Source organism: Azospirillum thiophilum (genome assembly GCF_001305595.1).
In the GTDB taxonomy this organism is placed as follows: Bacteria; Pseudomonadota; Alphaproteobacteria; order Azospirillales; family Azospirillaceae; genus Azospirillum; species Azospirillum thiophilum.
Genome location: NZ_CP012402.1, coordinates 151,423 through 208,894, shown reverse-complemented (window position 1 = coordinate 208,894; position 57,472 = coordinate 151,423). Strand labels below are relative to the sequence as shown.

The 57,472-nt window shown below is 71.0% G+C and carries 45 protein-coding genes (2 of these 45 running past the window's edge); 13 read left to right on the top strand and 32 right to left on the bottom strand.

Going from position 1 to position 57,472, the window contains the following annotated elements; translation table 11 throughout:
• Window positions 1-1,331: the 3' portion of a helix-turn-helix domain-containing protein gene (locus tag AL072_RS14865; protein ID WP_045586133.1), read on the top strand. Its footprint begins 130 nt before the window's first position; the window shows 1,331 of its 1,461 coding nt (coding positions 131-1,461); its start codon lies off the left edge, out of view; its stop codon occupies window positions 1,329-1,331.
• Here the strand turns inward: AL072_RS14865 and AL072_RS14860 are convergent.
• The gene (locus AL072_RS14860) at window positions 1,303-2,751 is read right to left on the bottom strand and encodes a diguanylate cyclase (protein WP_144428250.1); all 1,449 of its coding nucleotides are present in this window, start codon (window positions 2,749-2,751) and stop codon (window positions 1,303-1,305) included. The genes AL072_RS14865 and AL072_RS14860 overlap by 29 nt on opposite strands.
• Before the next feature lie 220 nt (window positions 2,752-2,971).
• Between AL072_RS14860 and AL072_RS14855 the strand changes: the two genes are divergently transcribed.
• The gene (locus AL072_RS14855; RefSeq protein ID WP_045586132.1) at window positions 2,972-3,841 is read left to right on the top strand and encodes a response regulator; all 870 of its coding nucleotides are present in this window, start codon (window positions 2,972-2,974) and stop codon (window positions 3,839-3,841) included.
• A gap of 32 nt (window positions 3,842-3,873) precedes the next feature.
• Here AL072_RS14855 and AL072_RS14850 read toward each other — a convergent pair whose 3' ends face one another.
• The 4 genes from AL072_RS14850 to petA form a co-directional block, all read right to left on the bottom strand.
• Window positions 3,874-4,425: a DUF924 family protein gene (locus tag AL072_RS14850; RefSeq protein WP_045586131.1), complete on the bottom strand. Its 552-nt coding sequence runs from the start codon at window positions 4,423-4,425 to the stop codon at window positions 3,874-3,876.
• A gap of 173 nt (window positions 4,426-4,598) precedes the next feature.
• Window positions 4,599-5,360, bottom strand: coding sequence for a cytochrome c1 (locus AL072_RS14845; RefSeq protein WP_045586130.1), 762 nt, complete (start codon window positions 5,358-5,360; stop codon window positions 4,599-4,601).
• Entirely contained in the window at window positions 5,360-6,628 is a 1,269-nt protein-coding gene (locus AL072_RS14840; RefSeq protein ID WP_045586129.1) for a cytochrome b, read from the bottom strand. The genes AL072_RS14845 and AL072_RS14840 overlap by 1 nt, the downstream gene beginning before the upstream one ends.
• A gap of 28 nt (window positions 6,629-6,656) precedes the next feature.
• Window positions 6,657-7,226: a ubiquinol-cytochrome c reductase iron-sulfur subunit gene (petA, locus tag AL072_RS14835; protein WP_045586128.1), complete on the bottom strand. Its 570-nt coding sequence runs from the start codon at window positions 7,224-7,226 to the stop codon at window positions 6,657-6,659.
• A gap of 272 nt (window positions 7,227-7,498) precedes the next feature.
• On the opposite strand from petA, the gene AL072_RS14830 reads away from it, so the two are divergent.
• Together AL072_RS14830 and hemF are read left to right on the top strand one after the other, a co-directional pair.
• Window positions 7,499-8,008 carry a tRNA (cytidine(34)-2'-O)-methyltransferase gene (locus AL072_RS14830; RefSeq protein WP_045586127.1) on the top strand — a complete coding sequence of 170 codons (510 nt, stop codon included), beginning with the start codon at window positions 7,499-7,501 and terminating at the stop codon, window positions 8,006-8,008.
• Window positions 8,005-8,901 carry an oxygen-dependent coproporphyrinogen oxidase gene (hemF, locus tag AL072_RS14825; protein WP_045586126.1) on the top strand — a complete coding sequence of 299 codons (897 nt, stop codon included), beginning with the start codon at window positions 8,005-8,007 and terminating at the stop codon, window positions 8,899-8,901. The genes AL072_RS14830 and hemF overlap by 4 nt, the downstream gene beginning before the upstream one ends.
• A 28-nt stretch (window positions 8,902-8,929) precedes the next feature.
• Here the strand turns inward: hemF and AL072_RS14820 are convergent, their stop codons facing one another.
• Window positions 8,930-9,841 carry an AraC family transcriptional regulator gene (locus AL072_RS14820; RefSeq protein WP_200909864.1) on the bottom strand — a complete coding sequence of 304 codons (912 nt, stop codon included), beginning with the start codon at window positions 9,839-9,841 and terminating at the stop codon, window positions 8,930-8,932.
• A 131-nt stretch (window positions 9,842-9,972) separates the two neighbouring features.
• Between AL072_RS14820 and AL072_RS14815 the strand changes: the two genes are divergently transcribed.
• Entirely contained in the window at window positions 9,973-10,905 is a 933-nt protein-coding gene (locus tag AL072_RS14815; RefSeq protein ID WP_045586125.1) for an NmrA family NAD(P)-binding protein, read from the top strand.
• A 7-nt stretch (window positions 10,906-10,912) separates the two neighbouring features.
• Here AL072_RS14815 and AL072_RS14810 read toward each other — a convergent pair whose 3' ends face one another.
• Window positions 10,913-11,239, bottom strand: a complete 327-nt coding sequence (locus AL072_RS14810) for a hypothetical protein (protein WP_045586124.1) — start codon at window positions 11,237-11,239, stop codon at window positions 10,913-10,915.
• A 278-nt stretch (window positions 11,240-11,517) separates the two neighbouring features.
• Entirely contained in the window at window positions 11,518-13,524 is a 2,007-nt protein-coding gene (locus tag AL072_RS14805) for a PP2C family protein-serine/threonine phosphatase (RefSeq protein WP_045586273.1), read from the bottom strand.
• 284 nt (window positions 13,525-13,808) lie between these two features.
• On the opposite strand from AL072_RS14805, the gene AL072_RS14800 reads away from it, so the two are divergent.
• Window positions 13,809-14,183, top strand: coding sequence for a hypothetical protein (locus AL072_RS14800; RefSeq protein ID WP_045586123.1), 375 nt, complete (start codon window positions 13,809-13,811; stop codon window positions 14,181-14,183).
• A gap of 43 nt (window positions 14,184-14,226) precedes the next feature.
• Here the strand turns inward: AL072_RS14800 and AL072_RS14795 are convergent, their stop codons facing one another.
• Window positions 14,227-15,192: a glutathione S-transferase family protein gene (locus tag AL072_RS14795; protein WP_045586122.1), complete on the bottom strand. Its 966-nt coding sequence runs from the start codon at window positions 15,190-15,192 to the stop codon at window positions 14,227-14,229.
• Between the two features lie 34 nt (window positions 15,193-15,226).
• Window positions 15,227-15,829, bottom strand: coding sequence for an NAD(P)H:quinone oxidoreductase (gene wrbA, locus AL072_RS14790; protein ID WP_045586121.1), 603 nt, complete (start codon window positions 15,827-15,829; stop codon window positions 15,227-15,229).
• Between the two features lie 148 nt (window positions 15,830-15,977).
• Between wrbA and AL072_RS14785 the strand changes: the two genes are divergently transcribed.
• The gene (locus AL072_RS14785; RefSeq protein ID WP_045586272.1) at window positions 15,978-16,913 is read left to right on the top strand and encodes a LysR family transcriptional regulator; all 936 of its coding nucleotides are present in this window, start codon (window positions 15,978-15,980) and stop codon (window positions 16,911-16,913) included.
• Between the two features lie 24 nt (window positions 16,914-16,937).
• Here the strand turns inward: AL072_RS14785 and AL072_RS14780 are convergent, their stop codons facing one another.
• The 4 genes from AL072_RS14780 to AL072_RS14765 all read right to left on the bottom strand — a co-directional run bounded on the left by AL072_RS14780 (window position 16,938) and on the right by AL072_RS14765 (window position 22,653).
• Entirely contained in the window at window positions 16,938-17,330 is a 393-nt protein-coding gene (locus tag AL072_RS14780; protein ID WP_045586120.1) for a hypothetical protein, read from the bottom strand.
• A 164-nt stretch (window positions 17,331-17,494) separates the two neighbouring features.
• Complete coding sequence (locus tag AL072_RS14775; protein WP_045586119.1) at window positions 17,495-19,942, bottom strand: caspase family protein; 2,448 nt, start codon at window positions 19,940-19,942, stop codon at window positions 17,495-17,497.
• Window positions 19,943-20,018: 76 nt separating this feature from the next.
• Window positions 20,019-20,864 (bottom strand): alpha/beta hydrolase, encoded by an 846-nt coding sequence (locus AL072_RS34330; RefSeq protein WP_045586118.1) that lies wholly within the window; start codon window positions 20,862-20,864, stop codon window positions 20,019-20,021.
• A 16-nt stretch (window positions 20,865-20,880) separates the two neighbouring features.
• On the bottom strand, window positions 20,881-22,653 hold the full coding sequence (locus AL072_RS14765) for a nidogen-like domain-containing protein (RefSeq protein WP_052710485.1): 1,773 nt from the start codon (window positions 22,651-22,653) through the stop codon (window positions 20,881-20,883).
• 392 nt (window positions 22,654-23,045) lie between these two features.
• On the opposite strand from AL072_RS14765, the gene AL072_RS14760 reads away from it, so the two are divergent.
• A complete protein-coding gene (locus AL072_RS14760) occupies window positions 23,046-23,420 on the top strand; it encodes an SH3 domain-containing protein (RefSeq protein WP_045586117.1) in 375 nt (124 codons plus the stop codon).
• A 22-nt stretch (window positions 23,421-23,442) separates the two neighbouring features.
• Here AL072_RS14760 and AL072_RS14755 read toward each other — a convergent pair whose 3' ends face one another.
• From AL072_RS14755 to AL072_RS14705, 11 genes are all read right to left on the bottom strand, one after another.
• Window positions 23,443-25,179 (bottom strand): alpha/beta fold hydrolase, encoded by a 1,737-nt coding sequence (locus tag AL072_RS14755; protein ID WP_045586116.1) that lies wholly within the window; start codon window positions 25,177-25,179, stop codon window positions 23,443-23,445.
• An 8-nt stretch (window positions 25,180-25,187) separates the two neighbouring features.
• A complete protein-coding gene (locus AL072_RS14750) occupies window positions 25,188-27,569 on the bottom strand; it encodes a serine/threonine-protein kinase (RefSeq protein ID WP_082109423.1) in 2,382 nt (793 codons plus the stop codon).
• 67 nt (window positions 27,570-27,636) lie between these two features.
• Complete coding sequence (gene tagH, locus AL072_RS14745; RefSeq protein ID WP_045586115.1) at window positions 27,637-29,262, bottom strand: type VI secretion system-associated FHA domain protein TagH; 1,626 nt, start codon at window positions 29,260-29,262, stop codon at window positions 27,637-27,639.
• Between the two features lie 54 nt (window positions 29,263-29,316).
• Complete coding sequence (locus AL072_RS14740; protein ID WP_045586114.1) at window positions 29,317-29,607, bottom strand: PAAR domain-containing protein; 291 nt, start codon at window positions 29,605-29,607, stop codon at window positions 29,317-29,319.
• A gap of 21 nt (window positions 29,608-29,628) precedes the next feature.
• On the bottom strand, window positions 29,629-30,210 hold the full coding sequence (locus tag AL072_RS14735; protein WP_245636872.1) for a DUF4123 domain-containing protein: 582 nt from the start codon (window positions 30,208-30,210) through the stop codon (window positions 29,629-29,631).
• Window positions 30,211-30,218: 8 nt separating this feature from the next.
• Window positions 30,219-32,282, bottom strand: a complete 2,064-nt coding sequence (locus tag AL072_RS14730; protein ID WP_045586113.1) for a type VI secretion system Vgr family protein — start codon at window positions 32,280-32,282, stop codon at window positions 30,219-30,221.
• A complete protein-coding gene (gene tagF / locus AL072_RS14725) occupies window positions 32,282-32,911 on the bottom strand; it encodes a type VI secretion system-associated protein TagF (RefSeq protein ID WP_045586112.1) in 630 nt (209 codons plus the stop codon). Before tagF ends, AL072_RS14730 begins: the two co-directional genes overlap by 1 nt.
• Complete coding sequence (gene tssM, locus AL072_RS14720) at window positions 32,911-36,420, bottom strand: type VI secretion system membrane subunit TssM (RefSeq protein WP_052710482.1); 3,510 nt, start codon at window positions 36,418-36,420, stop codon at window positions 32,911-32,913. The genes tagF and tssM overlap by 1 nt, the downstream gene beginning before the upstream one ends.
• 106 nt (window positions 36,421-36,526) lie before the next feature.
• On the bottom strand, window positions 36,527-37,891 hold the full coding sequence (icmH, locus tag AL072_RS14715; protein WP_045586267.1) for a type IVB secretion system protein IcmH/DotU: 1,365 nt from the start codon (window positions 37,889-37,891) through the stop codon (window positions 36,527-36,529).
• Between the two features lie 197 nt (window positions 37,892-38,088).
• Window positions 38,089-41,385, bottom strand: coding sequence for a caspase family protein (locus AL072_RS14710; RefSeq protein ID WP_045586111.1), 3,297 nt, complete (start codon window positions 41,383-41,385; stop codon window positions 38,089-38,091).
• A 150-nt stretch (window positions 41,386-41,535) separates the two neighbouring features.
• A complete protein-coding gene (locus AL072_RS14705; RefSeq protein WP_045586110.1) occupies window positions 41,536-42,345 on the bottom strand; it encodes a YMGG-like glycine zipper-containing protein in 810 nt (269 codons plus the stop codon).
• A 247-nt stretch (window positions 42,346-42,592) separates the two neighbouring features.
• Here AL072_RS14705 and AL072_RS14700 point away from each other — a divergent pair, with 247 nt between their 5' ends.
• Window positions 42,593-44,200, top strand: a complete 1,608-nt coding sequence (locus AL072_RS14700) for a caspase family protein (RefSeq protein WP_045586109.1) — start codon at window positions 42,593-42,595, stop codon at window positions 44,198-44,200.
• A gap of 6 nt (window positions 44,201-44,206) precedes the next feature.
• Here AL072_RS14700 and AL072_RS14695 read toward each other — a convergent pair whose 3' ends face one another.
• Genes AL072_RS14695 through AL072_RS14680 form a run of 4 tightly spaced genes read right to left on the bottom strand, consistent with a single transcriptional unit; the run spans window position 44,207 to window position 47,653 of the window.
• A complete protein-coding gene (locus AL072_RS14695; RefSeq protein WP_045586108.1) occupies window positions 44,207-44,650 on the bottom strand; it encodes a GyrI-like domain-containing protein in 444 nt (147 codons plus the stop codon).
• A gap of 13 nt (window positions 44,651-44,663) precedes the next feature.
• The gene (locus tag AL072_RS14690; RefSeq protein ID WP_045586107.1) at window positions 44,664-45,470 is read right to left on the bottom strand and encodes an aminotransferase class IV; all 807 of its coding nucleotides are present in this window, start codon (window positions 45,468-45,470) and stop codon (window positions 44,664-44,666) included.
• Window positions 45,467-46,834 carry an aminodeoxychorismate synthase component I gene (gene pabB / locus AL072_RS14685; protein ID WP_045586106.1) on the bottom strand — a complete coding sequence of 456 codons (1,368 nt, stop codon included), beginning with the start codon at window positions 46,832-46,834 and terminating at the stop codon, window positions 45,467-45,469. The genes AL072_RS14690 and pabB overlap by 4 nt, the downstream gene beginning before the upstream one ends.
• Window positions 46,835-46,867: 33 nt before the next feature.
• Window positions 46,868-47,653, bottom strand: coding sequence for an SDR family oxidoreductase (locus AL072_RS14680; RefSeq protein ID WP_045586266.1), 786 nt, complete (start codon window positions 47,651-47,653; stop codon window positions 46,868-46,870).
• 239 nt (window positions 47,654-47,892) lie between these two features.
• On the opposite strand from AL072_RS14680, the gene AL072_RS14675 reads away from it, so the two are divergent.
• Window positions 47,893-48,582, top strand: a complete 690-nt coding sequence (locus AL072_RS14675; protein ID WP_045586105.1) for a hypothetical protein — start codon at window positions 47,893-47,895, stop codon at window positions 48,580-48,582.
• Between the two features lie 117 nt (window positions 48,583-48,699).
• Here the strand turns inward: AL072_RS14675 and clpB are convergent, their stop codons facing one another.
• The gene (gene clpB, locus AL072_RS14670) at window positions 48,700-51,381 is read right to left on the bottom strand and encodes an ATP-dependent chaperone ClpB (RefSeq protein WP_045586104.1); all 2,682 of its coding nucleotides are present in this window, start codon (window positions 51,379-51,381) and stop codon (window positions 48,700-48,702) included.
• A 236-nt stretch (window positions 51,382-51,617) separates the two neighbouring features.
• On the opposite strand from clpB, the gene AL072_RS14665 reads away from it, so the two are divergent.
• Window positions 51,618-52,532 carry a LysR family transcriptional regulator gene (locus AL072_RS14665; protein WP_045586103.1) on the top strand — a complete coding sequence of 305 codons (915 nt, stop codon included), beginning with the start codon at window positions 51,618-51,620 and terminating at the stop codon, window positions 52,530-52,532.
• 83 nt (window positions 52,533-52,615) lie between these two features.
• Here AL072_RS14665 and AL072_RS14660 read toward each other — a convergent pair whose 3' ends face one another.
• Window positions 52,616-53,230 carry an OmpA family protein gene (locus AL072_RS14660; RefSeq protein WP_045586102.1) on the bottom strand — a complete coding sequence of 205 codons (615 nt, stop codon included), beginning with the start codon at window positions 53,228-53,230 and terminating at the stop codon, window positions 52,616-52,618.
• 306 nt (window positions 53,231-53,536) lie between these two features.
• Between AL072_RS14660 and AL072_RS14655 the strand changes: the two genes are divergently transcribed.
• Both AL072_RS14655 and AL072_RS14650 read left to right on the top strand, forming a co-directional pair.
• Complete coding sequence (locus AL072_RS14655) at window positions 53,537-56,110, top strand: cation:proton antiporter (RefSeq protein ID WP_245636871.1); 2,574 nt, start codon at window positions 53,537-53,539, stop codon at window positions 56,108-56,110.
• A gap of 135 nt (window positions 56,111-56,245) precedes the next feature.
• Entirely contained in the window at window positions 56,246-57,130 is an 885-nt protein-coding gene (locus tag AL072_RS14650; RefSeq protein WP_045586100.1) for a DMT family transporter, read from the top strand.
• Between the two features lie 46 nt (window positions 57,131-57,176).
• On the opposite strand, the gene AL072_RS14645 is transcribed toward AL072_RS14650, so the two are convergent.
• Window positions 57,177-57,472: the 3' portion of an MBL fold metallo-hydrolase gene (locus AL072_RS14645; RefSeq protein WP_045586099.1), read on the bottom strand. It continues 613 nt past the right edge of the window; only the last 296 of its 909 coding nucleotides appear in the window; its start codon lies off the right edge, out of view — the gene reads right to left on this strand; it ends in the stop codon at window positions 57,177-57,179.

Here is a 57,472-nt window from a genome sequence, read left to right as displayed (position 1 = left end):
GCCCACTGACCCTGCCGGTGCTGATGCGCATCGCCGCCATCTTCGAGCTGGAGCTGTCCGCCTTCCTGGAGGACGAGGACAGCCGGCTGGTCTCCGACCTGCGCGAGGCGCTGGCCGACCCGCTGTTCGCCGGGGCGCCGCTGACGGCGGGAGAGCTGCGCAGCGTGGTCGGATCGAGTCCGGAGCTGGCCCGCCGGGTGCTCAGCCTGCACCAGGCCTATCAGAAGCTGCACGAGCGGGTGCAGTCGCTGGCCGACAGCCTGTCCAACAGCGAACCCAGCAGTCAGGAAGGCGACAGCTTCGCCGGCCCGCAATTCCCCTACGAGGAGGTGCGGGACTATTTCCATTACTGCAACAACTACATCGGCCCCCTGGACGAGGCGGCCGAGCGGCTGTGGGACACCGAGCAGATCCATTCCGGATCGCTGCTGAACGAGCTGGCCGCCTATCTGAAGCGCCGCCATGACGTGCGGGTGAAGATCGTGGCCGACGAGGCGGGGGAGATCGCCATGCGCAGCTACGACGCCACGACCGGCACGCTGCGGCTGTCGGCCCTGCTGAACGGGCCGAGCCGCGCCTTCCACATGGCGAACCAGATCGCGCTGCTGGGCTTCGGCGACCTGATCGACGAGCTGGTCGATCAGGCGAAATTCTCCAGCGAGGATGCGCGGTCGATCTGCCGGGTCGGGCTGGCGAATTATTTCGCCGGCGCGCTGGTGATGCCCTACCGCGCCTTCGCGGCCCAGGCCCGCGCGCTGCGCCACGACGTCGAGCAACTGCAAAGCCGCTTCTCCGCCAGCTTCGAGCAGGTCTGCCACCGGCTGTCCACCCTGCAGCGGCCGGGCGCCCGCGGCCTGCCCTTCTATTTCGTGCGGGTCGACATGGCCGGCAACATCACCAAGCGCCATTCGGCCACCCGCTTCCACTTCGCCCGCTTCGGCGGCGCCTGCCCGCTGTGGAACGTCCACGAGGCCTTCGCCCAGCCCGGCAAGATCCTGGTGCAGTTCGCCCAGATGCCCGACCGCACCGCCTATATCAGCATCGCCCGCACCGTGACCAAGCGCGGCGGCGCCTATCTGAAGCCGTCGCGCCAGTTCGCCGTCGGGCTGGGCTGCGAGGCGAGCCATGCGCCGGAGCTTGTCTATGCCGCCGGCATCGACATCGCCGACCTGAAGGCGGCGGTGCCGATCGGCGTCAATTGCCGCCTGTGCGAGCGCACCGACTGCCAGCAGCGCGCCTTCCCGCCGATCGGCAGCGAGCTGCGGGTGGACGAGCATCACCGCAGCTTCGTCCCCTACCTGTTCAATCCGCCGGACACGCGGTCCGCCTGAAGCCGGCATCGGACGGAACCGTCCCCTCTTCTCCGGCAAGGACGACACGGTCACGCCCGTCGTCCTTGGCCCGGTACAGGGCATGGTCGGCCCGGACCAGCAGATCGTCGACCGTGTCGCCCGCGCGGCAGCCGGCGACGCCGAAGCTGGCGGTCTGGCGATGGCCGGCGGGAAAACCATAGACCCGCAGCGTCAGCCGCAGCCGCTCCGCCAGGGCGAAGGCCGCCTCTTCCGTGGTTTCCGGGCACAGGATCAGGAACTCCTCGCCGCCCCAGCGGCCGACGGTGTCGGTGCCGCGCAGCGCCTTGCGCGCCAGCCCGGCGAACTCGACCAGCACCCGGTCGCCGAAGACATGGCCGAAGCGGTCGTTCACCTGCTTGAAATGGTCGAGATCGACCAGGATGATCGACAGCGGCCGGCGGTAGCGCCCGGCCCGCTCGATCTCCCGGCCGAAGATGTCGTTCAGGTGGCTGCGGTTGGCCAGCCCGGTCAGCACATCGGTGCGCGACAGCACGCGCAGCCGCTCGTTCACCCGCATCAGCCTGAAAATCCAGAACAGGCTGGTCAGCAGCACCGCCACCGGCAGGGCGAGCAGCTTCAGCAGGGTCCAGCGGTCGAGCGGCGACTGGACCTGGATCGCGACATGCCGGTTGGCGATCGCGGCGCGTTCCGCCGCGGTGATGGTCAGCACCCCGCGGTCGAGCGCCTCGCGCAGGGCCGGCTCGTCCTTGCGCACGCCGATGCGCAGCAGATTCTCGTAGCCGGGCAGATGGCCGGCGACCTTCAGGTTGAACCAACCGTCCTTCTTGATGGCGTGGACGGCGACGGTCAGCGACCGCAGGGTCATGTCGGCCTGGCGGCGCGAGACCATGGCGAAGGCATCGGCCTCGCTGTCGACCAGGATCAGGCGCAGGCCGGGGAAATCGCGGCGCACCCGCTCCTCCACCGAGGTGCCCTTGGGCAGAACCATGGACTCGCCGCCGAGCGCGGCGGGGTCGGCGACATAGTCATGGTCCTCGCGCGTCACCAGCACGTTGGGGTCCACGAACAGCGGTTCGGTGAAGTCCAGCCACTCCTCCCGCCTGGGCGTGCGGTTGAGGAAGCTGAGGAACCGGCAACGGCCGTCGCGGACCGCCGACAGGCTGTCCTCCCAATCGCGGGTCGGCAGCGGACGCAGCGCGATGCCGGACCGTTCCGACACCAGGGCCAGCAGGTCGGCGGCGATGCCCTGGTGCCGTCCGTCGGCTGAAATCGATTCGTAGGGCGGCCAGTCGGGGTCGGCGCAATAAGGCACCGCCTCGGCGCCGCGGGCCGCCCCTGCCGGCAGGAGCGCGAGCAGCGCGACTGCGGCCCCGCACCGCCAGCCCCGCCAATCACGCAATTTCGGTCGCACCGGCCGCCCGACTCCCGAACTGTCCATATCTGCCATCTCTCCGGCGGCGGTCTGGCATCCATCAAACCCCGGCAGGATAGCGCGATACTTGAGTAGCGCAGTACTCAATAAGCGTGCCATCGGTCGAATGTCCCCGGTTGGCCCGCCGTTTGCTGAGAACAACTCGCAAGTCCGGGGTGGCGGCCTCTTCACCCGAGTCTTTCCCCCGGTAACTGCAAGCTGCTTTGCATTTTGCCAATGGCGGGCCATGAACGGTGACAATCTGCATCATGCCACAACCCGGCGGGGTGTTCCCTTCGCCCCGCTGGCCCTCGCCCGCATGCTGTCGGTCTCGACCACGGCATTGGCCCAGAGCCGCGGGGTCACGCTGGATGTCGCCGTCCTGCCCGGAACGCCGCCCCGGCTGATCGGCGATGGCGAGATCCTCGGCATGCTGTGCAATGCCGTCGCGGCCACCGCCATCGCCGGCGCCCGGACCGGACAGCTCGACCTGCGCCTGTCGGCGATGCCGGTGGGGGACGACCGGGTGACCCTGCGGGCCGAACTGACCGGCGGCTTCGATACCGGCGAAGGGGGTGGCTTCGGCCTGGAACTGGCCCGGCGGGTGATGGCGGCGCTGGGCGCCGCGATGGTGCTGGAGCGGGAGGCCGACGGGTCGCGCCGGCTGACGCTCGACATGCCGGCGGCGCTGCCGTCGCGCAGCGCCGATCCCGAACGGCTGATGGACTGGGCCCGCGCCCGCGGCGGCCGGCTGCTGGTCGTCGACGACAGCGCCACCAACCGGATGGTGGTCGCCGGGCTGCTGGCCAAGGCCGGCTTCTCGGTGGAGACCGCCACCGGCGGGGCGGAGGCGGTGGTCGCCGTCGCCCAGGCGCCGGTCCCGCCGGAGGCGGTGCTGATGGACATCGCCATGCCCGACATGGACGGGGTGGCCGCCACCGCGACCATCCGGTCGCTGGGCGACGACCGTGCCCGCATCCCGATCATCGCCGTCACCGCCAACGCCCAGCCGGAGGACCGCATCCGCTGCCTGGCCGCCGGCATGAACGATTACCTGACCAAGCCGGTCCGCCGCGCCGACCTGCTGGGCGCCCTGGAGCGCTGGCTGACGCCGTGACCGGCCGACAGGCCGCATGCCGGTCGAGGCGGTCAGAAGGACGAGTCCGGCTCCTGCAGGAAGGCCACCTCCTCCGGCGTGCTCGCGCGGCCGAGGACGGCGTTGCGGTGGGGAAAGCGGCCGAAGCGCCGGATGATCTCGCGGTGGCGCAGCGCATAGCGAACCGGGGTTTCATCACCCACCCGCTCGGTGAAGAGGGCGACGGCGCGATCCTGGCTCGCCATGTCCTCGTCATGCTCGAAGGGCAGATAGAGGAAGGTCCGCTCGTCGGCCGTGCATTCGAGGTCGAATTCGTTGGCGACGGCGTGCCGGCTGACCGCGAGCGCCCTGGCGTCGGTGGCGTAGGCCCGCGGGTCGTCGCGGAACATGTTGCGCGGCACCTGGTCCAGCAGGACGCAGAGCGCGATGCAGCCGTCGACATCCTCCATCCAGTGATCGTAGTCGCCGCGGGCGGCAGCCTCGTGATGCGGCCCCAGCGTGTCGGCGACCGCCCGGTCGAAGCTGGCCGACCGGCGGAACCAGTAGGGCTTCATCGCCTCGTCGAACCAGAAATCCACGATCTCGTCGATCAGCTTGTCAACCATCCGTCTTCTCCGCTCCCCCGCGTCGGTGTCGGGGGAGATGCCGTGTTGCCGCCCGGACGACCCGTTCCCCAAATGAATCAGGGCGCCCAAACGGGCGCCCTGTCCAGATCGAAAACTCCAGGCCGAAAATCCCCACCGAACCAGTGGCTCAGTGCAGGGTGTAAGCCGGAGGTTCAGTGCAGCGTGCTCCACAGCTTGCGCTTGGCGGCGTACATCAGGCCGGCCAGCACCAGCAGGAACAGGATCACCTTGACGCCCATCTGCTTGCGGGCGTCCAGGTGCGGCTCGGCGGCGAAGGTCAGGAAGGTCGCCACGTCGTGGGCCTGCTGCTCCACCGTCGCCTTGGTGCCGTCGCCGAAGGTGACGCCGTCGGGCGACAGGATGTTCGGCATGCCGACCTGATGGCCGGGGAACACCTTGTTGTAGTTCATGCCGTCCATCAGATGGACCCCGGCCGGCGGCTCCTCGAAGCCGGTCAGGAAGGCGTAGAGGTAATCCTCGCCGCCGACCCGGGCCTTGGCCATCAGCGACAGGTCCGGCGGCAGGGCGCCGTTGTTCGACGCGCGCGCCGCCTGATCGTTGGCAAACGGCGACGGGAAGCGGTCGGCCGGAACGCCCGGACGCATGAACATCTCGCCGGCGTCGTTCGGACCGGCCTGCACCTCGTAGCCGGCGGCGATGCCCTTCAGCTCATCCTCGTTAAAGCCGATGCCCGCCAGCGTGCGGATCGGCACCAGGCGCATGGAATGGCAGGCCGAGCAGACTTCCTTGTAGACCTGGAAGCCGCGCTGGGCCGACGCCTTGTCGATGGTGCCGAAGATGCCGGCGTGCGGCCAGTTCTGCTTGGGGATGTGCACGCCCTCGGCGGCCTGCGCGGCCCCGGCGATGCCGAGAGCCAGCGCCGCCGAGAGGATTGCAGTCTTCAACGCGCGCATCAGGCCTTCTCCATCGGCTTGGCATGGGCGCCGGCGGCGATGCCGCCTCCGCCCTTCAGAACGGACTCGGAGATGCTGTTGGGAAGCGGACGCGGACGTTCCAGCTTGCCCAGCACCGGCAGCAGGACCAGGAAATGGAAGAAGTAGTAGAAGGTGCCGACGCGGGCGATGATCAGCCAGGCACCCTCGGCCGGCATGGCGCCGGCATAGCCCAGGATCAGGGCGTCGATCGCCAGGATCCAGAAGAACTGACGGTAGATCGGACGGAACTTGCAGCTCCGCACCTTCGAGCGGTCGAGCCACGGCAGGAAGGCCAGCAGCGCGATCGAGCCGAACATCGCCAGCACGCCGCCCAGCTTGTCCGGGATCGCGCGCAGCATGGCGTAGAAGGGCAGGAAGTACCATTCCGGCACGATGTGCGCCGGCGTCACCAGCGGGTTGGCCGGGATGTAGTTGTCCGGATGGCCCATGTAGTTGGGCATGAAGAACACGAACGCCGCATAGATGATCAGGAAGACCACCACGGCGAAGCCGTCCTTGACCGTGACGTACGGGTTGAACGGAACGGTGTCCTGCGGACCCTTGGGATCGATGCCGAGCGGGTTGTTCGAGCCGCAGACATGCAGCGCCGCCGTGTGCAGGATCACCAGGCCCAGCAGCACGAAGGGCAGCAGGAAATGCAGCGCGAAGAAGCGGTTCAGCGTCGGGTTGTCGACCGAGAAGCCGCCCCACAGCAGGGTGACGATCGGGTCGCCGACGATGGGGAAGGCCGAGAACAGGTTGGTGATGACGGTGGCGCCCCAGAAGCTCATCTGGCCCCAGGGCAGCACGTAGCCCATGAAGGCGGTGCCCATCATGACGAGGAAGATGATGACGCCCAGGATCCACAGGATCTCGCGCGGCGCCTTGTAGGAGCCGTAATACATGCCGCGGAACATGTGGATGTAGACGGCGATGAAGAACATCGACGCGCCGTTCGCATGGACGTAGCGCAGCAGCCAGCCGTAATTCACGTCGCGCATGATGCGCTCGACCGAATCGAAGGCCAGCGAGGTGTGGGACGAATACTGCATCGCCAGGAACAGGCCGCTGGCGATCATGATCACCAGCATGATGCCGGCAATCGCACCGAACGCCCACAGATAGTTGACGTTGCGGGGCATCGGGTAGTGATTGTACTCGTGATCCAGCATCGTGAAGATCGGCAGCCGGCTGTCGATCCAGTTCACGAGCGGATTCTTGAATTTCGAGGCTTGAGCCTGAGCCATCTCGGGGTCTCCAGAACCTTAGGGCCGCTTAACCGAGCCGGATCTTCGTGTCGCCGGTGAAGGCGTAGGTCGGAAGAACCAGATTGGCCGGAGCCGGGCCCTTGCGGATGCGCCCAGCGGTGTCGTAGTGCGAGCCGTGGCAGGGGCAGAACCACCCGCCATATTCGCCGCGCGGATCGGTGACCTTCTGCCCCAGCGGCACGCAGCCCAGATGCGTGCAGATGCCGATGACGATCAGCCATTCCGGCTTCTTCACGCGGGCATCGTCGGCGGCCGGATCGCGCAGGTCGCCCAGATTGACCGTCTTGGCGGACTCGATCTCCTCGGCGGTGCGGTGGCGGACAAAGACAGGCTTTCCGCGCCAGGTGACCGTGATCGCCTGCCCGACGGCGACCGGAGCCAGGTCGACGTCGATGGAGGCGAGTGCAAGCGTGTCGGCCGCCGGGTTCAGGCTGTCGATGAACGGCCAGGCCGCGGAGGCGGCCCCGACGACGCCGACCGCACCGGTGGCAAGATACAGAAAATCGCGGCGGGAACCCCCCTCGCCGCCGGAGGCCGCGTGGCCACCCGTCCCGGACGGATGCGTGGTCTGAGCCATAAGCCTGTTTCTCCTCAAGGCATGCCCGACGCCCTTTGCCCGCGCCGGACGACCGATGGACCGTTTTTATGCATGACACGACAAGCCCGCCCGCCGGAAGGAAAACCCTCGGGCATGCCGCATCGATCCGGAGCGGGTATCTCCGGAGTCTCGGGTGCGGTATACCGTCGCGTCGACATCTTGAAAAGTCCTTGGCCCGGAGACAATTTGTCGCGTGTGCGAAGAGCAAGAATATTTGTATGCAAAACAAACACTTTCAGACAAGCCCCGTCTTGCGCCTCGTGCTGTTCGAACCGGACATTCCGCAAAATGCGGGGACGCTGATGCGACTCGCAGCCGGCCTCGGCGTCGCGCTCGACCTGATCGAACCTTGCGGCTTCGTGCTGGACGACCGCCGGCTGCGCCGCGCCGGGATGGATTATCTCGACCATCTCGACTGGACCCGGCACAGCTCATGGGCGGCCTATGTGGCGGCCCATGGGACGGCCGGTGCCGCGGCACCCCGGGCGGGCCGGCTGGTGCTGCTGACGACGCGGGCGGCCATTCCCTACACCGCCTTCCGCTTCGCCCCCGGCGACCGCATCCTGGTCGGGCGCGAGAGCGCCGGCGTGCCCGACACGGTGCATGACGCCGCCGACGCCCGGCTGGTGATTCCGATGGTGCCGCCCGCCCGCTCCTTGAACGTTGCGGTCAGCGCGGCGATGGTGTTGGGTGAGGCCTTGCGACAGACCGCCGCAGCGGGCGTCGCCGCCCCCGCACCGCCGGACACCGACAGGCCATGACCGCTCCAGCCCCGAACGCCAGCCCCTCCGCCAGCCTCGTCGAAGAGCGCAAGGCCCGCGCCGCCTCCTGGTTCCGCGAACTGCGCGACCGCATCTGCGCCGGCTTCGAGGCGCTGGAGGACGGGCTGACCGGCACCCATGCCGATCTGCCGCCCGGCCGGTTCGAGCGCAAGGACTGGACCCGCCCCGACCATGGAGGCGGCGAGGGCGGCGGCGGCACCATGTCGGTGATGAAGGGCCGGGTGTTCGAGAAGGTCGGCGTCAACATCTCGACCGTCCACGGCACCTTCAGCCCGGAGTTCCGCGGCAACATCCCGGGCGCCGGCGAGACCGGCGAATTCTGGGCGGCGGGAATCAGCCTGGTCGCGCACATGCGCTCGCCGCTGGTGCCGGCGACCCACATGAACACGCGCCACATCGTGACGACGAAGGGCTGGTTCGGCGGCGGCGCCGACCTGACGCCGATGATCCCCGACGACCGCGACACCGCCGACTTCCATGCCGGATTGCAGGCGGCCTGCGACCGCCACGGCCCGGACTATTACACGCGCTACAAGGAGTGGTGCGACCGCTACTTCTTCCTGCCCCACCGGGGCGAGGCGCGTGGCGTCGGCGGCATCTTCTACGACAATCTCGAGTCGGGCGACTGGGAGGCCGACTTCGCCTTCACCCGCGACGTCGGCACCGCCTTCCTCGACAGCTACGCGGCGCTGGTGCGCCGGCACATGAACCGCCCCTGGACGGCGGAGCAGCGCGAGCACCAGCTCGTGCGCCGCGGCCGCTACGTCGAGTTCAACCTGCTCTACGACCGCGGCACCACCTTCGGCCTCAAGACCGGCGGCAACACCGAGGCGATCCTGATGAGCCTGCCGCCGGAAGTGAAGTGGCCGTGATCTGACGGCCGGACCGACGCCTGTTCGCCTACGCCGCCCCTGCCTCGATCCCCCCGTCGGGGATGGGCGGCCACGGCGATGGGCTTGTCCGTTTCGGGGCGTCATGCCCCTCGCCAGGATCGCCGACGCGACCGGCCGGGGTGCGGAGGTAGCGCGTCGGCGTCGTCCCGAGCGCCTTCTTGAACATCACGATGAAGGCGGTGACGGACTCGTACCCCAGGTCGCCCGACACCCTCTGGACCGTCGCGCCGCCGGCGAGGTCGCGCAGCGCGATGACCAAGTGCAGCTGGCGCCGCCATCGGCCGAAGGTCAGCCCCGTTTCCTGAACCATCAGCCGCTTCAGGGAGCGCTCGCTCATGGCGACATGGGCGGCCCAGTCCCCGAGGGTGCGGCGGTCGCCCGGTTCCGCCGTCAGCGCCGCGGCGATCGCGGCGATCTTGGGATGGCCGGACACGGGCAGCCTCAGCCCGTCCTTCGGCATCAGCGCCAGCTCGTCCAGCAGGACCCGCACGAGGCGGCCGGTATGATCGTCCGTAGCATGGCCGCCCGGTACGTCCGCCAGACGGAGGATCATCTCCCGGAGCATCGGCGACACCGACAGCGTGCAGCATTCCAGCGGCAACCCGGCCGCGCCGGGCTCGACGAACAGGTAGGACAGGCGGGCGTTGGGCGTGACCCGGTTGCTGTGCGGCACGCCGCCCGGGATCCAGACCCCGCAGTCCGGCGGGGCGATCCAGAGGCCGTTCGCGGCCGTGCAGGTGACTGCCCCGTGCAAGGCCAGGATGAGCTGGCCCTGCCAGTGCCGGTGCTGCGGCACCTCGGCTTCGTAGTGGCTGAAGTCGACATGCAGGGCGACCGCCGGGCGGTCCGACCGGTCGGGATCGAAGTCGGCGCTGCACGGGCGCCGCGTCTTCGCGGATTGGCCTGATTTGGAGATCATATGGCATTATCTCCAAATTCATGCGTGCGGCAATCCGCTATCACTGGTGAACGGCAACCCGGTCGCCGGCCACCGGTGCCCCCGGCCGGCCCGATGCGACCCGTATCACCAGACATCCGTTGGAGATTGTCATGCGAATTTCCGTCGTCGGCGCAACCGGCAGGATCGGCGCGACGCTCACCCGCACCCTCCTGGGCGCCGGGCATCAGGTCAGGGCCCTGTCGAGGGGCGGTCCGGGCCTCGACGCGCTGGTCGAGGCCGGGGCGGAGCCATTCCTGGGAAGCTTCGACACAGGTGCCGGAGACCTCGGCGGCTTCTTCCAGGATGCCGATGCCGCGTTCCTGATGGTGAAGACCGACTGGAGCAACATCCACGGGCATTATCCGGCGGTCGCACAGCGCTTCGTCGATGCGCTTCGCAACTCCCCGGTCAGGCTGGCCGTGAGCCTGACGGCCATGGGGTCGGAGGTCAGCGGGAGCACCGGCCATTTCGAGAGCTTCTACACGCTGGACCGGACGCTGAACCAACTCGACGCCATCGACCTGGTGCATCTGCGTGCCGGCTGGTTCATGGAGAACATGCTGTTCTTCACCGATGCGGTCGCACGGCATGGCCGGATCGGCTGGTCGCTCGACCCCGGCGTGACGCTGCCCTGGGTGGCGACGCAGGACATCGCCGGTCTGGCGGCCAGGGAGCTGACCGATCCGGCGGGCGGACACCACGTCATCCGCGAGGTCGGATCGGAAGACCTCACGATGCCCGAGGTGGCCGCGATCATCGGCCGGGAGATCGGCCGGCCGGTGGAATATCGGCTCGTCGACAGGACGCGGAAGGATGTCGAAGCCACGTATCTCGAGAGGTTCGGGACAGCGGAAACATGGCTCGACGACAGCCAGACCCTCGACGCGCTGAACGACCGGCGCGTGCGGTTCCATGGCAGCCGCAGCCCGCTGCCCACCAGGATGGAAAGCTTCATCAAGGATGTCTGGAAGCCGGCTTACCTGCGGTCTGTCGCCGGGACCCAGGCAACGGAAACCTTCCACACCTGGTGCTCCCGCGACTGACCGGACATCAGCGCCGCGGCGCCGAACCGCCCTGGAGCCAGGGCGCCCAGGCCTGCCGCACCATCTCGCCCCACAGCCGCATCGGTGCCAGCCACAGCTCCGCCATCGGGCCGGCTCCGGGCAAACCGCCGGGGGAGCCGAAGGAACCGCCCGGCAGCAGCGGGGTCATCAGGGCCGGCGCCAGCAGCCGGGCGACCGCGTCGAAGGACGGGGTCGCCCGGAACTGGATGGCGATCACCTCCGCGCCGTCCTCCCCCGCCTCGCGGTGACGGATCCGGATTTCCAGGTTCGGCAGATGGGCGGTCACGATCGTCTCGTCCGGCTTGCGGTCCATGTGCGCGGCTCCGTTCTGGATGTGGCGCTGCAAGGATAGGGTTTTTGCAACTGCGAAGTAACCCTCTCCGAAGGAGAGGCGGCAACCAGCTCGGGAGGGGGCGCGGGAGAAGAGGCAGCGTCGGTGTTCGGGTGTCGGCTGACGGTGCCCCCTCCTAACCTCCCCCGCTCCCGCGGGGGAGGGACTGCCGCCGCTCTCCCGCACAAGCACTTGTCCCCTCTCCCGCGAGAGCGGGGGAGGGTCAGGGTGGGGGCACCGGCAAGCCGACGCCTACCCGCTCACACCGCCTCCGCCGTCTCGGACACCGGCAGCAGGCGGCGGAGGACCAGGCACACCAGATCGCCGGCGATGACGCCGCCGGACTGGGTGTGGGCATGGACCGTGCGCAGGACCAGCTCGGCACGGTCGCGGGCGGACATGCCGCGGCTGGCCGCCAGGGTCGCGGCGAGGCGCTCCTCGCCGAAGGCGTCGCGCTGGCCGTCGATGGAGCGCAGGACGCCGTCGGTGCACAGGAACAGCGATTCGTCCTGGTTGAGGATCACCGTCGCCTCGCCATAGGGGGCGCCGCGGCGCACGCCCAGCGCCGGGCCGCCGACCGCCGACAGGAACTCCACCCCGCCCTCGGCGTTGACGCGGCAGGCGCCGCGATGGCCGGCCGCCGCATGGACCAGGGTGCCGGCAACGCGGTCGTAGATGGCGACGAAAGCGGTGGCGAAGCCGTTGAAGGGGCTTTCGCCGCACAGCCGCTCGTTCGCGCCGGTCAGGATGGCGGCCGGGCCGAGGCCGGCGGCGAGGCCGGCGCGGGCGGTCTCGCGGATGGCGCCGCGCACCATCAGCATCAGGAACGCCGCCGGCACGCCGCCGCCCGACACACCGGCCGTCACCAGCAGGCTGCGGCGCTCGTCCAGCTCGATAACGTCGTAGAAGTCGCCACTGACCGTGTCGCCGGGCAGCAGCACGCCGTAGAACTGGCTGTCACGGCCGACCGGCAGCTGGCGCGGCAGCAGGTTGGACTGCACGTCGCGGGCGGCGCGCTGCTCCTCCTCGATCAGCTGTTCGGCGGCGGCCAGCTTCTCACTCTTGGTCTCCAGCTCCGCCCCGCGCATGACCAGCTGGGCGTCCAGCGTCTCCTCGCGCGCGGAGGCCTCCATCGCCATGCGGCGGAAGACGCGCGACAGCCGCCCGAACTCGTCGTCGCGGTCGGCGGCCTCGTTGAGGGTAAAGGGGTTGAAGCGCCCGGCCTCCACCGCCTTGACCGCCTCGCCCAGCCGCTCGACCGGCGCCATCTGGTCACGGGCGAAGCGGACGCAGGCATAGACGCCCAGCGCCAGCACGAAGACGCCGACCAGACCGCCGATCTTGAGCTGGCGGCTCATCATCGCCCCCGGCTCGCCATAGGGCAGGCGCACCACCGCGACCGCCGGGACGCCCGCCTGGGAAGCGGCGGCGGCCGAATTGGCGGCATATTTGACCGGGGCGAAGGCCAGCAGCCCGTCGCCCGCCGCCCGCAACGCCGCCTCGCCGCCCACTGCCGCCGCCTTGGCCGCGGCGGTGTCGGCGTCGGACAGCGGGCCGCCGCCGGCATCGCCGACCACCACGCCGCGCGCCAGCACCCGGCCGTCGCGGTCGAGCAGCCATGCGGCCTCCACCGACCGGTCGGCGAGCAGCCCGTCGATCAGCCCGTCGGTCCCCGACTTGCGCACGATGTCGCCCAGCCGCCGCACCTCGGCGCCGACCTGGACGATCCGCGGCCTGTCCACCCCGGCGACCCCGGCGAACTTCATCAACCGGCCGCCCTCCATCGCCGGCTCCGACGCCAGCGCGGCCGGCGAGCGGTTCAGCAGGCCGGCATAGGTGCCGTGGCGCGGGCCGCCCTTGGCATCCTGACCAAAGGTCGGGTCGGGGCCGGGCTGGTTGTGCAGATAGGCCCGGCCGCGGTTGTCGGTGATCCACATCTCGTCGGGGCCGCCGGCCTCGGCGATCTGCTTCAGCCGGTCGTTGATGGCGCGCGGCGGCAGCTTCGCCGCCTCGGCCAGCGCCACCAGATGGGCGGTCAGCGTCGCTTCCGACAGCAGACGTTCCGACAGCAGCGCGTCGACCTCCTGCGGGATGTCGCGGGCCTGGGCGGCACCGCGGGCGAGCATGCCGGCCGCCTGCCGCGCCTCGGTCTCGATCCGCTCGGTGAGCGCGGCGCGCGTCGTCCAGGCCATCGCCACGGTGACAGCCGCCACCGCCAGCAGCACCAGGCCGGTGACCAGCAGGATCAAACGCTGTTGGAACGTCATGGGAATGCGCCCGCCCATTGTGGCAATTGCCACCGCTTCTACCGGTCCGGGACGCGCAAGTCCAGGAACGGGGGGCCGCATCCGCCCCGAACCCGCTCATGATCACGACCGTATGACGTGGGATGGCGGAAGCGGCGGCGGGCGCGCAAGATTCGACCGTAGGCGCGACATTATCCATTTCGTAACCGGATTTGCCGCAGGATGGACCGGTCCCCATGAGGGGTCGCAGCGCTGCGACGCCCAGCGCCTCCACTCCGCCGCCTCCATTCCGCCGGTGCCCGCCCATGCCGATGAACGTCCTGGAAATCGCCGTCTACGCGATGGTCCTCACCGCCAGCCACCCGAATTCCTTCGAATGCGTCGCCGTCAAGCCGGAGGGCGTGAACTGCACCAACGGCCTGACCGCGAAGGCGGACGGGCCGAACCTGCTGTTCAGCACCGGCGTCGTGGTACGCAAGGACAACCAGGGCCGGGTGAGCCTGAGCAACGGGCTGCAGACACGCTTCGACAGCTCCGCCTGGGTCGCCTTCCAGGATGCCGGGCAGAAGCCGGTGGTCAGCGTGCGCAAGACCGGGCCGCTGCGCTTCCGCTTCTCCAACGGCTTCCAGTGCGAGGCCATGGGCAACCCGGAGGACATGGCCCGCTGCTACAAGCCCTGACGGCCCATCCCCCGACGGCCCATCGCGCCGGGATGGCGATCCGTCACGCCGCGAGCGGATCGGGCCCCAGCGCGTCGCGGCCATGCGGCGCGTCGAGGTCGAGCGCCGGCCCCTTCGGCACGATGCCGGTCGGGTTGATGGTGGCGTGGCTGCCGTAGTAATGCCGCTTGATGTGGTCGAAATTCACCGTGTCCGCCACGCCCGGCACCTGATACAGGTCGCGCAGATAGCCCGACAGGTGGGGATAGTCGGCGATCCGCCGCTTGTTGCACTTGAAATGCCCGACATAGACGGCGTCGAAGCGGACCAGCGTGGTGAACAGGCGCCAGTCGGCCTCGGTCAGCCGGTTGCCGACCAGCCAGCGCCGGGTCGCCAGCAGGGCGTCCACCTCGTCCAGCGCGTCGAACAGCGCGTCGAAGGCGGCCTCGTACTTGTCCTGCGCTGTGGCGAAGCCGGCCTTGTAGACGCCGTTGTTGATGCGGTCGTAGACGAAGCCGTTGATGCGGTCGATCTCGTCCAGCAGATCGGGCGGACTGAAATCGGTGCGGACGTCGGTGAAGGCGTCGAACGCGCGGTTGAGCATGCGGATGATCTCCGCCGACTCGTTGTTCACGATGCTGGAGGTCTGGCGGTCCCACAGCACCGGCACCGTCACCCGGCCGCTGTAGCCGGGCTCGGCGCGGGTGTAGACCTCGTGCAGGCGGGTGGCGCCGGTGACCGGCTCCGGCCCGGCGAAGGTCCAGCCGTCGGCCAGCATCAGCGGCTCGACGATGCTGACGCCGATCACCCCCTCAAGCCGCTTCAGCTTGCGGAAGATCAGGGTGCGGTGCGCCCAGGGGCAGGCGAGCGACACTATCAGGTGATAGCGCCCGGCCTCCGCCGGGTAGGGGGTGGAGCCGTCGGCCGACACCCGGTCGCGGAACTGCGCCTCGGTCCGGACGAAGGCGCCGCCCGTCTTGCCGGTGTCGTACCACTGGTCATGCCATTGTCCATCGATCAGCAGGCCCACGGTTCCCTCCCCTTACGTCAGCATCGGTCCGCCGTCAGGCGCTCAGCTTCGCCGCGATCTCGGCGACGTGGCGGCCCTGGTAGCGGGCGCCGTCCAGCTCGACCGCGCTCGGCCGGCGCGACCCGTCGCCGTCGGCGATGGTGCTGGCGCCGTAGGGCGAATTGCCCATCACTTCCGAAACGCCCATCTGGCCCTGGAAGGAATAGGGCAGGCCGACGATCACCAGGCCGAGATGCAGCAGGACGGTGTGGGTGCTGAGGATGGTGCTTTCCTGCCCGCCATGCTGGGTCGCGGTGGAGGTGAAGACGCTGCCGACCTTGCCGACCAGCGCGCCCTTGGCCCACAGGCCGCCGGTCTGGTCGAGGAAGTTCTTCATCTGCGAAGCCATGTTGCCGTAGCGGGTCGGCGTGCCGATGATGATCGCGTCATACTGCGCCAGCTCGTCGACGGTGGCGACGGGAACGCCGCTCTCGTCCTTGTAATGGGCGGACTGGCGGACGGCCTCCGGCACCAGCTCGGGCACGCGCTTCACCGCCACCTCGGTCCCGGCGACCGAGCGGGCGCCGTCGGCCACCGCCTGCGCCATCTCCGACACATGGCCCCAGCTGCTGTAATAGAGGACCAGAACCTTCGCCATCGTCGCCACTCCCCATTCCCGGTTGTCACGGATGCGGTCGCCGCAATCGGCGGGACCGGCTTTGCGGTCCCCCAGAAATAGGGTGCGGAGGGCTTTCCGGTAATACCGGATCTTGGCACCTCATTGTTTCCCGGTGTACAACAATGCCATGGATCGCCTCGACGACATGCTCGCCTTCATCAAGGTGGTGGACACCAAGAGCTTCACCGCCGCCGCCGACCGGCTCAACCTGTCGAAATCGGTGGTCTCCCGCCGCATCGGCGAGTTGGAGAACCGGCTGGGCGCGCGGCTGCTGAACCGCACCACCCGCAAGCTCAGCCTGACCGAGGTCGGACAGGCCTATTACGAGCGGTGCACCCGCATCCTCGCCGACCTGGAGGAGGCGGAGCAGGCGGTCGCCGACCTGCATGCCGCCCCGCGCGGCCGGCTGCGGCTGAACGCGCCGGTCAGCTTCGGCATCCTCCATCTCGCCCCGGCGGTGGCGGAGTTCCTGGAGCGCTACCCGTCCGTCGAGATCGACATGGATCTGAACGACCGCACCGTCGATCTGATCGACGAGGGGTATGATCTGGCGATCCGCATCGGCCGGCTGCGCGACAGCTCGCTGATCGCCCGGCGGCTTGCCCCGGCCCGCATGGCGCTGTGCGCCAGCCCGGCCTACCTGAAGCAGCATGGCGTGCCGGAAACGCCGGAGGATCTGGCCCGGCACAGCTGCCTGATCTACACCAACATCCCCTCCCCCGACCTGTGGCAGTTCACGGTCGACGGCGAGGCGCGCAGCATCCGGGTGTCGGGGCCGATCCGCAGCAACAATGGCGACCTGCTGCGCGAGGCGGCGATCTCCGGGCTCGGCTTCGTGATGTCGCCGACCTTCCTGTGCGGCCAGGCGCTGACGCGCGGCGAGCTGGTCGCCGTGCTGCACCGCAATGTTCCGTCGGAACTGTCGGTCAATGCGGTCTATCCGCAGAACCGTCACCTGTCGCCCAAGGTGCGGGTCTTCGTCGATTTCCTGGTGCAACGGCTCGGCCCGCGCCCCTATTGGGACTGCACGCTGCTCGACACGCTGCCGCAGGAGGCGGGCTGATGCCTCCTGCCGCTTCCGGAACCGTCAGGACGGCGAGTTGGGACGGCGGCGGGAGCGCAGGTTCAGCGCTGTGATGAAGTTCGGCTGCTGGCCGACCACCGGGCCCTGCGGCACCGGTTTCTTCGGGGCTGTCGACAGGAAGCCGCCGACACGGCCGCGCAGCTCCACCGAATGGTGCGCCGCCTCGTCGGCATGGTCGGCCACCTGACGACGGACCGCCGGGTCGAGCGTGTTGAAGGCGCGGGAGGCGAATTCGAAGGCCGGCTGCGACTTGGTGGCGATCACCTGCCGCAGCGCCTTGGACACCAGCACCGTGTCGAGACCGCCCGGCCCCTCCACCCCGTCCAGCACGTCGGCGAGGATGCCGATGGCCTGGATGGTGCGGTTGTCGTCCAGGGAAAGGTCGTCAGCGTCCATACGGGTCTTCCGATCGTCTCAAGCGGCCCCGGACCGGACATCCAGCCCAAATCCGGGTTGCACGACCGAAATCATAGTGTTTGCGCCCGCGTCTGGCAATGGACGCCGCGGGGCAAGGGCGAAATCGTTAAGATGGCCGGCGGAACGGTCATCCCCTGCCCGCGCTACGACTTCTTCTTCCTGGCCTTCGCCTGCCGCTCGCCGGCCGGCCCCAGGGGGAAATCCGCGCCGCGGGAGAAAACGGTCGGGTTCTGCTCGCTCTGGCTATGGCGCAGCGCCATCGCCGGAACCTGCGCCACGGCATAGCCCAGCACCTCGCGCGCCGAGATCATGCCGTCGGCCGGATTGCCGTCGGCGGCACCGCCCAGCCCGTTCAGCACCGCATAGGTGAAGGCGCCATGGCCGAGCGCCTCCAGCTCAACCGCCAATTGGTTCTTGTCGGTCGCCGCCAGGATATGGACGCCGGCCTGCTGACCGACCAGGGCCAGGGCGCGGCGGTCGGCATCGGCCTCGAACGCCCGCTTGACGCCGCCCGACTTGCAGGAATCGATCAGCAGGACGACATGCTGCGCACCGATCTGCAGCACGTTCTTGTAGAAGCTGCGGGCACTGATGCCGTCCGCCGCCACCGCCTGCAACACCGCCTGACGGAAGGCCTGTCCGCCGCGGGCATCGCCGGCCGCCGTCTCGAAGGGCAGGTTGCGGCCGAACTCGGTCGGCAGGAAATACCAGCTCTGCTCGGCATTCTCGCCATGGCCGGCGACATAGATCACCACCACGTCCTGCGGCCGCGTCGCCTTCAGCTGCGCGAACAGGGAGCCGATGTTGGCGCGGGTCGCCTGCCGGTCATACAGCTCGTGCAGCTTCACCTCGGCGAAGACGCCGTTGCCGGTCTGCTTGCGGGCCCAGGCGGTCACGCCGCGGGCGTCGGCGACGGCGTAGTTCAGCTCCAGCACCGGGTTGGCATACTGGTTGATGCCGACCACCACCACATGCAGCACCGGCTTCTCCACCGGGGCGGCGACCGTCACCAGCGCTTGCGCCGGCACGCTCTCGATGCGGTTGTCGCCCAGCGCCACGGCGCGCAGCCGGTTGGATCCGGCCACCAGATCGACGGTGAAGGTGACGCGGCGGCCGGGCTGGCCGTTGACGTCGACATCCTCCGTCGCCGTGACGGCGGCGGGATCGAGCGCCTTGCCGTTGGCATAGAGCACGATCTCGGCGATGCCGGCGCCGCGGTCGGCCGCGGTGACGGCGACGGAGGCCGGGCCGGGGGCGGCCGCACCGGCGGGCGCGGCGATCTGCACGGTCGGCGGCGGCGCGATGCCGGCGGTGACGGTGGGCGCGCCGGGGGTCAGCAGGGCGGCCGGCGCCCGCAGCGTCTTGGCCAGCAGGCCGGGTTCGTAATAGGGCTGGGAGAAGTTCGTCATCTCGAACACCTCCTGTTCCGCCTGCCACGCGACGTCGCCCAGCCCGCCGTCGGAGCCGTCGAAGCGGCCAGCGCCGTCCAGCACGCTCCAGCCACCCCGCGTCATGATCAGCTGCGCGGCCAGCGCCCCGTTGCCGAGATCCCACACCCGCGCCCGTCCGTCCGACCCGGCGCCGATCACCCGCTCCGCCCCCGGCGCGAAGGCGGCGGCGGCGACCGTCCCTTCCGGGTTTTCGACCGAGACGAGCTGCCGGCCCTCGCCGGTCCAGACGCCCAGGCTGCGGCTGCCGTTCGCCACGGCGACCAGCCCGTCGGGGCGCACCGCCAGCGCAGTGACGGCACTGCCGGCGGCGCGGATGCTGCGGGCCGGGGTGGCGGAGCCGGCACGCCAGACCTGCACCGCGCCGCCGGCGTCGCCGGCATGGAGGGTGCCGTCGGCGGCGAATGCCAGCGCGGTCACCGCGGCTTCGGCGCCGGTCATGGTGGCCAGCGGCTGGCCGTCCGGAACCGACCAGAGCCGGACGGCGCGGTCGGCGCCGCCGGCCGCCAGCCGGCGCCCGTCGGGCGAGAAGGCGAGCGCCGCCACCGCTCCGCCGGCCCCCGCCAGGGTGGCCGCCGGCTGGCCGCTGCCGGCGCTCCACAGCCGCACCGTGCCGTCGGCGGCGGCGGTGGCGAGCAGGGCGCCGTCGGGCGACAGCCGCACAGCCTGGACGCCGCCCGCGGCGATCCGGCGCAGGGGCTGGCCTTGCAGGATGTCCCACAGCGTGACCGATCCGTCGGGGCCGACCGTCGCCAGCGTACGGCTGGAGTCGGCCACCGCCAGGGCGCGCACCGGCCCGGCCTGGAGCCGCTGGACCTGCCGGCCGCTCTCCAGATCCCACACGCGGACGCCGCCGTCGGCGGAGGCCAGGGCCAGATGGCGGCCGGCGGCCCCCGTCTCCATCGCCGACACCGCACCGGCGCCGTCGCGGATCAGCAGGCGCGGCCGCAGGGCCTGACGCACCTGATTGGTGACCGCCTGGTTGATGATGCGCGTCTGGTTGCGCATGATCGCCCCCTGCGCCGCGGCCGGCTGGCTCCATCCCGTGACAAGGAGCCCAGTCAGCAGAGGACCGGCCAGCAGGAGGCCGGCCAGCAGGGCGGAACCGGTCAGGCGGGTGGAAAGCCGGCGGCGGTTGAACATCTCGCGACCCCTCGATGGATCGGCGGCCCGAGCGGCCCGCCGCGTCTTGAAGTTGAAGCCGGGCAACCGGGACCGGTCAACCGCGGGGTTCCGGAAAGGCCGCGCGCAGGCCCGGCCACAGCGCCGGCCAGTCGCCGTCATGCTCCATCCCCGGCACCACCCGCACCGGCACGCCGGCACGGTCGGCATAGCCGCGCACGATGTCCGGCGGGACCACCCGGTCCTTGCCGCCGGCAATGTGCCATTGCGGCAGCCCGGCCAGCCGCCCCGCCTCCGCCGCCGGGTCGAGCGATCCGGCGAGCGGGGTCAGCCCCTTGGCCGCCGCCCAGCCCGCGAGGTCGAGCGGAGCCACCAGCGTCACCAGCGCGGCGACGTCGCTGCGCCGCGCCGCCAGCAGCGCCGCCGCCACCCCGCCGCCGGAATAGCCGACCAGGACCAGCCGGTCCGCCCCGCTCGCCCGTTCCGCCTCGTCCAGCGCATGGCCGAGCGCGTCGACCACCTCCGGGGCGAAGCGGTGGGAGGTCCAGAACCGGGCGGTGCAGGCGGCATCGGCCGCCACCCCGCCATACTGGCAGGGCCGGCCGAGATAGAGCACCCGCGGCGCCGGATCCTCCAGCGCCAGGGCCAGCGCCACCGGGTTGCGCGGCGTCGGGTCGCGCGACGGCTGCGTCATCGTGCTCCAGGCATGGCCGTCGCCCTCGATGTAGACGACCAGCGGCCCGGAAGCGCCGGCACGCAGCCAGCCGGCCAGGGTGAAGGGCGCCGCCTTGAAGCTGTGCGGCAGCAGGCCGGCCGGCCGGGCGGCGGCATCCACCGCCGCCTGCCGCTCCGCCGGGGTCAGGCCGGCGCAGCCGGTGGCGAGCAGCAGCACCGCCAGCAGCGGCGCGAGGCGCCGCACCGCGCCCACCGGACAGGAGGCCAACCGGCGCCGCTCCCGCTCAGAAGGCCATGCGGGCCGACAGGCCGACCGTCGTGTCGCGCTGGTTGGCGCGGAAGGCCTGGGTCGTCACCTGGGCGGTCAGGTTCAGCGCGTCGCTGGCGCTCACCCGGACGCCGGCCGCGGCGACCATGCCGGCGCGGTTGCCGCCCCCGGAGGCCACCAGGGCGCCGCCCGTGCTGCCGGTGTTGCGGTTCAGCATGTCGTACTCCAGCGTGGCGCCGGCGAAGGGCCGGACGCTCGGCGTCGCTTCATACTCCGCCTCGGCCCCGAGGCGCCACTGGCGCAGGTCGTTGACGCCCGGCGACACCACAGCGCCGGCGCTGTCGGTGTAGCTGTCGCTGCGGGTGCGGGCGATGGACAGGCCGGTGACGCCGCGGAAGGTCCAGGCGCCTTCCACCAGATAGCCGGACAGGTTGGTGCTGGCGATCAGCCGGTCCGAGCCGTAGCGACCGGTGCTCATCCCGCCCAGCAGATTCTGGCGGGTGCGGTTGTAGCCGTGGCCGTAGGACAGGCTGACATCGACCGTGAAGTAATCGTTGATGGCGTAGCCGAGATAGGGCGTGACCGACAAGCCGTTGCCGGTGCGCCGGCCGTTCAGGGTGGTCAGGTCGAAATGATTGTGCTCCATCCCGACCGCGGCACCGATCACCAGCGATCCGGTCAGCTTGTAGTCGGCACCGACCATGGCGGTCTGGGTGCGGCCGTTGAATTCCGCCGCCGGCTCGAAGCTGCGCAGGAAGGAGACGCTGCCGTCGGCCCAGCCGGACAATTGCCCGGTGCCCCCGGTGGCATCGCCGGCCGACAGGCCGAAGCCGGCCGGGCCGCCTTCGGCGCTGCGCTGGCGGGCGCCCATCTGGCCGCGGAGCGCGTCGCTGACGCGGCTGGCGATGGCGCGGACGGTCTGGGTGACCACGGCGCGCTCGCTCTGCCGCGCGACCTGGGCCAGCGAGGCCTCCTGCGTCACGCCGGACGCGGCGCGGGTGTCGACGTCGACGCTGGTCAGCACGATGGCGCCGTTGCGCACCTCGAACAGGTAGCGGCCGGGAATGCTGACGTTCGACTGGCGGATCAGCGCCGTCACCGCGCTGTTGTCCAGGAAGGCGCCGGGCACGGCCGAGCCGTTGATCTCGTAATACTGGGTGCCGTCCGCATTGGAATAGCCGGCGCGGGCCGACGAGCCGCCCAGGCCGCTGGTGCCGCCGGACGCGCTGCCGGTTTCCCACTGGATCTGGTTGTAGTTCATCTGGATGTCGAAATCGCCGGTCCGGCGGTCGGAGCGGTCGACCAGCACGACCTGGAAGCTGTTGCGCTTGTCGCTGCCGCCGTAATAGCCGACGTTGTTCCAGGTGGTGACGAAGGCGGTGCGGCCGTCCACGACGGCCTGGCCATACTGCACGGTGCCGCCGTTGCGGGTGTCCACGTCGGCCCAGAAGGGGGCGATGATGTCGCGGCCGACCCGGTTCAGCGCCGTCGGCGTGAAGGTGGCGTTGCTTTGCCCGAAGGTGATGTTGCCGTTGTTGTTGACGTAGGCGGTGCTGCGCGAGGTGCCCCAGATGTTGGCGGCGAAGCCCAAGGACACCGGCGAGGTCGAACCGTCGTCGTTCGCGGCCAGCGAGCCGGCGTAGGTCACGCCGCTCTCCAGCATGGTGCCGGCCTCGGCGACGGACGCCGCGACGAGCGCCGCCGGCAGTCCGGCCGCCAGCCCGACAGCAAGCGCGACGACCGCGGTGCGCGGGCTGGAAGAATGAATTACCCTGGTCCAGGTCGACATCGTCCGGATTCTCCGAAGGTGGCAATCGGGATCGGAGAGAGCGGATGCGCGTGAACGCGGCCCCGGCGATGTGACGGACCGGACGCCTTCAGACCCTTGGACCCAGCCCAAGGGAGGCGCCGGCACACAGAGATGCGCACGACGGCACGCCTTCGACACGGGGAGCCCCCACAACCCTATCGAATGCGGTATGATTTTCGGAGAAAAGGTCGCACGAATTCGCCGTACAATTGAGGGAAATTTTGCCGCACCGCTCCATGCCTGCACTTCCATCCGCGGCTGTTGCGCGCCGGCAACAATCCTCCCATGCGGAAAAGCATTGGCAGGAAATGGTTTCAGGTCACACTTGAAAGCGGCCGCAGCCAAGGCCGGCCGCGATTTGAGGAACACAGATGATGAAGAAGGGTCTTCCCGCAGCCGCAGCGCTCGCCACCATGCTCCTGGCCACCATGCCGGCCGCTCATGCACAAGGCGGCTCCGACAGCCTGCTGCGCAACCAGAGCCGGATCATCGATCAGGCCGTCGGGTCGCAGGCGCGCCAAGGGGTGCAGCAGGGAGCCCGGCAGGCGACCGGCGGCACGGCGACGGTCGCCGCCCGTGCGGTCAACCTGCGGGCACAGCCGGCCCAGGCGGCGCCGGTGCTCGGCGTGCTGCCCCAGGGAACGCTGCTGACCGTGACCGGACCGGCCGAGGGCGCCTGGACTCCGGTCGAGCATCAGGGGCGCGCGGGGTTCGTCGTCACCTCGCTGCTGGCCCGGAACCGCTGAACCGGCGGCCCCTGCAACGGCGCTATGGCAGCCGGGTGGCGAAGGCCGGCGGCAGGAGGCGGTCCAGGCAGTTGCCGGCGTCGCCGGTGGACAACGTCTCGACGAAGCCGGCCGCCAGGGTCCTGCCGCAGGCGCTGACCCCCAGCACGTCATGGCCGATCCCGCGGAACGACATCAGCGTCGCCCGGCCCAGGCTGCGCCCCATCGCCTCCGCCCGGGCCGGTGCGGTCAGCGTGTCGTATGCGCCGGTCAGGATCAGCGCCGGCACGTCGGACGGGACCGGCCGGTAGAAGGAGGGCTCGACCGGCGTGAGGTTCAATGCCGGACAGGCGGCATCGTAATCGGTCTCCACCGCTTCGGCGACGACGTACGGGCGCAGGCCGGCGGCGGCGAGCCGGGCGGCGGCGGCGTCGATGTGCGGGCGGTTCTCGCGGCAGCCGACCGTCAGGTTCAGCCCATAGGCGAGGCTGTCGAGCGCGCGCCAGAAGGATGGTGGCATCACCAGCGACACGATGGCCGGATCGTCCACGATGCCGGCCGGCGGCTCACCCCCGCCGGCCGGCATCCGCCGGGCGGCGACCGCGCGGTCGAGATGGTCGAGCAGGGCCGGCAGCGGCACCATGCCGTCGGCGCTGCCCAGCCGCAGGGCCAGGACCGTGGCGACCATCGGCCAGGTCAGGCTCAGGTCGGTTTCCCGTCCGGTGACCGGATGGCGCAGCCGCAGGGCGAGCGGCCGGCGCTCCAGCGCGGCGGACAGCCGCTCCACCGCCTGCCCCAGCCGCGGGAAGGCGCGGGCACAATCGGGCTGGGCGGCGCAATCCTCCACCATGCGGCGGTGGGCCTGCCGGATGGCGGTCAGGCGGTCGAGGTCGAGCCAGGTCGCATCCGCCGCGGCCGGCGAGTTCAGCACGAGGCTGCGCACCGCCGCCCCGTCGACCCGCAGCAGCGCCTGCGCCAGCACCCCGCCATAGGAGGTGGCGACCACGTTCCAGCGCTCCACCCCCAGCGCGCCGCGCAGCGCCCGCAGGTCGGCGGCGCTCTGGCCGCTGTCGAAATCCTCCAGCCGGTAGCCGGCGCGGCGCAGCGGATCCAGGCAGGCGGCGGCATCCCCGGCGGTCACGCCGCCGAACCAGTAGCGCAGCGGGTCGAGCGCCGGGCAGCGCAGCGACGGGCGCGAGCGGCCGGTGCCGCGCTGGTCGACCAGGATCAGGTCGCGGGCGTCGCGCATCGGCGCCAGGATCGCCGCGCTGCCGCGCAGATCGTCGCTCGCGCCCTGCCCCGGCCCGCCGCTGAGCAGGACGACCGGATCGGCCGCCGGGGCGCCGCCGAGCGCCGGCAGCACCATCACGAACAGGTCGAGCGGCAGGCTGTCCGGCCGCAGCCAGTCCGACGGCACGCGCAAGCCATGGCAGCGCGGCGCCGGCCCGGCCGGCAACGGCCCGTCGGGACAGGGAAGGTCGGCGAGAACGGCGTGCGCGGCCGCCGGAGCGGTTGCAACCGGGCCGGACGCCGGTTGCGGGACGGGCTGTGGCGTGGGCTGCGATGCCGGAACGGGCGCGGGCGGCGCCACCGCCACGGTGACCGGCGCCTGCATGGCGGTCGGGGACTGGGCGGGCGGCGGGGTTGCGGATGGACCGGCGAACCGGTCGATGCCATAGCCCAGCAGCCCGCCGGCCAGCGCGCAGAGCGCCAGCACGCCTCCGGCGACGGCGATGCGGCGCCGCCCGGACGCCCCTCCGGACGTCCCTCCGGATGCCATCGCCCGGCCTACTCGGCGACGGTGGTGAAGAAGGCGGACTGGGCGAGGACGCCGCCCGTCGCCTCGGCCTTCGCCAGCGCGCCGCGCAGGCCCGCCAGATAGGCGCCGGCCGGCTCCACCTCCTCGCGGTCGGCGGGGAACAGCGGTTCGCGCGTCACCAGCGCCAGGATCATCGCCGCGCCGTAGGGCGGCGTGATGGTGTAGACGCGGTCGCTCGCCGACCGGGCGACGCCCAGCGTGACCGGCCTGCCGGCCTCCAGCCGGCCGTCGCGGCGCAGGCGCATCGGCACCATGTGGATCGCGTTGCCTTCCATGTCGATGTAGTCGACGGTCAGGTAGCCCGACGTCCCGGCGGTGACGGTGACCTCAAGCTTCTCGCCCCTCCGGTAGACCATCGACGGCCGGTTGAAGCCCAGCCCCAGCGCCCCGGCACCCTGCCCCTCGGCGCGAGCCGGCAATCCGGCGACCCCCAGCGCCTCGCACAGCGGCCAGGGGCGCACGGCGACGCGGGCGTCCACATCGATCCCCTTCGGCAGGTTGCCGATCGCCGCCTTCAGGGTGCGGGCGTCGTCGTCGGTGCCGACATAGCCGCTGATCCGCAGGCCGTCCGCCGCCTCCACCGTCCGCAAGCCGGCGCAGGAAAAGGCGCCGGCCGCGGCCTCCACCGCCTTGCGGGCGTCCGCCGCCGACGGGCGGGGCGCCGGCAGAGCGGCCGGAATGGCGGCCTGCACAACCTCCGCCGGGGCCGGGGCCGGGGATGGGGTTGGGACCGGAATCGGCGCAGAGGATACGGCCGTCTGGGCGGCCATCTGCACCGCCGGGGCGACCGGCGGTGGGGAAACAGGGGGCGCCGGAGCCGGTTCGACCGCCGCCGCCTGGGTCGCGGCCGGGGACGGCGGTGCGGTTGGCGATGCAACCGGCGGCTGGACCGGCTTGGGCGCCTCGGCTTGCGCCGTCTCCACTGGCTTGGGCGTGACGGGCGGCAGCAGCGGCGCCGTCGTCAGGGACGGCGCGGGAAGCGACGGAGCGGCCGGAGACGGCGCAGAGGAGGATGCGGAGGAGGATGCAGGGGACGGTATGGCCGTGGAAGCGGGCGTGGAGGTGGTCGACGGCGATTGGCCGAACAGCAGGAAGCCGGCGACACCGGCCGCGACCAGACCGCCGACCCCGCCGGCGATCAGACCGACGGGCGTCTTCTTCGGCTGTCCGGCCGCGGTGGCCGCCTTCGCCGGCTTGCCGGCAGGGAATGGAGCAGCGGATGGGGAAGCGGGTTGCTCCGCCGGCGGGGTGGCCACCGGGAAGGAGGTGACGTCGAACGGCGTGATCTCCGGCGGGCGCCGGGTCAGCGCGCCGACCAGTTCCGTCATCGTCTTGACGCGGTTCTGCGGATCGGGTTCCAGCATGGAGCAGAGGACGCCACGCAGCGGCTCGTCCAACGCCGACAGGTCCGGCACCGACATGCGCCGCTCGATCATCGCCTGCGGCGAACGGCCCATGTCGAGCGGCGTGCCCAGCGCCGCGGCGGCCAGCACCAGCCCGGCGCTGTAGATGTCGGATTGCGGCCCGACCTGTCCGCCGAACAGGCCGAACTGCTCGGGCGAGGCGTATCCGTACTTGCCGGCGAAGCCGTCGCCGATGACGGTCCCCGCCCCCGCCGCGGTCTGCTTGGCGATGCCGAAATCGATGATCTTGGCGTCGGCGATGCGGCGGCCGGGCAGGATGACGTTGTCGGTCGACATGTCGCGGTGGACGATGCCGCGCTGGTGCGCCGCGCCCAGGCCCGACGCAATGCGGTCGAGCAGGATGGCGACCGATCCGGCGTCGAGCGGCCCCGCCTGGAGGATCTCGTGCAGCGACGGGCCGTCCAGATACTCCATCGACAGCAGGATCCGGCCATATTCGTCGCGGAAGACGCCGTCATAGGACACCACCGCCTCATGCCGGATCTCGCGCAGCGCCGCCGCCTCGCGCCGCAGCAGTTCCACCATCTTGGCGTCCTCGGCCAGTTCCGGCCGGATCACCTTCACCGCATGCCAGGTGTTCATGTCGATATGGCGGGCGCGGTGGACCTCGCCCATGCCGCCGCGGGCGATCAGCCCCTCCACCAGATAGGTATGGCTCAGCAGCGTGCCGGTCCCGATAGGCGCCGGTGCGGCCCGCCCGCCCGCCGCCTCGCCGCCCGACGACCACGGAATGGACGAGTCCGTGGACGGGGCCGCGGCAGGAGGGACGGATGCGCCGGGATCCGACATGACCGACGATTTGGCGGCCGGGATGGCGTCCACCCGTGCATCCGGCAGGCGGGTCGCCTCCATGTCGGTGGACGCGCCGACGGCGGTCCCAGGCGGCATGACGGTGGGTTCGGGGCTGTCGTCGGAGGATGGAGCCATGGCGCGGATAAGGTCCGGTTCGGGGTTGGTGTGGCTGCGGTGCCGGCGGTTGAACCCTGGCGGCGGGTCAGTCCGGCTTGCCGCCGGGATCGCTTCCGGAATCGCCGCGCACGAAGCGGTCGTATTCACGGGCGATGGCGTCGCCGACGACGCGGTCGAAATCCTCTTCCAGTTCGATCACCAGATCCTTGTAGAGCGTCTCGTACTGGTCCCAATAGCGGGCCTTGCGCGCGGCGGGCACGATGCTGTCGAGCAGGCGCGTCTCCAGCCGCTGGCTGAGCGCGCCGGGATCGAACTTGGCGACCACCTGCTTCAGCGCGGTCTGCAACGCCGCGGCATAGGCGAGATGATGGACCTGCACGTCGCTCGCCGCCTCGCGCACCGCCTCGGTCATCGGCAGGAAGCCGCGCAGGCGCAGTTGGCCCAGCACCGACACCGCCTCGTCCAGCGTCTCGCAGCGCTTCAGCGGATTTTCCCCCGCCGGGCGGAAGCTGGTCTGTTCCAGATGGAACTCGTCCTTGAAGCGCGAGCGCGCCTTCAGCGACCCATGCAGCGCGCCCAGGCCGGCACGCAGCGCCTCGCCCATGTTGCGCATCGTCGCCAGCGGGTCGGGCAGCCCGTCCGGCGGCAGCGGCGCGCCGAACCCCTCGTAGAAGGCGGCGATGGCGGCTGCGGCGTCCGGCACGGGCGCGGATGGCTGCTGCGGGTGCGGGGCGGCGGCCGGGGCAGGCGCCGGCTCCGGCCGGGGCGGCGGCCGGGACTCCGGTACCGGGCCGGGCGCCGGGCGCGGTGCGATCACCGAATCATCGGGCAGGGGCGGCGGCGGCGCCATGGCCGGCATCGGAACCGATGGCCGCGCCTCCTGCCCCGCAGTGTCGGGCAGCGTCTCGTCGATGTTCCAGTCCGCCGGCAGCGGCTGGACCTTCGCCGAGGCGGCCGGAAAGGCGGGATCGGGGAAGGCCGGGGCCGTGGCGGCAGGCTGCGGCGTGCCGAACAGCTCGTCGTCCCAGTCGTCCGGTATTCCACCGGCGGCGGCGGCGCGCGGTGCGGCGGCCGGCTCGGGGAAGGCGGCGCCGATCGACAGCGCCTGGTTCAGCGGGTCGGCATGGTCGTCGACGGTGCCGAAACGCCAGTCGTCCGCCCGTTCGCGGGCAGCGGCGCCGCTGCTCGACGCGGTCCAGGCGTCGAACTGCGCCTCGTCCGACCGCAACGGCTGGTTCTCGAAGGGGCGGGCCGCCGGATCGGCGAACAGGTCGTCGAACGGATCGGCAGCCGCGGCGGCGCGGTCCGGCGGCGGGGCGAAGGGATCGGGGGCGCTGCCCTTGCTGCCGAAGGCGAAGGCCCCGGCGATCTCGGTGAAGCTGGGGGCATCCCTCGTCTCCATCGTCGCCTCGATGACGAAGCGGCCGATGCGGATGCGGTCGCCCGGCGACAGGTCGGCCTGGACATTGCGGCCGAGCGGCCGGTCGGACCCGTTCAGGAAGACGCCGTTGGTGCTGGTGTCGATCACGCGGTAGCCGGCGCCGGCCTTCTGGAAGACGCAATGCTGGCGCGACAGCAGCAGGTCGGGATCCGGCAGGATCCAGCCATTCTCCACCCCGCGCCCGACGGTGAGGTCGCCGCCATGCAGCGTCTTCTCGGCATTGCCGCCCAGCGACGCCCGATGGTCCGATACGATCCTCAACCTCAGCATTCCATGCTCCCCGCTCACGCCGCCATTTACCGTCAGTCGCCCGTCAGGTGCCCGTCAATCGCCGATGATGACCGTCGGCGCGCCGGCCACGATCACCCCGCCATGGGCGGTCTTGTCGCCAAGCCGCGCCGCCGGCCGGCCGCCGACCACCACCGACATCGACCCCTTCACGATCACGTCGGGCGGGCCGACGCAGATGCACATGTCCGTCACCACCGCGGCCGGCAGATATTCGATCAGCACCGTCGGCACGCCCGGGCTGACGATCGGTCCGCCGACATGGGGGACCGGGCCGCTGCTCATCGGGCAGGTGTGCATGTCGGTCAGGCGGGCGGCGGGCGGCATGACGTCTCCTCCGGCTGTCGGTCAGCGGGTCCGCGCGGCGGTGCCCAGCGGGATTTCGGCACGGCGCAGGTCGCCGTTCACGGTCTCGAACAGGATGAGCGCATCCGCCCCGGCATCCTCCACCAGGAACCGGATGCCCGGGCCGAACAGCGCGGCGCGCTGGGCCTCGTCGCAGGTCGGCAGGAAGCTGGCCAGCACGGCCGGATCATAGAAGCGGAACAGGTAGGTCGCCCCGGTCTCGCCGTTGACGATGGTGAATTTGCGGAAATGCCGGCGCGCCGCGTCGATGTCGGCATCGGCCAGCGCCAGGATGCCCCAGCCGCGCCCCCAGCCGTCGCCGACCAGCCAGTCGGCGACGGCGCCGCCGCGCTCCAGCCGGACCAGATAGGGCGCCACCTCGGCCAGATCGCTCGCCGTGTCGCCCTGGTAGAGGGAGCGCATCTCCGCCTCCTCCTCGCGCGCCAGCAGGCCGGGATAGAGGCCGGGATCGCGCGCCGCATCGACGATCATGTAGAGCGCGCGCGCTTCGCCATCCGGCCACAGATGGTGGGCGAGGCGCGACACCACCTCCTGCGGCGTCCGGCGTGGGGATCGGGCGGGCATGACCGGGCTCATGTCTGGCAGATCTCGCAGAACGGCGTGTTGGATGCGGCGGCGTTGCGCATCACCATGGCCTGCACCGCCGCCTTGGGCTTGTGACCTTGCGCCGGGCGCGGAAGTTTGGCCTTGGGCGCCGCCGGGATCGTCCCGCCCTTGTCCTTGTCGGCGGGCGACGGCTTGTCGGGCCTGGCCGGCGAGGCGCTGAGCCCGTTGGCGGCGCCGCCGCTGTTGATCAGCACCAGCGTGCCGTTCATGGCGATGCCGGCGGGGCTGAGGGTGATGAAGTTGCCGCCGACCTTCAGCGTCAGCGAGGCGCCGGCCTCCAGGCACAGGTTGGCCCCGGCATGGACGGCGTAGTTGGTGCCGATCTTGTCGTGCAGGTCGACGCCGACGCTGCGCGACACGCCACCGCCGATGGACTCCACATGGTCGCCGTCGATGGTGGCGTGATGGTTCTTGCCGACCCATTCCCACAGGCCGCCGCCGACATTCACATGCCGTCCCGACGCGACGGAGGTCCGGCTGTCATGGCCGATGCGCAGGTCATAGTCGCGCTGGGCATGGACGAAGACCTGTTCCTTGCCCGCCTTGTCCTCGAAGCGGATCTCGTTGAAGCCGCGCCCGCCCGGCGAGCTGCGCGTCTTGATGCCGGAGCGCGTCTTGTGTTCGGGCAGGGTATAGGTCGGCAGCGTGTCGGCGTTGTTGACCACGCCGATCACCAGCGGCCGGTCGGGATCGCCGTCGACGAAATCGACCAGCACCTCCATGCCGATGCGCGGCACCGTCTGCATCCCCCACTGGTGCCCGGCCCAGCTCTGCGCCACCCGGATCCAGCAGCTGCTCTTCTCGTCCGACCGGCCGCGGCGGTCCCAATGGAACTGCACCATGATGCGGCCGAATTTGTCGGTGTAGATCTCCTCCCCCGCCGGGCCGACGACGAAGGCGGTCTGGATGCCGCGCACCGACGGCTTGGGCGTGAGACGGGCCGGGCGCACCACCGCCTTGGCCGGCAGGGCGCGGAAGCTGTTGGCGTAGGAGGCCTTGCGCTTGTCGCCGGGCAGGAAGCCCTCGTTGCAGGCGTCGAACTCCAGTTCCGCCACCACGACGGGCTGGTTGTTCTCCGCCACGGTCGGATGGTCGGTCAGGGCGAAGGTCAGGCCGGGATGCAGGCTGCGGCAGGCACCGATGCCGCGCACCCCTTCCAGCCCGCGCTCCTCCGCCTCCATCCGGCGGCGGGCGAGCGCCGAGCCGGCATCCCGCGTGGCGTAGCGGCCGGGATATTCGAACAGCTCGTATTTGGTCGAGACCGGAACCTTGGCGACCGACGCCTCGTCGCTGTCCAGCGCGGTGCGCGGCGCCTGGAAATCATAGTCCTTGGTCGCCCAGCGGCCGGGGGCGATGGCGTAGACCCGCTCCCATCGCTCGATCTGGTCGGCATATTGGCCGCTGGGGTTGAAGCGCAGGGTGGCCGGCGACAGCTTGCCATAGCCGGCGGCGCTGTCGGACAGGATCAGCTTGTGCCGGTCGCGCTCATGGGTGAAGTAATAGTAGATCCCCTCTTCTTCCAGCAGGCGGCTGATGAAGTCGAGATAGGTCTCGTTGTACTGCACGCAATAGTCGCGTGGCTGGTAAGTGCCGGTCAGGCTGCGGAATTCGAAGTTGGAAAAGCCGAATTCCTGGAAGATCGTCTCGACGATCTTCGGCACCGTCATCGGCCCGCCGCCGCCCAGGCTGTGGAAGATGCGGCAGTTGCTGGTGTAGGACAGCAGCGACAGCCAGGGCACCACCTCGATCGTGTAATAGCGCTGGTCGCGCGCCACCGGCACGCCGACACCGAGCGAGCGGGCGATGCCGTTGACGTAATGCCGCTGGCCGTCCGGCTGGCGGAAGCCGATGGTGACGCTGTTGCCGACGATGGTCTCCGGCGCCAGCGGCTCGATCGGGCCGAGCGCGTCGATGCGGTAGAGGAAGGGGCTGGACAGCGCCTCGCGCCCCTGCACCCGCTCAACCAGCATCACGTCGGGGCCGGCCGGGGTTTCCAGCGACAGCAGGCGGTCGTCCTGGACGAACTGCATCACGCCTCCTCGGCCGTACGGCCGGTCAGGAAACCGGCGAAGGATGCGGCGGCTGGCAGGCCGGCGGCAGCGAAGCCCTGCTCCGCCACCCCCTCCCCGCCCAGCGTCCACCAGCGGCTGCCGGCCGCGGTCTGCGCATCGACCGTCTCCCTGGCGGCCGCCTGCGGCGCCGACAGGGCGGCGACCGAGCCGACGAAGGCCTCGACGTCGAGCGTGTGGGTCAGGGCGGACAAGGCCAGCTCCTCCGCCGCATCGAACCACGCACTATCGGTTGCGGCCCCGGCCGCAGACCCGTCCACGGACAGGCCTGGAGCCAGCAGGGCGACCAGGGTCAGCGGGAAATGGCGGCCCGCCTTGTCGACGCTGGACATCATCACACCGGCCGCGGCCTGCGGCCCGCAGACGCCGGCCTCCAGCGCGAAGCGCCAGATCGGGGCATTCAGGTAGCGGTCGAGCCAGACGTCCGCCAGCGCCGCGCGGCTGGCCTGCAACCCGTCGAGCAGCCAGTCGTGCCAGGGGTCGGCGAAGGCGCGCGGCAACCCGCGCAGCAGGAAGTCGCCGCGCGCCGGCACCTTGCCGAAACAGCCGGCAATGCCCGCCACCGCCGGCCCCGCCGCAGGCTGCCTCATCAGAGACTGTCGGGGCATCGGAAGTCCTTCAGGTCGCGGATCGAGAAGGGATTGACCGCGCTGGTCATCCGCACGTCGAATCCGACCGACCTGCCGCCGGCGGCGAAGGACAGCGGGATGCGGTCGGGCACCGCCCCCTTGCGCCCGCGGTTGCCGTCGAGCGTGCGGAACCACGCCCAGCTTCCGGTGCGCTGGGTCATCTCCGGCGGATCGGTCGGCAGGCCGGTGAAGGTGACGCGCAGGTCGCCCGCCCCGCCCGGCTTCGGCCATTGCAGCCCCTGCGCCAGCGTAGCGGTGCGGGCGAAGGTCAGGCGCTGGCCGTCGACGTCCAGATCCACCTGCTCGACGCCGGGGCCGAGATAGGTCGGCCGCAGCTCGAACCGCAGCGACGGCACCCGGCCGCCGTCGGGGAAGAAGGCGTCGCGGATCATTGCCGCATGCTGAAAGGCCGGCAGCACCGACGCCGGAATGCCGAGATCGGCCGCCGACGGCTGCCAGCGCCAGGGTTCGCGCGTGGTGTCGACGAAGGGGCGCAGACGGTTGGCAAAGAAGGCGTCGATCAGCCCGCCCGGGGCGAACATCCGGGCGAAATCATCCATGCCGACGTCGGACGAGGCGCCGCGCACGAAGGGATAGCGGTTGTCGAGCGCGCGGCGGCACCAGGGCAGCACCGTGCTCTGCCATTCGGCGGCGATCTGGGAGCGGGCGCCGCTGAGCGTCCGCGCCGTCCCCTGCTCCACCAGCTCTTCAGTCCAGCGCCGCACCGGCTGCGGGTAATAGGCCATGTCGGTGGCGAGCTTCTGGAACACCTCGCCGCCGCCGTTCGCCGCCAGGTCGAAAAGCTTCTGCCCGGCGCCCTGCCCCAGCGACAGGCGGGCCAGCACGGCATGCACGCCTTCCAGCTGGCGCAGCAGTTCCTCCAGCCGGGCGTTGCCGCTGTTGCGGGTGAAGTCGTTCACCGGGCGGAAGCGGTCATCGACCATCTGGGCGACCAGCTTGGCGACGGCGCTGTCGGCCGCGGCAGCAGCCACCGCGGCCACGGTTGGGGAGGCGCCGGCCGGCGCCTCCGGCAGGCGTTGCAGCGTCGTCTCGTCCGCCACCGCGGCCAGCAGCTTCTGGAGCGGCGAGCTGCGGCCGGACAGGATGTTGACCTCCTCGCCCAGCGCCTGCGGGTTGGCCGCCGGCACCAGGGTGATGTCGTTCAGCAGCGTGTCCCAGCGGCCGGCATAATCGCGCAGGTACAGCGTCAGCGCCGCCGTCTCCAGTTCCGGCCCGGCCTCCCCGCCGCGCGGCGGGCCGAGCAGCCAGCTGAGATCGCGCACCGACCGCGCCGCCGCCGGCAGGGCCGGCATCATCACGGTGGCGAAGCCCTGCCGGGTGTAGAATCCCGGAACGCCGTCGCTGAACCGCGCGCCCGACGAGCGGCGGAACACCCGGTCGCCTTCCGGCCCGGCCTGGTCCGACGGCCGCCATTCCGGCAGCTTGCGCGCCGCCTCGCCGTCGCGGATGGCGGCATAGACGCGGCCGGCCAGCGGCGTGCGGGCCAGCACCTCGCGCGCCTGCCGGATCAGCTCGGCATCCAGATTGACCTTGGGCAGGCCGGCGGGGGCGGCAAGGCCGGCATCGATGTGGCCGAGCACCGCCTTGGTCTCCTCCTCGGTCGGCGGCGGCGAGACGCGGCGCAGCCAGCCGGCGGTCCAGCCCTTCACCGCCTCGCCGTCGACCGGCCCGGCGCCGCCCAGCGTCAGGTACAGGCGCAGCAGCGCCTCCACCGCCGGGGCGTCGTCGGCGGTCAGCCGGTCGCGCAGGTCGCGCTGCACCCGCACCAGCAGCCGCGGCATCAGCAGCCCGTTCACCGCGCGGCGGTACAGCGCGTCGCCGGCCTCCTCCAGCTTGTCGCCCTGGTAGAGCCCGAAATCGAGAGTCAGCTTCTGCTTCAGCGCCAGCGTGTCATGGCCGGCCGGCAGGGCGCGCAGCTCGGCAAGCACCGGCAGGACGCGGCGGATGTCGTCGTCGGCGACGGTGCCGGCGGCCAGCGCCTCCGCCTTCGGGCGGTAGGAATCGACCGCCTGCTGCTCGCGGTCGATCAGACCGGCATTGCCGAGATAGCTGGCAACCCAGGCGGCGGTCGCCGCCACCGTGACCAGCCCGAACAGGCCGTAGGCGATGCGCGGCACCCAGATGCGCCGCCGCTCCGCCGCCGGGTCGAAGCCGACCATGTTGGCCTCGCGGAACACCAGATCGCTCAGCAGGCTGCCGAGGAAATAGCTGCGCTGCTGGCCGGCGGCGACGGCGCCGCCGCGGAAGGGCGCCGCCGGCAGGCCGAAACTCTCCGCCAGCCCGCCGATCAGCCGGTCGATCTGGGTGCCTTCCTGGGTGCCGCTGGTGAAATAGACGCCGCGCAGCCGCAGCGCCGGCTCGTAGCGGTTGGCCTTGAAGGCCGCCGCGACGAAGTCGAGCAGCGGTTCCTTCAGCGAGGCGAGTTGCGAGGGAAAGGCGAAGATCGCGCCGCGGCGCTCCTGCGCCTGCTCCTGCTGGATGCGGTCGACGGCGCGGGCGGACAGCCGGCCGGCGATGCCGTCCAGCTCGTTGTCCAGCGTCGCCATGCCGGCGTCGCCCAGCTCGCTTTCGCCGGCCGGCAGGGTGATGCCGACGATCTGCCGCCGCTCGTCCCGGTTCAGGTCGTGGAAGAACTCGTTGAAGCCGGCGATCAGGTCGGCCTTGGTCAGCAGCAGATAGACCGGCGCCTTGACCTTCAGCGTCTCGTAGAGCTCGCGCAGGCGGCGGCGGATGGCGGCGGCATGCTGCGCCCGCTCCTCCGCCCCGGCGGCGGCGAGGTCGGGCACCGCCATGGCGACCAGCACGCCGTTGATCGGCTGGCGCGAGCGCGCATCCTTCAGCAGCTTCAGGAAGGCGCCCCAGCCGGTCTGGTCGACCGCCTCCTGGCTGTCCTGGGTGGTGTAGCGCCCGGCGGTGTCGAGGAAGATCGCCTCGTCTGCGAACCACCAGTCGCATTGCCGGGTGCCGCCGACGCCCTTCAGCGGCTTTCCGCCGGTCTGGTCGGCCAGCGGGAAGTTCAGGCCGCTCTTCAGCAGAGCCGTGGTCTTGCCGGCGCCCGGCGGACCGATGATGACGTACCAGGGCGTGCTGTAGAGATAGCCGTCGCCCAGGCCGCGCTGCTTGCGCCCGGCCTTCAGCAGGGCAAGCGATTCGGCGAAGGTTTTGCGCAGGCCGGCGACCTCTTCGGCCGTATCCAATGCAGCCATGCGTGCCGCATCGGCGCCGCCGGTCAGCTCGGCGGTCATCCGCTCCTCGGCCCTGGCGTCGCGGCGCTTGAGCAGGACCAACACGATGACCAGGATCGGGAAGGGCACCGCGGCGGCCAGCGCCAGCCAGGGCATCTCCAGCCCGGCCAGCGGCGCCAGCAACGCGATCAGCGCCGCCGCGATCGCCGCACCGATCAATCCCAGCACCGCCCGGGAGAGCAAGATCGCGGTCAGCCGACTCATTCCAACACCCCTGTCCTTGGCTCCGGCCCGATCCGGCCGCTTCCGCCACCGGCGCCCCTCCCCCCGAGGGACGGCCGCATGGCGCCGCTCACGTCTTCAGCCCGCATCACTTCTTCAGAATGATGTCGATCCGGCGATTCGCCGCCCGGCCATCGGCGGTGTCGTTGGTCGCCACCGGCTCGGTGTCGGACTTGCCCTCCGCCTTCAGCCGGAACTTGTCGGCGAAGAGCGGGGCGAATTCCGCCATCACCGATTCGGCGCGGGCCTTGGACAGGTGCCAGTTCGACGGGAAGCGCAGGCGCCCGCCGCCGGTCATCGGCACATTGTCGGTGTGGCCGGTGATCAGCACCGCCCCCGGCTCCTCGGCCACGGCGCGGCCGACGCGCAGGACCGACGCCCGCACCTTGTCGTTCAGGGCGGCGCTGCCGCTGGCGAACAGGTTGCTGCCGCGCATGCGCACGGTGATGGCCAGCGCATCCTCCGTCACCTCGACCAGCCCCTCGGCGATCTCCGGCTCCAGGAACTTGCGCACGCGCTGGACCTGGGTGGTATCGGGTGGCGGCGGCGGCGGAATTTCCGGCGGCGGGGCGGCTTCCGCCAGCTTGACCGGGGCCGGGGCCTCGATCACCACGCCGCCGTGGGGCGGCAGGCCGCCGATGCCGGCGAACAACCGGTCCGACGCCCCGTTCAGCAGGAAGCTGAGGCCCAGGAACAGCAGCAGCAGGAACAGCGCGGTGCCGGCCCCCGTCACCCAGACCGGCAGCGAGCTGCGCGGCGGTCGGTACTCCATCGCCAGCGCCGCGGCGTTCGGGCACAGGATGCGCTCGGCGTAGCCGCGGTGCTTGACCAGGATGTTGTAGACGTCCTCGCGGATGCGGGCATGTTCGCCGTCCTGGCGACCGGCGACCCGGTAGCGGCCGCGGAAACCGAGCGACAGGCAGAGATACATCAGCTCCAGCAGGTCGCCGTACTTGCCCGGATCCTGGCGGGCCGAGCCCAGCCTTTCATAGAACTGGTCGCCGCCGACCACATTCTTGTGGAACATGCTGGTGACGTTCTGGCGGGTCCAGGAGCTCTGATTGCCCCAGGCGGAATTCAGCACGATGTCGTCGATCAGCGCGCAGAGCGCGTAATGCGCCGTGGCCTGCGTCGCGGCATCGAGGCCGGATCTGGTCACCCACTGCTGGAAGTCGCGCAGGGCGGAAATCACCCGCTGGCGTAGCGATTCCAGATCGGGGACCCCGGTGACGTCGTTCAGCCGGGCCGCCAGCAGGAGCACCGGCGACGCCGCGGCGGCGAGCGGCGACCGGGCGGCGAAGATGCCGGCAAGCGCCGGCCCGGCGACGGCGACGGACTCGACCCGTGGTGCGGAGGCCGGATCGATGCCCGCCGGATCGCCTGCGGATGGCGCCTGGCGCCGTCCGCCCGGCGTCGGCATCATCACCGTGCGTTCGGTTTCCGGTCCGGGCATGCCGCCAAACTGATCGCCGCCTTGCATGTCCACCCCAATGCGCGCGCCGGCCCGGAAATGGGCCAAACCGTCTTTCCGGACAGTGTGAACGAACTAACCGATCTTAATCTAGCCATTTTTGGCATGCGAATCCGGAGGATATGCGACGAAGAGTCGTAGCGGTCCGCCCGGCGTGCCGGCCCGTCTCCTGCGCCGCCTCACGGCTGCGCAGGCTGCGGTGCGGCCAGGGCAAAGGGGTTCAGCTCGTTGCCGCCGGTCTTGAAGATGGCCGACTGGCTCCACTGCTTCTCGCGCGCCAGACGCGGCACCGCACGGTTGACGTACTGGCCGAGCGTCAGGTTGTAGATCGCCTCGTCCCCCGGCAGCAGCGCCTTGCCCTTCAACCCCTCCAGCACCGCATGGGCAAAGATGCCGTTGCGGCCGTCATAGCTGTCCAGCGCCTCCTCCTGCTCCGACGAGGCGGCCAGCAGGTAGCGCTGCCCCATGTCCTGGTACAGCTTGTCGACCGTGCCCGCCGACACCGCGCCGGAATGGCAGGTGTCGAGCATCACCAGAACGTTGCGGGCGGAAATCGCGCTGACCAGCCGGTTCAGCTCCTTCTCCGACAGGCCCTCTTCGCCGATCGCCTGGGCGGTGGCCGCGGTCACGTCCTGGGTCACGAAATGATAGAGCTTGACCGACGGATCCTTGGGCGACGGCACAATCACCCCATGGCCGGCGAGATAGAGGACAACCGTGTCATCCTCGCGCGCGGTGGCGGCCAGCGCCTCCAGCCCGGCGACGATCGCGGGGCGGCTCGCCTGCTCGTCGTAGAGCGTCGTCGACAGCGCCAGCGACTGCTCGCGGTCGTAGCTGGCGGGGATGCGGCCGCGCAGCACCTCGGCGAAGGAGGAGGCGTCGGCGCGGGCGAAATTCAGCTGGGTGCCTTCGGGCCGGTATTTGTCGATGCCGACGATGAAGGTGATCAGCCGCGGCCTGGCGGGAGCCGCGCGCTCGGTCTTGCCGTCCGCCGCGTTTGCGGACTCCACGGCGGACGCGGCCGGCAGCACGAAATCGACCAGCGCCGAGCGTTCGTAGATCGCGTCGGAGCCGTTGTAGGCGCGGATCTGGACACGGTTGCTGCCGGGATCGAGGCGGACGGTGCTGACCCGCTCCTCTGGCGTCGGGGCCGGCACCGGGGCAGGATCCTTGCCGAGCTCCGCAGGTGCCGGCTGTTGCGCGACAGGCTGGGGGACGGGCGGGGAAACGGGCGCCGGCCCCTTGGCGCGGGCGAAGGCGCGCGAGGTGTCCTGGCCGCTGACGTTGCGGCCGTTGCGGAACAGATCGACCGAGCCGATGCCGCCGCCGGTGTCCGCCAGACGGTAGCGCAGGCGCACGGCGCCGATCCCCTCCGGCAACACGACCGACAGGCGAGGCTCCTCCGCCGCGGCCTCCAGCTCGGCCGGCTTTGGCGCCGCCTTCAGCGGTTGAACCGGCTTGGCGGCAGCCGACGCGGTGACGGCCGGGGGCGCCGGCTCCTTGGCACGGGCAAAGGCCCGGCTGACCGGCGACATGTCCAGCGGATGGCAGGTCTCGGTGTCGGCGGGAGCGGCAGGGGCGGCGGCCGGGGCGGCATCCGCCCCGGTGCCGAGCGAGAGGCCGCGGCTGGCGGCCGGCACGGTGCAGTAATCCATCAGCGTCACCTGCGGGCGGCGCTGGGTCAGCAGGCGGATGTCGCCGATGTCGGACAGGCGGGCCGCGATCTCGGCCTGCCCGGTCTGGCGCAGCCGGGCGCGCACCAGCTCGGGCGCGTCGAACACGCGGTAGACCTGCTTGAACTCGACCCACTGGCTGCCCTTCTTCTTCGGGTCGTTCAGGTGGAAGCCGACAAGGGTCTCGCCGCCGCTTTCGGAATGGTCGAAGAAGGCCTCGGGCGTCCACAGCACCCAGCGGCGGCCGTCGCGGTGGGGGAACAGCGCCCCCAGCTCCTCCAGCGGCCGGACGCCGCCGGACAGCGCATACCAGCGCAGCGTCCCGTCGCCCAGCGCCGCCACGGCGACGCGCCCGTCGGCGGAGGCGACGACGCCCCACACCGCGGCCGGCACCTCGGCCCGCGCCAGCTCGGCACCGGCGGAATCGAGCAGGCGCAGGCTGAACTCCCCGCCCAGCAGCACGCGGCGCTGCCCACCCAGCACGGTGACGCTGCGCGCCCATTCGCCGCTGTCCAGCTTGACCGGCTGACCGTTGATCTTGGGCGTGCGGCTGTTGCGCCAGTCGGTGACGCCGATCCCCGGCCCTTCGGCCGTGGGATGGCCGAGGCCGGGCAGCGGCTCGGGCGCCGGGGTCAGACTGCGGGCCAGCACGTCGAACCGCATCGGGCGCCGGCCGCCCTGATCCAGCCCGAACTCCACCACCAGCCCGTCCTCGGACAGGCCGAAGCGGCCGAGCGACAGGTCGCGGTAATCGGCGACGTCGCCCAGCCGGGAGAACAGCAGCCGGCCCGCCGGGTCGATCACCCCCCAGCCGGGATCGGCGGCGGCGAAGGCGACCCCGCCTCCATGCAGCGCCAGCAGATGGGTGACGGAATCGCTCGCCGCCGGCGTGTCGACGAAGGCGCCCTTGCCACCGTCGGCCCAGCGCCGGACGACGTTGCGCCTGCCGTCCGCCGTGGCGGTGCCGGCGGCGACCAGCGCGGTCCCGTCCCAGGCGACGGCGGCGAAACTGCCGCCGGTGATGCCGGTGGTCTTGGGGGTCAGCCGCGTCTTCAGGTCGGCGGCGCCCAGCACGTCGACCCGCGGCTGGTCGGCATAGCCGACGGCCAGGGCCGAGCCGTCCGGCGAGAAGGCGACCGAATAGGGCACGCCGTTGCCCGGCTTACGCCTGGCCTTCGGCTTGAAGGCGGAATCATAGAGGCGGACGTTGCCGTCGTAGGAGGCGGTGGCGAGCCGGCCGTCGGGTGCGAATGCCAGCGCCGACACCCGCGCCTCGTAGGCGGTATCCTCGGCGACGAGGCGGAAGCTGGCGCTGTCCCAGACGCGGATCCCGGCGGTGCCGCCGAAGGCCCCGGCGACGAAACGGCCGTCGGGCGAGAAGGCGAGGTCGTTCAGCACCTGCGGCTGCCCCGGCAGGCGGGCCTTCAGCCGCTGCGCCTTGACGTCGAACAGGTAGAGCGTGACGCCGTCGCCCCAGCTCGACCCGGTGTTGCCGGCCGCCACGGCCAGCGACCCGTCGGCCGACAGCGCCACGGCGTAGAGCGCCCCTTCCTCCCCCGCCTCCATCGGCACCCGCAGCACGCCCAGCGGCTCGCCGCCGTCGCGCGCCCACAGGCGCAGGGTCTTGTCGTGGGACACGGTGGCGATCAGCCGGCCCTGGGCATCGCTGGCCAGCCGGTTGACGCGGGCGGTGTGGCCGCCGGTCTCGATGCGCAGGAACGCCCCGGTCGAGGCGTCGCCGGCCAGCGCCGTCCCAGACACGGGCAGGCCGAGCAGGAGGCCGAGCAGGAGACCCAGCAGCATGCCGGGGAGAGTGACGCGCCCGAGGCGCGCATTCGGGCGAGGGAGACTGCCGGCCATCATCCGTTCCGCTTGCGCTGTGTATCCGGTTCCGGCCCCCAGGATGCACCAGGAGGCCGGTTCCGGACAGGCCCGATCGGACCCGCGTCCAGATCAGGCCGCGTCGAGGGTGGCTTCCTTCTGGGCGATCTGCTGGATGCTGTTGGTTGTTGCGTTGATGCGCTCCGACGTCTCGAAGGCGGTGTTGGTGCGCTCGACCACCTGGGTCGTGGTGCTGCCGCCGGTGCTCTGCTTCGCCGGCTTCTTCTTGGCCGACGCCTTGACCGCGGTCTTGGTGCGGATCTTCTGGGCCGAGCCCGGCTCAAGGCTGTCGGCGGCGACCAGATACTCGTCGCGGCGCTTGACGATGTTCTGGTTGATGCCGCTGGCCATGGCATAGTCCTTGTCCAGCTGCGCCCGGATCAGGGCGAGGCGCTGCTCGGCCTCCGGCTTGCCGATCCGCTTGGCCTTGTAGTCGGCCTTGACGCGCGCGATCTCGGCGCGGCGGCAGTTGACCAGCTGGTCCAGCGCGACCTGGGTGCGGTTCAGGTTCTGGTTCTCGGTGTCGAGGTCGCTCATCACGCCCAGGATCGCCTGGTCGCGGCCCTGCTGCATCTTCGAGTTCCAGTAGCCGCCGAGCGAGCCCAGCGCAGCACCCGCCGCCGCGCCGATCAGCGCGCTCTTCACGTTGCCGCCGGCCAGCGCCCCGGTCAGCGCACCGACGCCGGCACCGATGGCGGCGCCCTTCAGCATGTCCTCGGCATAATAATCGCCGGTCGAGTCGAGCGCGACGCGGTATTGATAGCAGGCGTCGGAACCGTCATTGGCACCGATGCGGTCCTGCTGCGTGGTCACACAGCCGGTGAGCGCCATGGCGACGATGGTGACGGAGACGAGGCTGGCCCTGACACGGTTGCTTCGCATGACCTGGATTCCCGTTTTGCTTCTCTGGTTCGGGCGTCGTTCGTTCCGGTCCCGAAACATGGCCGGACCGCGCCACCCCCACAGCGACGCCGGTCCCCGGCCGACCGAATCCCGGCTGCAACGCTGCCACAGCAACAACCTCGACGGAAGGGGTCATTACCACCAATTCGTGCGGCCTTTTATGCATCGGCATCCGCGTGTAGCCTGGACGGCGACGTATCGTTGGGGGAATGCAATGTCTGGAGGAATGCGGCGCCCGGCTGGGCTGGCAATCGCCTTCGCCGCCGCGGTGGCGGGAGCGGCCCTGACGATGGCCGCCGCCCCGGCGCGGGCGGAAATCGCGGCCCTGGTGATCGGGATCGACCGCTACACCTACATCAATCCGCTCCAGGGCGCGGTGAACGACGCGCGCGACATCGCCGACGCCCTGAAGGGGCTGGGCGTCAAGAAACTACGTCTCTTCGTCGACGGCGATGCCGAGCGCAGCCGCATCATCCGGGCCTGGCGGGAGCTGGTGGCCGAAACCGCGCCCGACTCGACGCTGGTCCTGACCTTCGCCGGTCACGGAGCCCAGCAACCGGAACGTGTACCCGGCAGCGAGGCGGACGGAAAGGACGAGTTCCTCGTGCTGGCCGATTTCGCCCCGCGGGGACCGGGCACCGCCCAGCGCCTGACCGACGACGAGATCGCCGTGCTGCTAAAGGAGGCGGCGCCCCGCCGGGTGATCTTCATTTCCGATTCGTGCCATTCCGGCACCATGACCCGCGGCTTCGACGACCGCGCCGGCATGCTGGGCACGCGGGCGGCGAGGATAGACGGCAAGCTGGTTGACGGCATCGACGACGACGCCCTGCCGCCGCCCACCCGAGCCGCCCTTCAGGCGGAAGCGGAGGAACAGCCCAACGTCACCTTCTTCGCCGCGGTCGCCGACCATGAGCTGGCGCCGGAGGTGATGATCAACCGCAAGCCGCGCGGCGCCCTCAGCTGGGCCTTCGCCAACGCGCTGCGCGGGCAGGCCGACCGCGACGGCGACGGAATCGTCACCAAGGGCGAGCTGGAGACGCACATCCGCGGCGCCGTGCGCATGGCGCTGGAAGGGCGCCAGCATCCGCAGGTCCAGCCACGCGGCCGGGGCGAGGTGCCGCTGATCGATCCGGTCGCCGGCCGCCCGAAACCGCCTTCCCTGCTGCCCGCCGCCGGCCCGATCCCGCTGCGCATCCTGGGCAAGCCGGCGGCGGTGAAGATTCTGGCGGCCGGGATGAGCGGGGTCGAGTCGGTCGGCAAGGAGGATGCGGCACTGGTCTGGGACAGCGCCGGCGGCGAGGTGGTCAGCTCGATGGGCGACGTGCTGGCCAGCATTCCCGGCGACCCGATGGCGGCGGAAACCCGGCGGCGGGTCCAGGGGGTGATCGATAAATGGTCGCTGGTGGTGCGGGTGAAGGCCGCGGCGGAAAGCCGCTCGCTGGCCCTGGCGGTGGAGCCCGGCGACCGTGCCTACCGCAAGGGGGAGACGGTGTCGCTCGACATCCGCGGCAATGCCGGGACCTATTTCACCCTGATCAACCTCGCCGCCGACGGGACGGTCAACTACCTCTACCCGCTGGCCGAGCGCAACGACCCGGCGCAGATCCCGCGCGGCGGTCCCTACCGGCTGGCGCTGACGGTGGAGCCGCCCTTCGGCGCCGACCATTTCCTCGCCATCGCCTCGCCCAGGCCGATGGCCGCCCTGCAACGGGACCTCGCGGCACTGGAAGGCAAGCCGGCGGCCGGCGAGGTCGCCACCCTGCTGACCCGGCACCTGACCGGACAGCCGGTGGAGTTCGGCATCCACGGCGTCTACAGCACCGCGCGGTGAACGGAATCAGGCCAGCGCCGGCAGCTGGACGGCAAGCGCGAGATGCAGCTCGTGCCGGCCGTCCGGCAGCCCAGGACGATGGCCGAAATCGAGCCCGATGCCGCTGAGCGCCAGGCCGTTCGCCGCGGCATGGCCCTGCAGCCGGGCGAAGCCCTCGGCGATCCCGGACACCGGGCCGTCATGGACGATCCGCAGGTAGCGCCCGGCGGCAAGGTCGATCCGGACCATGCCGGCGGGAATCTCCGTCGCCCTGGCCGCCAGGAACCCGACGAGGTCGCGCCGCTTGCCGCTCTCCTCCGGCAGCGACACCGCAGCGAAGGAGGTCGCGCCGGTGTCGGCGGCAAAGACATGCTCCCATGCGGCGGCGATTGCCGCCGGCGGATCGTCCGGGCCGGCTTCGACCATGCAACCTATGACGGTCAGTTCGGGATAGCTCACCGTTTCGATCATGACGTGTTTCCCCTCAAAGCTCCGGATCGTCGAGCAGGCGCACGAGGACCGGTCCGGCGGAGCCGGTGCCGACCGGCTGGCCATCCACCGACACCAGCGGACGCAGGCCGAGGCTGTTGGTCAGGATGGCCTCGTCGGCGCGGGCGAGATCGGCGGGGGTCAGCGGCGCCTCCTCCGCGCCATGGCGCTCCAGGACCAGGGCGCGGCGGATGCCGGGCAGCGCGCCGTCGGCGACCGGCGGGGTCAGCAGCCGGCCGCCGACCGACAGGAACAGGGTGGCGACGCTGGATTCGGCCAGCCGGCCGGCGCCGTTCAGCAGCATCGCCTCGTCGGCGCCGCGTTCCGCCGCCTCCTGCCGGGCCAGGATGGAATCGAGATAATTCAGCGACTTCAGCCGCGACAGCGGCGAATGCTCGTTGCGCCGGGTCGAGCGGGCGATGACGGCTGCAACCGGCGCGGTCATGTGGGCGGCGGGAGCCAGCGTGATCAGGACGGTCGGGCTGGCGTCGGCCGGCGGCAGGACGCCGCGGGCGCCGGTGCCGCGCGACAGGGTCAGCCGCAGCACGCCGTCGGCGATGCCGCCGGCCGCGATCAGCGCCGCCATCGCCCCGGCAAGCGCCGCAGGATCGTAGGGCAGCGGCAGGCGCAGCAGGGCCGCCCCGGCGGCCAGCCGGTCGAGATGGCGCTGCAGGTGGCGCGGCGCCCCGGCCTTGACCCGGATCGTCTCGAACAGCCCGTCCCCCAGGGTGAAACCGCGGTCCGCCGGGTCGATCCGCGCCGCGGCGTCCTCGACCAGCCGCCCGTTCAGCCAGACCGTCATGCCGTCCCCTCCCCTGCCAATTCGCCGACCGCGCGCAGCTGGGCACGGGCCTTGACCAGCATCTCCTCATGCTCCGCCGCCGGGTCGGAATCGGCGACGATGCCGCCGCCGGCCTGGGCGATCACCGCGTCCGGCGTCACCGACAGGGTGCGGATGACGATGTTGCTGTCCATCGCGCCGTCGAAGCCGATCCAGGCCACCGTCCCGCAATAGGCGCCGCGGCGCGACACCTCCAGCTCGTCGATGATCTGCATGGCGCGGATCTTGGGCGCGCCGGTGATCGACCCGCCGGGACAGGCGGCGCGCAGCAGATCGACCGGACCCAGCCCCGGCCGCAGCCGGGATGTCACCACCGACACCAGATGATGGACGCTGGCGAAGCTCTCCAGCCCATAGAGCACCGGCACCCTGACGCTGCCGATCTCCGACACGCGGCCGAGGTCGTTGCGCAGCAGGTCGGTGATCATCAGGTTCTCGGCCCGGTCCTTGACGCTGGCACACAGCTCCGCCGCCGCCGCCGCGTCTGCCGCCGGATCGGCGTGGCGCGGGCGGGTGCCCTTGATCGGCCGCGTCTCGATGGTCCGGTCGGCGCCGAGCCGGATGAAGCGCTCCGGCGACGCCCCGGCCAGCCGCAGCCGCGGGCCGCAGTTCAGGAAGGCGGCGAAGGGCGCCGGGCTCAGGGCGCGCAGCCGCTCATACAGCGCGTAGGCGTCGATGGTCCCGTCCACGTCGGCCAGGAAGCGCTGGGTGAAGTTGGCCTGATAGATGTCGCCGGCACGGATATACTCCAGCACCCGCCCGACCCGGTCGAGATAGTCGGGACGCGACAGCTCCGACCGCCAGGACAGCGGGGCCGGTCCGGCCGATCGTTCCGGATGCGGAACGGACAGCCGCGCGGCCATCCGGCGGGCGCGCTCCTCCGCCTCCGGCCGGGCGGCGACGACCCAGGCCCGCCGTTCCTGCCGGTCGAAGGCGGCGACGACGTCGTAGAGGCCGAAGGCCATGTCCGGCTGGCCGCCCGGATTGGCGTGGCGGGAGCGCATCCCCTCCAAAGACATTCCGGTTTCGTAACCGATGAAGCCGACCGCGCCTCCGGTAAAGGGGAACGGTCCGGCAGCCGGCAGTGGATGGGCGGCGAGCGCCCGTTCCAGCGCGTCGAAGGAGCCTCCCGCCACCGGGGCGCCGTCGAGCAGCGTTCGGCTGCCAATGGCCTCGATGGTTTGAAACGGTTCCGCAACGATATAGGAATAGCGACCGTTCTGCGGATGGGCCGCCGCGCTGTCGAGCAGCATCGCCCAGGGCTCGGCACTCCAGGGACGGAAGGCGGCGGCGGGATCGCCGCAGGAGACGGGTATGGTCAGCATGGCGGTGCCAAAGGGCCGGCGGGCATGGGCGGCCTACATCAAGATGGTGGCGCCGCCGTCGACGACCAGGACATGGCCGTTGACGTAGGAGGCCGCAGCGGAGGCCAGGAACACCGCCGCCCCGGCGATCTCGTCGGGCCGGCCCCAGCGGTTCATCGGCGTGCGCTTGGCGAAATAGGCGGCGCGCTCCGGATCGCCGGTGATCGCCGCATTCGTTTCGGTCGCGAAAAAGCCCGGTGCGATGGCGTTGCTGGTCAGGCCGAGCGGCCCGTATTCGGCGGCGAGCGCCCGCACCATGCCGTTCAGCCCGGACTTCGCCGCGGCATAGACGCTGTCGTTGGCCCGCGCGATCTGCCCGGCGACCGAGGTGACGGCGATCAGCCGCCCGCGCCCCTGCGGCAGCATCAGCCGCGCCGCCTCCCGCGCAAGGATCAGGGAGGAGGCCAGATCGACGTCGAGAAGGCCGACGATCTCGTCGTCCGTCAGGTCAGCCAGCGGCTTGCGGTTGCGCTGCCCGACATTCTGGACCAGCACGTCGAGCCGGCCATGCTCCTGCGCGATGCGGGCGAAGGCCTCGCGCACCGCCGCCCGGTCGGACACGTCGAAGGCCAGCGCCGACGCCGTTCCGCCAGCCGCGCGGATCTCCGCCACGCGGGCATCCAGCACCGCCGCGTCGCGGCCGTTCAGCAGCACATGCGCCCCCGAACCGGCCAGCGCCCTGGCGATCTCCAGCCCCAGCCCGCGCCCCGACCCGGTGACCAGCGCCACCTGCCCGGCGAGCGAGAAGGCCGACAGATAGGGCGGGGTCGTCGCGGCCATGCCCGTCTCCCCGTCCGCTTCCATGTCCGTTCCCATGCCTGTGCCTCCGGCTGTTGCGGCACGTCATGCGCCCGACGCCGAGATTTAGCAGACCCTCGAGCGCATTGGCAGCCTCGATGCGGCATGCGCTTGCCGGCCGATTGTTGCCCGTCTACCACCATCGAACAGATGGGCCATCGAACAGATGGGCCATCGGACAGACAGGTTCCATTGGCCGCCTCACCGGGAAGGTTCCGACCATGCCGCTTCCGCCACCCGACAAGCTCCGCGAGCTTGCGACGATGTTCGCGACCAATGCGCCGGCCGCCGACAGCTTCGAGCCTTTCAGCGAAACACGGACCAAGCTGGCGAAATACTCCAAGATGGCGCTGATCGGCGGTGCCCAGAGCGGCCTGCAGACCGGCGTCACCGCGCTCAGCGGGGTGGCGACCACGAGCGTCAATGTCGGGATCGGCTCCATCTCGCTGTTCCCGCTGGGGGCGGCGCTGGGGCCGTGGCTGGTGGCGCTGGCCATCGGCATCACCGCGAACGGCATCTTCGCCCTGCACGACCTGCGCACCGCCGCCACGCGCAGCAACGGCTATCCGTGCAGTTGCGGCAAATGCAAGGCCAACCTGACCTATGTGATCGACCGCAAGGAGAACAACACGGCGATCAAGGCGGTCAGCGTCTTCACCGCCGGCCTGCCCTTCATCGCCGACCGCATCTGGTCGATCCGCAAATCCTTCCGCAAGGACAGCCCGAAGGAGAATGTCTGCACCAGCCTGATCGAGGGAGCGCGCGGCGGCTGCGTGTGCGCGATCGCCTCGATCATGATGCTGTGCGGCGAGTGGAAGCAGAATGAAAAGGCGAATGCCGAACTGGTGGTCGATGCCGTCGCCATCATCTGGTCGAGCGACGGCGCCAAGAAGCTGAAGTCCAAATGGTGATGGCCGCAGGGTGATGCCCCAGGAAGATGGCCGCCCGGCCGGATGGGAAAAAGGCCCCGGATGGCGGGCATCCGAGGCCTTTCCCATGTCGTCACGCCGTGGCCGCTATCCTGCCGGTCAGTGGACCGACGCCTCGCGGCCGGCCGCGGCCGGCACCGCCGGCAGGGCGAAGCCGAGCGGCGGGCGTTCGGGCGCCTTGAAGCCGTGCGGCCGGTCCTCCTCGACCACCGCGCCGTCCAGCGCCAGCCGGCCGTCGACCAGCGACAGGGTCATGGTGGTCTTGCCCTCGACCTCCTCGTCGAGCAGGCGCTCGGCGATCGGATCCTCGACCAGCCCCTGGATCGCCCGCTTCAGCGGACGGGCGCCGAAGGCCGGATCCCACCCCAGGTCGCCCAGCCGCCGTCTGGCCGCCGCATCGGCCGCCAGGGTGACGCCGCGCTCGGCCAGCCGCCCGTTGACGCGGGCGAGCTGGATGTCGACGATCCGCGCCATCTGGTCGCGTCCCAGCCGGCGGAAGATCAGCACGTCGTCCAGCCGGTTGAGGAACTCCGGCCGGAAGGCCTTGCGCACCGCGTCCATCACCTCCACCGTCGCCCCGGCCATGTCCTCGCCGTCGCCGAGCGCGCTCAGCGCCTCGGCCCCCAGGTTGGAGGTCATGATCAGGATCGCGTGGCGGAAATCGGCAGTGCGGCCCTGCCCATCCGTCAGCCGCCCGTCGTCGAGCGCCTGCAAGAGGACGTTCAGCACGTCGGGATGCGCCTTCTCCACCTCGTCCAGCAGCACGACCTGATAGGGCCGCCGCCGGATGCGCTCGGCCAGCGAGCCGCCGTCGTCATAGCCGACATAGCCCGGCGGCGAGCCGATCATGCGGCTGACCGCGTGCTTCTCCATGTATTCCGACATGTCGAGGCGGGTGATCGCCGTCTCGTCGTCGAACAGGAAGGCGGCCAGCGCCTTGGCCAGCTCGGTCTTGCCGACGCCGGTGGGCCCCAGGAACAGGAAGGAGCCGGTCGGCCGACTGGGATCCTTCAGCCCCGCGCGGGCACGCCGCACCGCCTTGGCCACCGCGCGCACCGCCTCCCGCTGGCCGACCACCCGCTCGCCCAGCTTGTCCTCCATGCCCTTCAGGCGATGGCGCTCGCCCTCCAGCATCCGCTCGACCGGGATACCGGTCCAGCGGGTGACGACGGCGCCGATGTCCTTGGCCGTCACCTCGTCGCGCTCGGCGCTGGCCCGCGATTCGGCATCGGCCAGCCGCTTCTCCAGGTCGGGCACCACGCCATAGGCCAGCTCGCCGGCCTTGGCCCAGTCGCCGTCGCGCTGGGCGCGCTCCAGCTTCGTGCGGGCCTGGTCCAGCTCCTCCTTCAGGCGGCGTCCCTCGGTGCGGCGGGACTGCGAGGCGCGCCACTCCTCCTCCATCGAGGACTGGCGGGCCTCCGCCTCGGCCAGTTCGCCCTCCAGAACGTGCAGCCGCTCCTGCGAGGCGGCATCGGGCTCGGCCTTCAGCGCCTCGCGCTCGATCTTCAGCTGGGCGACGCGGCGGTCGACGGCGTCGAGCGCCTCGGGCTTGCTGTCGATGGCCATGCGCAGGCGGCTCGCCGCCTCGTCGACCAGATCGATCGCCTTGTCGGGCAGCCGGCGGTCGCCGATGTAGCGCGCCGACAGGCTCACCGCCGCGACAACCGCCGCGTCGGCGATGCGCACGCCGTGATGGACCTCGTACTTGCTCTTGATGCCGCGCAGGATCGACACCGCGTCGTCGGCCGACGGCTCGTCCACCGTCACCGGCTGGAAGCGGCGGGCGAGCGCCGCGTCCTTCTCGATGTATTTGCGGTACTCGTCCGGCGTGGTGGCGCCGACGCAGCGCAATTCGCCGCGCGCCAGGGCCGGCTTCAGCATGTTGGCGGCGTCCATCGCCCCGTCGGTGCGGCCGGCGCCGATCAGGGTGTGCAGCTCGTCGATGAACAGGATGATGCGGCCATTGGCCTCCGCCACCTCCGACAGCACGGATTTCAACCGCTCCTCGAACTCGCCGCGGAACTTGGCGCCGGCCAGCAGCGCGGTGAGGTCGAGCGCCAGGACGCGCCGGTCCTTCAGCCCTTCCGGCACGTCGCCGGCGGCCAGACGCTGGGCCAGACCCTCCACGACGGCGGTCTTGCCGACGCCGGGGTCGCCGATCAGCACGGGATTGTTCTTGGTGCGCCGCGCCAGCACCTGGATGGTGCGGCGGATCTCGTCGTCGCGGCCGATGACCGGATCGAGCCGGCCCTGCCGCGCCTCTTCGGTCAGGTCGCGGGTGTAGCGGGCCAGCGCCTCGCCGGAGGTCGTCTCGGTCTCCGCCTCGGCGGGATGGTCCTTGCGCTGCGCATCGGCGGCGGCGGCCAGCGCGTCGGCATCGATTCCGGCCCGGCGGAACAGCGCGCGCAGCGGGCCGCTCTGGCGGGCGAGGCTCTCCAGCAGCCGTTCGGCGGTGACGAAGCGGTCGCCGCCGCTGCGCGCCGACGCGACGGCGCCCTGTAGCACGGCGGCCAGCGCCGGCGACATGTAGAGCGGCTGCGGCCCCTCGCCCTGCCCCGGCTGGACCGGCGCGTGGGACAGCTGCTCCTCGGTCGCGGATTTCAGCAGGTCGGGGTCGCCGCCGGTGTCGCGCACCAGACGCGCGGCGACGCCGCTGCCGTCGTCGATCAGGGCCTTCAGCAGATGTTCGGGGAGAAGCTGTTGATGCCGCTCGGCAAGAGCGGCGATCTGCGCGGCCTGAATGACGCCACGCGCACGATCGGTGAATTGACCGAAGTCCATCCGGCACTCCGTTTCCATGGTCTCCCGCCCAGCCATCCGGCGCGGGACGGCGCGTCCACGGTCCGCAAAATGCGCGACCGCCCGGCGCCTGATGGGTAAATGGTTAACGGAATTGCGGCGATCAAGAGGGGTGAGGCGACCTGCCCGGCCGGGCGGCGGCGCAGGGCCATATTGACACGCGATCCCCGCCTCCCCCTTCATAGCGTCGCGGTATCGAGGGTGGAGGCTCCGGCATCATGGATCTGCGGCAGCTGCGCTATTTCCTGGGCATCGTCGAGCATGGTTCGATCTCCCGCGCGGCGGAGGTGCTGCGGGTGGCGCAGCCGGCGCTCAGCCTGCATCTGAAACGGATGGAAGAGGATTTCGGCTGCCAGCTCGTCCTGCGCACGGCCCGCGGCGTGGTGCCGACGGAAAGCGGCCGGCGGCTGGCGCAGCGGGCGGCAACACTGATCGAGGCGATGGACGGGCTGCGCGACGAGGTCCGCGCAGTGGAGGCGGTGCCGGCGGGGCCGGCGACGGTCGGCATCCCGACCTCGCTCGGCCCGGTCCTGACGGTGCCGCTGGCGCTGGCGGTGCGCCGCGCCTATCCGCAGATCCGCCTGCGGGTGGTCGAGGGGCTGTCCGGTCACATGCGGGAATGGGTGCTGTCGGGACAGCTCGACCTCGCGCTGGTGTTCGGCGCCAAGGACATGGGCGGGCTGGAGACCGAGCCGGTGGCGCAGGAAAAGCTGCATCTGGTCGGGCCGGCGGACGACCCGCTGCTGCGCGGCCGCAGCGCGATCCCCTTCGCCGAGGCGCTGGCCCTGCCGCTGATCCTGCCCGGCCGCCCCCACGGCGTGCGCGAGGAGGTGGAGCATGCGGCGATGCTCGCCCGCAGCGGCGTCACCGTCGCCATGGAGATCGACGCGCTGGAACAGATCAAGGCGCTGGTGGCGGAAGGCTGCGGCTACACCGTGCTGTCGGAGCGGGTGGCGCGCTACGGCGCGGTGGCGGAGCGGCTGACCGGCCTGCCCATCGCCGACCCGCAGATCGACCGCAGCATCCTGCTGGCCCATGCGTCCGGCCGGCCGATGCCTGCCGCCGCCCGCGCGGCACGGGGCATCCTGCGCGACATCCTGGCCGGGCTGACCGAGGATGGCGGATGGCGGTGAGCGCCTCCGCGCCGATCACGAACCGAGCCCGCTCACGAGCCGAGCCCGCTCACGAGCCGAGCCCGCTCACGAGCCGAGCCCACTCACGAGCCGAGATTGACGATCTCCACCCGCCGGTTGACGTCGCTGGCCGGGTTGGCCGGGTCGAGCAGTTGCTGCGATCCCAGGCCGCGCGACTTCAGGCGGTCGGGCGCCACGGCGAAGGTCCTGGTCAGATAGTCGCGAACCGCGGCGGCCCGCCGCTTCGACAGGGCGAGATTGTAGTCGGCGCCGCCGACGCCGTCGGTGTGGCCGGTCAGCTGGAAGCTGTAGGCGCTGAGCTCCGGCGAGGTCAGGGCGCGGCCAAGCTCGTTCAGGATGCCGCTCGCCTTCGGCGTCAGGTCGGCCGAGTTGAAGGCGAACTCCACCTGGAAGCTGATCCTAGGCGCCGCCTTGGGCCGGGTTGCCGCCGCGGCGGGAGCAGCCGGCGCCGCCGTGTCTGCGGTGCCGAGCGCCAGCCCGCGGGTCTTCGGCTTCTGGCCGATCAGCGGTGCGTCGGGCGGCGCATCGGGGGCCGCCATCTTCAGCGCCTTGATGAAATCCTCCGACGTGGTCGGCGCGGCGGCCGGGTCGGCCGCCCAGCCGGCGCCCCCCAGCGCCAGCACCAGGCACAACCCGGCCAATGCCGGCCGCAATACCCTGACAGTCCCGCTTTTCATCCTCTACGCCCCCCAATTGCGATGCGGACAAATTTAGGCATATCCTAAACGACAGCGTGCCCGCCGACCAGAGGCGACCGTCCGGGTTGTGGTCTCCCCAGCCAATTCAGCCTCATATAGGGCACCAGACACGGCGCCGTTGCTCGCCTTCGGCGGCAACGCCGACGCCGATATCCGCCCTCCCGCGGCATCGCGGCGCCCCCGGCCCGGCCGTAACCAGCCCTCCACAGGGGTCGCCACAAGGCCCGCCGCAACGCCGCCGCGGGAAAAGCCATTTTTTGCCGCAGCGCCGCGCGGTGCACGGTCTTGCTCCCGCCACAGTGCGGCGATACCGTGCAGCCCACGCCGCAGCCGCCCCATCGGAACATGCACGACATCGTCATCCAAGTCCTCGGCGTTGCCGGGCTCCTCGCCCTCGTCAGCTTCCTTCCGCCGCTGGCCGCCCGTTTCCGGATGCCCTACACGGTGCTGCTTGCCGGTGTCGGCGTGGCGCTGGGCGCGGTCATCCAGACCTTCGCCGGGCCGGGCAAGGATCCGTTCCACGACTTCCTGAACTCGCTGGCCGAACTGGACGTCTCGTCCGACGTGCTGATGCACATCTTCCTGCCGATCCTGCTGTTCGAGACGGCGCTGGCGGTCGACGTGCGGCGGCTGTTCGACGATCTGGGGCCGATCCTGCTGATGGCGGTGGTCGCGGTGTTCGTCTGCACCTTCGCCGTCGGCTATGCGGTCAGCCTGTTCACCTCGCTGGGGCTGGTCGCCTGCCTGCTGCTGGGCGCCATCGTCGCCTCCACCGACCCGGCGGCGGTCATCGGCATCTTCCGCGACCTCGGCGCGCCGAGACGGCTGACGACGCTGGTCGAGGGCGAGAGCCTGCTGAACGACGCCGCCGCCATCGCGCTGTTCACCCTGCTGCTGGAGATGCTGACCCGCACCTCGCACGGCGGCGTGTGGGCGGCGGCGCTGGACTTCCTGCGCGACTTCTCCGGCGGCGTCGTCACCGGTTATGTCTGCGGCCGGGTCGTCTGCATGGTGGTGGAGCCGGTGCGCAACCAGCCGATGGCCGAGATCACGCTGACGGTGGCGCTGGCCTACCTGTCCTATGTGCTGGCCGAGCATTATGTCGGCGCATCCGGCGTGGTGGCTGTGGTGACGGCGGCGCTGGTCATCGGCTCGGTCGGCAAGACCCGCATCTCGCCCGCCACCTGGGGCGCGATGGAGCATGTCTGGCAGCAGCTGGGCTTCTGGGCCAACTCGATGATCTTCCTGCTGACCGCCATCCTGGTGCCGCGGCTGATGGCCGACGCCGGCTGGGCGGAGGTCGGGCTGGTGCTGGTCGTGGTGGCCGCCGCCTTCGCCGCCCGCGCGGTGGTGCTGTTCGGCCTGCTCCCGGTGCTGTCCTGGGCCGGGCTGTCGCAGAAGGTCAGCAACTCCTACAAGACCGTGATGCTGTGGGGCGGCCTGCGCGGCGCGGTGTCGCTGACGCTGGCCCTGGCGGTGACCGAGAATTTCCGGGTGCCCGACCGGGTCCAGAGCTTCGTCGCGGTGATGGTCACCGGCTTCGTCTTCGTCACGCTGTTCGTCAACGGCACGACGCTGCGCTGGCTGATCCGCGTGCTGAAGCTGGACGAGCTGACGACGGTGGAGCGCGCCATGCGCAACCGGGCGCTGGCGCTGTCCACCGACAGCATCCGCGACCGCGTCGCCGCCGTCGCCCAGACCTACGAGGTCGACGCCGCGGTCAAGGACGTGATGATCGCGCGGTACGAGGAGCGGCTGAAAAGGATCGACCGGGAGCGCCATGGCGAAGCCGAACTGAGCGACGAGGACCGCGTCACCATCGGCCTCGTCATCCTGGTGAATCGCGAGGAAGAACTCTATTACGCCCACTTCTCCGAAGGGGTGGTGTCGCGCTCGGTGATGGAGATGCTGGCGGGGCGCAGCGGCCGGCTGCTCGACGCGGTCAAGAGCCAGGGCCGCAACGGCTACCGGGCGTTCGAGGAGCCCTTCATCGCCTTTTCCGTCTGGATGCGGACGGCGAGCTGGCTCCAGCGCCGCTTCGGCATCCACCGGCCGCTGGCACGGCGCCTGTCGATGCGGTTCGAGGTGCTGGTCGCCGTGCGCACCGTGCTGCGCGAGCTGCTGGCCTTCACCCGCGACCGGCTGGCCCGCGTGCTGGGGCAGGACGTGGCGTTCGAGCTGGAAGGCATGCTGGTCGGCCGGCTGGGCATCGTCGAACAGGCGCTGGCGGCGCTGAAGCTGCAATATCCGGACTATGCGGTGGTGCTGCAGAGCCGCTATGTCGGCCGCGCCGCCCTGCGGCTGGAGCATGCCGACTACCGCACCATGCATGCCGAATCGATCATCAGCCAGGAGGTGCTGACCGACCTGGAGCGCGACCTGGAGCAGCGGCGCCGGGTGCTGGAACGGCTGCCGAGGCTGGACGTCCGCTTCGACGTGGCGGAGCTGGTGCGCCGGGTGCCGCTGTTCGCCGACCTGCCGGCGGAGCGGGTGGCGACCATCGCCACGCTGCTGCGCGCCCAGCTGGCGCTGCCGGGCGAGACCATCCTGCGCCGCGGCGACCGCGGCGAGTCGATGTTCTTCATCGCGTCCGGCGCGGTCGAGGTGCTGGTGCCCAATCTGGCGGAACCGGTGAAGCTCGGCACCGGCGACTTCTTCGGCGAGATGGCGCTGCTGACCCGCCAGCGGCGCAATGCAGACGTGCGGGCGCTGGGCTATTGCCAATTGCTGGTGCTGGATGAGAAGGATTTCCGCCGGCTGGTGCAGAAGGACGCGGATCTGCGCGTCCACATCCAGGCGGTCGCCGAGGCACGCCGGCAGCCGACCCAGTCGGCGCCGGCAATCCCGGCGGTAAGCTGACCGCCAGGCAGGTTTCTCCAGATCGGGCCGCAGGCCCGGCCTGGAGAAACCTGCGGACTCCATGGTTTTGCAGGTTTTCCGAGCCCCCCCATTCATGGGCGGAGTTCGGAAAACCTGCTTAGGGAAGGATCTTCGATGAACGAGACCGCGACGGGCGGCGGCCAGCCCTGGCTGCGCCTGATGCCGGGTCTTTTCGTGCTGCTGTGGAGCACCGGCTTCATCGGGGCGAAATACGGCCTGCCCTATGCGGAGCCGCTGACCTTCCTGCTGATCCGGCTGGGGCTGGTCGCCGTCGTGCTGGCGCTGGTGGCGCTGGTGAGCCGCGCGCCCTGGCCGAAGGACTGGGCGACGGCCGGGCGTATCGCGCTGGCCGGGCTGCTGGTCCATGGCGTCTATCTCAGCGGCATCTTCATCGCCATCGCGCATGGGCTGCCGGCGGGGGTCACGGCGCTGGTCGTCGGCATCCAGCCGCTGCTGACCGCCGCCCTGTCCGGCCCGCTGCTGGGCGAGCGGGTGAGCGGCCGGCAATGGGCGGGCCTGCTGCTGGGTCTGGCCGGCGTCGGGCTGGTGGTGCGCGAGAAGATGGCGATCGACGCCGCGCATCTGGTCCCGCTGGGCTACGCCCTGGTGTCGCTGGTCGGCATCACGCTGGGCACACTGTACCAGAAGCGCCATGGCGGCGGCATGGATCTGCGCAGCGGCACGGCCATCCAATATGCCGCCACCGCGCTGGCGCTGGCCATCGCCGCGCCGATGGTCGAGACGATGCATGTGGAGTGGACGGGGGAATTCGTCTTCGCCCTGCTGTGGCTCTGCTTGGTGCTGTCGGTGGGGGCGATCTTCCTGTTGTTCGCGCTGATCCGCCGCGGTGCCGCGGCCAAGGTCGCCAGCCTGTTCTACCTGACCCCGCCGGTGACGGCGCTGGTCGCCTGGGTGCTGTTCGGCGAGAAGCTCGGCATCGTCGCGCTGGCCGGCATGGCGGTGGCGGTCTGCGGCGTGGCGCTGGTGAACAGGAAATGATGGCGGGCAGGAGGAGGGCGGTGCGCCCTCCCCTCCCCGCTCCCGCTCAGCCCCATTTCATCTCGCCGGTCGCCACCTTGGCGCCGATGTCGAGCGCGATGCCCATCCCGGCATCGGGATAGCGCCGCTTCATGGCGGCGATCAGGTCGGCGCCGGTCTTCGCCTTGGCCAGCTCCTCCTCGAACGCCAGCAGATACGCCCTGGTGTGGGCGATGGCCGCGGCATCGGGCACGGCACCCGGTGCGGCATGGCCGGCGACCACGATGGCCGGGTCGCGCCCGGCCATCGCGTCGAGGGTCTTCACCCAGGCCGCCCGCGCCTCGGCGGTGGGGGTGTCGGCGG

Bases quoted from the DNA above. Each gene is read 5' to 3' on its own strand.
- pabB (WP_045586106.1), bottom strand. From the start codon at position 46,834: ATGCTGACCATACCCGTCTCCTGCGGCGATCCCGCCGCCGCCTTCCGT.
- AL072_RS14815 (WP_045586125.1), top strand. From the start codon at position 9,973: ATGCGAATTTCCGTCGTCGGCGCAACCGGCAGGATCGGCGCGACGCTC.
- AL072_RS14850 (WP_045586131.1), bottom strand. From the start codon at position 4,425: ATGGTTGACAAGCTGATCGACGAGATCGTGGATTTCTGGTTCGACGAG.
- AL072_RS14710 (WP_045586111.1), bottom strand. From the start codon at position 41,385: ATGCTGCTGGGTCTCCTGCTCGGCCTCCTGCTCGGCCTGCCCGTGTCT.
- AL072_RS14780 (WP_045586120.1), bottom strand. From the start codon at position 17,330: ATGGACGCTGACGACCTTTCCCTGGACGACAACCGCACCATCCAGGCC.
- AL072_RS14860 (WP_144428250.1), bottom strand. From the start codon at position 2,751: ATGGACAGTTCGGGAGTCGGGCGGCCGGTGCGACCGAAATTGCGTGAT.
- AL072_RS14740 (WP_045586114.1), bottom strand. From the start codon at position 29,607: ATGCCGCCCGCCGCCCGCCTGACCGACATGCACACCTGCCCGATGAGC.
- clpB (WP_045586104.1), bottom strand. From the start codon at position 51,381: ATGGACTTCGGTCAATTCACCGATCGTGCGCGTGGCGTCATTCAGGCC.
- AL072_RS14680 (WP_045586266.1), bottom strand. From the start codon at position 47,653: ATGGCCGCGACGACCCCGCCCTATCTGTCGGCCTTCTCGCTCGCCGGG.
- AL072_RS14665 (WP_045586103.1), top strand. From the start codon at position 51,618: ATGGATCTGCGGCAGCTGCGCTATTTCCTGGGCATCGTCGAGCATGGT.
- AL072_RS14805 (WP_045586273.1), bottom strand. From the start codon at position 13,524: ATGACGTTCCAACAGCGTTTGATCCTGCTGGTCACCGGCCTGGTGCTG.
- AL072_RS14820 (WP_200909864.1), bottom strand. From the start codon at position 9,841: ATGATCTCCAAATCAGGCCAATCCGCGAAGACGCGGCGCCCGTGCAGC.
- AL072_RS14660 (WP_045586102.1), bottom strand. From the start codon at position 53,230: ATGAAAAGCGGGACTGTCAGGGTATTGCGGCCGGCATTGGCCGGGTTG.
- AL072_RS14800 (WP_045586123.1), top strand. From the start codon at position 13,809: ATGCCGATGAACGTCCTGGAAATCGCCGTCTACGCGATGGTCCTCACC.
- AL072_RS14775 (WP_045586119.1), bottom strand. From the start codon at position 19,942: ATGTTCAACCGCCGCCGGCTTTCCACCCGCCTGACCGGTTCCGCCCTG.
- AL072_RS14810 (WP_045586124.1), bottom strand. From the start codon at position 11,239: ATGGACCGCAAGCCGGACGAGACGATCGTGACCGCCCATCTGCCGAAC.
- AL072_RS14760 (WP_045586117.1), top strand. From the start codon at position 23,046: ATGATGAAGAAGGGTCTTCCCGCAGCCGCAGCGCTCGCCACCATGCTC.
- AL072_RS14690 (WP_045586107.1), bottom strand. From the start codon at position 45,470: ATGACGGTCTGGCTGAACGGGCGGCTGGTCGAGGACGCCGCGGCGCGG.
- petA (WP_045586128.1), bottom strand. From the start codon at position 7,226: ATGGCTCAGACCACGCATCCGTCCGGGACGGGTGGCCACGCGGCCTCC.
- AL072_RS14705 (WP_045586110.1), bottom strand. From the start codon at position 42,345: ATGCGAAGCAACCGTGTCAGGGCCAGCCTCGTCTCCGTCACCATCGTC.
- wrbA (WP_045586121.1), bottom strand. From the start codon at position 15,829: ATGGCGAAGGTTCTGGTCCTCTATTACAGCAGCTGGGGCCATGTGTCG.
- AL072_RS14750 (WP_082109423.1), bottom strand. From the start codon at position 27,569: ATGGCTCCATCCTCCGACGACAGCCCCGAACCCACCGTCATGCCGCCT.
- AL072_RS14650 (WP_045586100.1), top strand. From the start codon at position 56,246: ATGAACGAGACCGCGACGGGCGGCGGCCAGCCCTGGCTGCGCCTGATG.
- AL072_RS14675 (WP_045586105.1), top strand. From the start codon at position 47,893: ATGCCGCTTCCGCCACCCGACAAGCTCCGCGAGCTTGCGACGATGTTC.
- tssM (WP_052710482.1), bottom strand. From the start codon at position 36,420: ATGAGTCGGCTGACCGCGATCTTGCTCTCCCGGGCGGTGCTGGGATTG.
- AL072_RS14700 (WP_045586109.1), top strand. From the start codon at position 42,593: ATGCGGCGCCCGGCTGGGCTGGCAATCGCCTTCGCCGCCGCGGTGGCG.
- icmH (WP_045586267.1), bottom strand. From the start codon at position 37,891: ATGCCCGGACCGGAAACCGAACGCACGGTGATGATGCCGACGCCGGGC.
- AL072_RS14765 (WP_052710485.1), bottom strand. From the start codon at position 22,653: ATGTCGACCTGGACCAGGGTAATTCATTCTTCCAGCCCGCGCACCGCG.
- AL072_RS14840 (WP_045586129.1), bottom strand. From the start codon at position 6,628: ATGGCTCAGGCTCAAGCCTCGAAATTCAAGAATCCGCTCGTGAACTGG.
- tagF (WP_045586112.1), bottom strand. From the start codon at position 32,911: ATGAGGCAGCCTGCGGCGGGGCCGGCGGTGGCGGGCATTGCCGGCTGT.
- AL072_RS14855 (WP_045586132.1), top strand. From the start codon at position 2,972: ATGAACGGTGACAATCTGCATCATGCCACAACCCGGCGGGGTGTTCCC.
- AL072_RS14695 (WP_045586108.1), bottom strand. From the start codon at position 44,650: ATGATCGAAACGGTGAGCTATCCCGAACTGACCGTCATAGGTTGCATG.
- AL072_RS14730 (WP_045586113.1), bottom strand. From the start codon at position 32,282: ATGCAGTTCGTCCAGGACGACCGCCTGCTGTCGCTGGAAACCCCGGCC.
- AL072_RS14785 (WP_045586272.1), top strand. From the start codon at position 15,978: ATGGATCGCCTCGACGACATGCTCGCCTTCATCAAGGTGGTGGACACC.
- AL072_RS14755 (WP_045586116.1), bottom strand. From the start codon at position 25,179: ATGGCATCCGGAGGGACGTCCGGAGGGGCGTCCGGGCGGCGCCGCATC.
- AL072_RS14845 (WP_045586130.1), bottom strand. From the start codon at position 5,360: ATGCGCGCGTTGAAGACTGCAATCCTCTCGGCGGCGCTGGCTCTCGGC.
- AL072_RS14735 (WP_245636872.1), bottom strand. From the start codon at position 30,210: ATGCCCGCCCGATCCCCACGCCGGACGCCGCAGGAGGTGGTGTCGCGC.
- tagH (WP_045586115.1), bottom strand. From the start codon at position 29,262: ATGCTGAGGTTGAGGATCGTATCGGACCATCGGGCGTCGCTGGGCGGC.
- hemF (WP_045586126.1), top strand. From the start codon at position 8,005: ATGACCGCTCCAGCCCCGAACGCCAGCCCCTCCGCCAGCCTCGTCGAA.